The organism is Pseudomonas sp. HT11 (assembly GCF_044875395.1).
GTDB lineage: Bacteria > Pseudomonadota > Gammaproteobacteria > Pseudomonadales > Pseudomonadaceae > Aquipseudomonas.
Genome location: NZ_CP173217.1, coordinates 5193278 through 5248445, shown reverse-complemented (window position 1 = coordinate 5248445; position 55168 = coordinate 5193278). Strand labels below are relative to the sequence as shown.

The following is a 55168-nucleotide window of genomic DNA, read 5'->3' as shown; positions in this document are numbered from 1 at the left end:
TTGGCCAATGGCGTGCTGATGTATGCGCGGCATATCGACCAGTTGGACCAGTTAGGCGATCTGGTCGCGAAGATCATTAACAAGCACGTGGCCCTGCAAATCCTGCCGGAGCACTACCCGATTGTGGGGACGTGCCTGCTGCGGGCCATTTCCGAGGTGCTGGGCAGCGAGATTGCCACGCCCGAGGTGCTGAGCGCCTGGGGCGCCGCCTACGGCCAACTGGCCGATATCCTGATTGGCGCCGAAGCCGCCATCTACGACGAAAAGGCCCAGGCCCCGGGCGGCTGGCGCGGTGCGCGGTCGTTCCAGTTGGTCAAGCGCGTGGAGGAGAGCAACGAGATCATTTCGTTCTATTTTGCCCCGGTGGATAACGGCCCGATCTTGGCGGCCGCGCCGGGCCAGTACATCGGCATGAAGCTGATGATCGATGGCGAAGAAGTGCGCCGCAATTATTCCTTGTCGGCCCTGAGCGACGCGGGGCTGTACCGCATCAGCGTCAAGCGCGAGGCCGGTGGGCGGGTCTCCAACTACCTGCATGACCAGATGCACGTCGGCGCAACCCTCGACCTGTTCCCGCCATCGGGCGAATTCACCCTGGTCGCCAGCGACAAACCACTGGTGCTGATCAGCGGCGGGGTGGGCATCACGCCAACGCTGCCGATGCTCGAAGCTGCCCTGGCCACCGAGCGCCCGGTGCACTTTATCCACTGCGCGCGTAACGGCGGCGTGCATGCATTCCGTGACTGGGTCGACGCCCTGGCGGCCAAGCACCCGCAACTCAAGCGCTTCTATTGCTACGCAGAAGACGATGGCGTGAGCCCTGCGGCCGACAAGGTCGGGATACTGAGCCAGGCGCAACTGGCGGCGTGGTTGCCCGAGCAGCGTGACCTCGACGCCTACTTCCTCGGCCCTAAAGGTTTCATGGCAGCGATCAAGCGCCACCTCAAAGCCCTCGGTGTGCCGGAGAACCAGGCGCGCTATGAATTCTTCGGCCCGGCCGCGGCCCTGGAATAAGGTTTAACCGGCGCACCGAAGCGGCACCATCGCGGGCAAGCCCGGCTCCCACATGGAAAGGCAATCCACTGTGGGAGCCGGGCTTGCCCGCGATGGCGTCCGCACGGCCGCAACATTCCTCCCGATTAATCCGCCGTTAACCCCTCTCTGTTTTAACCATCCCCTGTGTGTAAACTTGCGGCCATCAGGCACAACCATAATCAGGCAAAGGGAAACGGGGATGAGTGACGAATTGCGTTTAGGCAGGGAGCGGCGCTTTCTGGTGTTGCTGGGCATCATCTGCCTGGCGCTGATTGGCGGTGCGTTGTACATGCAGGTGGTACTGGGCGAGGCGCCATGCCCGCTGTGCATCCTGCAGCGCTACGCCTTGCTGTTGATCGCGGTGTTCGCGTTCCTCGGTGCCGCCATGCGCCGCAAAGGCGCGGTCACCTTCTTTGAAGGGCTGGTGGTCCTCAGCGCCTTGGGCGGCGTGGCTGCGGCCGGCCATCATGTGTACACGCAGTTTTTCCCTGCGGTCAGCTGTGGCATCGATGTCCTGCAGCCGATTGTCGATGACTTGCCGCTGGCCAAAGTCTTTCCACTGGGCTTTCAGGTCGATGGCTTTTGCAGCACGCCATACCCGCCGATCCTTGGCCTGTCCCTGGCACAGTGGGCGCTGGTAGCGTTTGTGCTGACGGTGATCCTGGTTCCGCTGGGCATCTATCGCAATCGCCAACGCACGGCCTGACCCGGCCCACTGAAACGCCCTGTTCTTGCTTAATCGAAGGACGGGGCGTTTTTGTATGTAGGGTTTTGTGAAAGGGACGTGACGAAGGGCAACTTGAGGTGCGCGCAGCGTGCGACATGTTGTCACACGGACGCTGTCGCAGGACGTTTCTGACGCGCCGCGCCAGCCCATAAATTTGCATAAAACGGCCAAGATGTGCTGTCAGTTCGTCGATTGAGCGGTACCGCGAGCGTCGCACGGTTCGCATCATTCGGTGATGTCCGAATGCCTTGTTTTATGGGGACTTGGATACGTTTTGCATGCCCTTACAAGGTGTAAGGGAAGGGCGCCCTCACGCAATAACACGGCAATTTTTGTGGTTTTTGTTGAGAATCGAACACGATAAGATCCCGAACCTTTGCAAGATTGGTGAAGGATTGTTGCTGGAATCGATAAAAATTATTTCTTTATAAGACATGGTTTATACATCGCTAGCTAACTACAATCGCCCGCACTGAATGTCCGGTGCTGTTCAATATTTGAGCATTGGAGCGGTCGAGGGGCAGATGGATGGCTCTGTGCGACCCCAGGTTCCGGCAGCCTTTCAACTATCCGCACCAAATGGAATTGGTCTGTAACAAGGCCTTTAGCCACGAAATCGAATAAGAACTCACCGCAGGTCCGTGAAACGTCCATGTATGGCGTGCCGGGCAGGCTCTTATTCAATCGAAGAGAAATGCCAACCCTTGGCAGGGTGAAGTGTTGGCGATCAAAACCCAACTGCATTGCGCAAGCTGCTTTAGAGGTCGTGAGATGAGTAAAAACAGGTACCCCCGATTACTAGGCTTTTTGCCGCTGCTTGGCATGTTGTTAATGCTGGGAGGCTGCAAGTGGACCTTGCTCGACCCAAAAGGACAGGTCGGTCTGGATGAACGAAACCTGATCATCACCGCCACCCTGCTGATGCTGCTGGTCGTGGTCCCCGTGATCATCATGACCTTCGCCTTCGCCTGGAAATACCGCGCGTCGAACACCAGCGCTACCTACGCGCCGAAGTGGTCGCACTCCACCAAGATCGAAATCGCAGTGTGGCTGGTGCCGATCCTCATCATCATTGCCCTGGGTTATGTGACCTACAAGTCCACCCACGCACTGGACCCGTACCGTCCGCTGGAATCCGACGTTAAGCCGATCAACATCGAAGTTGTCGCGCTGGACTGGAAGTGGCTGTTCATCTACCCGGACCTGGGTATCGCCACTGTTAACGAAATCCAGTTCCCGGAGCACACTCCGCTGAACTTCAAGATCACCTCCGACGCTGTGATGAACTCGTTCTTCATCCCTGCTCTGGGCGGCCAGATCTACGCGATGGCAGGCATGCAGACCAAGCTGCACCTGATCGCCAACCAGAAAGCTGAAATGGAAGGCATCTCCGCCAACTATAGCGGCGCTGGCTTCACCGGCATGAAATTCAAAGCGATCTCGACGAGCCAGGAAGATTTCGACGCCTGGGTAGCCAAAGTCAAGGCCGCACCTAAACAGCTTGATCAAGCTGAATACGATGCTCTTGCCAAACCAAGCCAGAACAACCCAGCCACTCTGTACTCCGCGTACACGCCGGACCTGTTTCAGAAAATCGTCGACAAGTACGAAGGTATGAAACCAGGCAAGCCGGTCAAGCACGAGAAGAAAGAAGTGGCCGCGGTTGAAGGTTCTGACACGGGCTCGCATTCAACTGCTGGGGCAGAGGAGTAAACGATGTTTGGTAAATTAAGTTGGGATGCGGTCCCGTTCCACGAGCCGATCGTGATGGTGACCATCGCCATGATCGCGCTGGGTGGTCTGGCACTGTTTGCTGCAATCACGTATTTCAAGAAGTGGACCTACCTGTGGACCGAGTGGTTGACCTCTGTCGACCACAAAAAAATCGGTGTCATGTACGTCATCGTTGCCATGGTCATGCTGCTGCGTGGTTTTGCCGACGCCATCATGATGCGTACCCAGTTGGCCATGGCCACCGAGGGTTCGCCTGGCTACCTGCCGCCTGAACACTATGACCAGATCTTCACCGCTCACGGTGTGATCATGATCATCTTCATGGCGATGCCATTCTTCACCGGCTTGATGAACCTTGCCTTGCCGCTGCAGATCGGTGCGCGTGACGTTGCCTATCCGTTCCTGAACTCCTTGAGCTTCTGGCTGCTGGTTTCCGGCGTGGTACTGATCAACCTGTCCCTGGGCGTCGGCGAGTTCGCCAAGACCGGTTGGGTTGCGTATCCGCCGCTGTCGGGCATTCAGTACAGTCCGGGCGTGGGTGTGGACTACTACATCTGGGCGCTACAGTTATCAGGACTCGGGACGACACTGACGGGGGTCAACTTCCTGGCCACCGTCCTGAAAATGCGCGCCCCTGGCATGAAACTGATGGACATGCCGATCTTCACCTGGACCTGCACCTGGGCCAACGTCCTGATCGTGGCTTCGTTCCCGATCCTGGCCGCTACCATGGCGCTGCTGTCGCTTGACCGTTACCTGGATTTCCACATTTTCACCAATGAACTTGGTGGCAATCCGATGATGTACGTGAACCTGTTCTGGGCATGGGGTCACCCTGAGGTGTACATCCTGATCCTGCCAGCGTTCGGTATCTTCTCTGAAGTGATCTCGACCTTTACCGGCAAGCGCCTGTTCGGTCACCACTCGATGGTTTACGCATCGGGCGCGATCTCTGTACTGGGCTTCATGGTGTGGCTGCACCACTTCTTCACCATGGGCTCGGGGGCCAGCGTCAACGCCTTCTTCGGCCTGGCGACGATGCTGATTTCCATCCCGACGGGGGTGAAGCTATTCAACTGGCTATTCACCATCTACCACGGCCGTCTGCGTATCACCAGCCAGGTTCTGTGGACCCTGGGCTTCATGGTGACCTTCGCCATCGGCGGCATGACCGGCGTACTGCTGGCCATCCCGGGTGCTGACTTCGTACTGCACAACAGCCTGTTCGTGATCGCTCACTTCCACAACGTGATCATCGGTGGTGCTGTATTCGGTTACATCGCTGGTTTCAGCTTCTACTTCCCGAAAGCGTTCGGCTTCAAGCTGCACGAAGGCTGGGGCAAGGCTGCATTCTGGTTCTGGATCTCGGGCTTCTTCGTCGCGTTCATGCCGCTCTATGCACTGGGCTTCATGGGCATGACCCGTCGTCTGAACGCCACCACCAACCCTGAGTGGGTGCCGTACCTGTACGTCGCCATGTTCGGTGCGTTGATGATCGCTGCCGGTATCGCCTGCCAGCTGATCCAGCTGTACGTGAGTATTCGTGACCGTAAGCAGAACGCTTGCGAATCCGGCGACCCATGGAATGGCCACACCCTGGAATGGTCGACCTCGTCGCCACCTCCGTTCTACAACTTCGCTGTGATTCCTACTGCGAACACGATCGATGCGTTCACCGAAGCGAAGGAAGACGGTACTGCGTACCAGCAACCCAAGCATTACGAGCCGATCCACATGCCGAACAACACCGCCACTGGCGTGGTGATGGGCGCGCTGTTGACCGTGTTCGGTTTCGCGATGATCTGGCACATCTGGTGGCTGGCAATCGTGGGCCTGGCAGGCACCATCGGTTACTTCATCATTCACGCTGCCCGTGATGATCAAGGCTACATGGTGCCGGTCGAAACGATCGAGCGCATCGAAGCCGAGCAACACGCTCGCCTGGTAGCCGAGAAGAAAATCCCGGCCAACCGTGTAGAAACCTCGTTGGAACAGGCTTAAACCATGTCGAACTTAGTGACCAATGCTGGACACGCCCATGTCGATGACCATGGGCACGATGACCATCACCACGACTCGGGGCCAATGACCGTATTCGGTTTCTGGCTCTACCTGATGACCGACTGCATCTTGTTTGCGTCGATCTTCGCGGTGTACGCGGTACTGGTAAACAACGTAGCGGGTGGCCCGTCGGGCCACGACATCTTCGAACTGCCTTACGTGCTTGGCGAAACCGCCTTGCTGTTGTTCAGTTCGATCACCTACGGCTTCGCCATGCTGGCCTTCTACAAGGGCAGCAAGAAAGGCGTACTGAGCTGGTTGGCACTGACCTTCCTGTTCGGCCTGGGCTTCATCGGCATGGAGATCAACGAGTTCCACCTGCTGATCTCCGAAGGCTACGGCCCGCACCGTTCCGGCTTCCTGTCCGCGTTCTTCACGCTGGTAGGCACCCACGGTCTGCACGTATCTGCCGGCCTGCTGTGGATGGCGGTGATGATGTATCAGGTCAATAAACACGGCCTGACCAACACCAACAAGACTCGCCTGAGCTGCCTGAGCCTGTTCTGGCACTTCCTGGACGTGGTCTGGATCTGCGTCTTCACCGTTGTTTACCTGATGGGGACCCTGTAATGGCTAATGCACACTCCCATGACCATGACAGCCATGATGCGAGCCACGGCAGCGTTAAGTCGTACGCCATCGGCTTCATCCTGTCGGTAATCCTGACGCTCATTCCGTTTGGTCTGGTGATGTACCCGACCCTGCCGAAGTCCATCACGTTGATGATCGTTCTGGCCTTCGCGGTGATTCAGGTTCTGGTTCACCTGGTGTACTTCCTGCACCTGGATCGTTCCAAAGAGCAGCGCGATAACGTGATTGCATTTGTGTTCGCAGGCCTTGTGATCCTGCTGCTGGTTGGTCTGTCGATATGGATCATGTTCAGCATCCACACGTTCATGATGGCGAAGTGAGGTAAGACCCGATGTCGCTTAAGCACTTTATCCAAATCACCAAACCGGGGATCATTTTCGGTAACGTGCTTTCTGTGGCAGGCGGTTTCTTCCTGGCCTCCAAGGGACATGTCGATCTGGCCATCTTCCTGGCTGCAATGATCGGCACCTCCCTGGTGGTAGCTTCCGGTTGTGTATTCAACAACTGCATTGACCGCGACATCGATATCAAGATGGAACGCACCAAGAACCGCGTGCTGGTCCAGGGCCTTATCTCCCTGAAACTGGCACTGCTGTTCGCGACCGTCCTGGGTGTTGCCGGCGTCGTGTTGTTGTACAAGGTGGCCAACCCGTTGGCGGCGCTGTTTGCCGTGATCGGCTTTGTCATCTACGTCGGCCTTTACAGCCTGTACCTCAAGCGCAAGTCGGTTCACGGCACGCTGGTGGGCAGTCTGTCGGGGGCGATGCCGCCGGTGATTGGTTATGTGGCTGTGACCAATAGCTTCGACATGGCCGCGCTGGTGCTGCTGGTGATGTTCAGCCTGTGGCAGATGCCGCACTCTTATGCCATCGCGATTTTCCGCTTCAATGACTACCTGGCTGCGTCGATTCCGGTTCTGCCGGTCAAGCGTGGCATTCAGGTGGCCAAGAAACACATCCTGCTTTACATCCTGGCCTTCCTCGTGGCGACCTTGATGTTGACCTTCAGTGGCTATGCCGGCATGAGCTACCTCGCCGTCGCTGCCGCCATGGGCATGTACTGGTTGTACATGGCCTGGACCGGCTACAAGGCGGTGGATGACACCGTCTGGGCGCGCAAGCTGTTCGTGTTCTCGATCTTCACCATCACCGCGCTCAGCGTGATGATGTCCCTGGATTTCCAGGTACCGAAAGAGCTGTTGCTGACCTACGCACACTGAGTCATCGAGCAGTAAAAAACCCCGCCTTCGCAAGAAGCGCGGGGTTTTTTATGGAGTGGCCTTTAAACTATTCCCGAATTCTACAAATGCAGGAAGCAAACCGATGAGTAAAAAAGCCGTTATCGTATTCAGTGGCGGGCAGGACTCCACGACCTGTCTGATCCAGGCACTGCCGCTGTATGACGAAGTTCACTGCATTACCTTCGACTATGGCCAGCGCCATGTGGCAGAAATCGAGGTCGCCCAGAAGCTTGCCAAGCAGTTGGGCGCTACCGTTCATAAAGTCATGGACGTGTCCCTGCTCAACGAGTTGGCCATCAGCAGCCTGACCCGCGACAACATCCCGGTGCCGACCGTGAACAGTTCAGGCGACAGCCTGCCCAGCACTTTTGTGCCGGGTCGCAATATTCTGTTTCTGACCCTGGCGTCGATCTACGCCTATCAGGTAAAGGCGCAAACCGTCATTACCGGGGTGTGCGAAACCGATTTCTCAGGCTATCCCGATTGCCGCGATGAGTTCGTCAAAGCGCTGAACAAGGCGCTTGAACTGGGCATGGAGTACACGCTGCGCCTGGACACCCCGCTGATGTGGCTGAACAAGGCCGAAACCTGGGCCCTGGCGGATTACCATAACCAGTTGGATCTGGTTCAGCACCAGACCCTGACCTGCTACAACGGCATCCTCGGCAGCGGTTGCGGTAACTGTGATGCATGCAACTTGCGGGCTCGCGGCCTGAATGACTACCTGCAGAACAAGGCCGATGTGATGCACAGCCTCAAGCAGAAGTTGCAGCTGAACTAAATCAGCCCATACCTGCCTCGTCATACTCCTCTGTACGTGCTGTGCGAATCCAACACACGACTACAAGGAGTAGTTCCATGGTCAGCGTAAGTCGTCGGTCACTTCTCGCCTTTGGCGCGGCCTTGCCGGTGCTGGGGCGCCTGGATTGGGCGCTGGCCAGCCCGCCGCCGGCACCCGCTGACAAGGTGCGGCTCAATTACAACGAAAGCCCCTACGGCCCCTCAGGCGCTGCCCGTGAGGCGATGCAGCGTGGGGTGGCCATCTCCGGGCGGTATCCCTATGACAACATGTACGCCTTGGCTGGGCTGTTTGCCCAGCAGCAGGGCATCGACGAAGAACAGGTCGCCGTGTTTGCCGGCTCCATGGCCGCGTTGCGCTATGCCGTGCTGGCGTTTACCAGCCAAACACGCGGGCTGGTGATGGGCACGCCGTCCTACGAAGTACCGCGCCAGGCCGCCGAGTCGTGGAAGGCGCCGGTGCGCGAAGTGAGCCTCAATGCCGAGCATGCGCACGACGTGTCGGCCATGCTTGCTGCCGATCCGCAGGCGGGCATGCTGTACCTGTGCAATCCCAACAACCCTACCGGCACCCTGACGCCAACCGAGGCGATCCGCCAGGCGCTGGCGAACAAGCCCAAAGGCAGCGTGCTGGTGGTGGACGAGGCGTACATCGACTTCTCTGATGCCCCGAGCTGCGTGAGCTGGGTCAAGGACCACGACGATTTGCTGGTGCTGCGCACCTTCTCGAAAATCTACGGCATGGCCGGCGCACGCCTGGGCTTGGCGATTGGCCACCCCGAGCTGCTGGCACGGCTGGCGGTGTTTGGCGGCGACAACGTGCCAGCCGCCTCGACTTTACTCGGGGCCCGGGCGAGCCTGGAAGACGTCAAGCTGCTGCCCCACCGCAAGGCGCTCAACGCGCGGTTACGGGATGAGACCGTGGCGTGGCTGAAGGGGCGGGGGTTTGCCTGCACCGCGTCGCACAGCAACTGCTTCATGATCAACGTGAAGCAACCGGCCCAGCAGGTCATCGAAAAGCTCGCAGCACACAATGTGTTGATCGGGCGGGTCTGGAAAGACTGGCCGCAATGGGTACGGGTGACGGTGGGCAGTCAGCAGGAGATGCAGCGGTTTCGCGAAGTATTTGCCGCGCAGATGGCCTGAGCCTGGGCGCTCGGCAGCGCAAATGGCCACTGCGTGCTGATGGTCGGCTCGGCCCAGGAAGCACTGGACAAGGCCTGTACGGCATGTTTCATTCTTGTCTTTATGTAGAGATATTTCCTACAGTATGGGTCGACTCTGACCAGAGGCTTCGGGATTGAAGCGTTCCCGTCAGAGCATTAGCCTCATACGTTGTCACTCATCAGGGACGATATTCATGCGAAGCGATGGCCAATCCAGCAACACCATGTCCATACAGCCCGCCGATGTGCGCCAATTGCTCGATGCCGAACTGACCCGGCGCGGCCTGGGGCACTTCGAGGTGTATCAGTGTGGGCCGACACTGGATGAAGCAGAGATCATCACCAATTACCCCGACGCGCTGGACCGCTCCGACTCGGCGGACGATTTTTACCAGCGTGGCCAACTGCTGTCCTTGTCCAAGGAGCGGGTCAAACCTTTTTTCTGGAGCGATGAAAACATCCTCGCGCCTGCCGCAGAAGCGGTGCCGGTGCCTGGGCCCTGTGCACCGGTGGGCGAGGGCGCGAGCTTTATCGTGCATGGCAACCGCGGTTTTTACTCGATCCTCAACCTGTGCAGCTTCGGTGAAGACCAACAGTTTCGCGACACGGTGTTGGCCAACAAAAGTGAGCTGCAGATGCTGCTGGTCTCGGTCTACGACGAGGCCCTCGAAAGCTGCGCCACGGTCGCACCTGCGCCGATACAGGAAACGGTACTGACCCCACGAGAAACCGAAGTGTTGTCCTGGACCAGCCTGGGCAAGACCTACAACGAAATAGCCGTCCTGACCTCAATGAGCCCGCGTACCGTCAAGTTTCATATGAAGAATATCTTCAGCAAGCTGGACGTCACCAACGGCAAGTCGGCGATTCGCAAGGCCCTGAACCTGGGGTACATCCGCGAACAGGCCTGATCTACAGGCTTCCCTCCTCATAAACGCGACGCTCGCCGGTGATTTTTCAGCGGCGAGTCTACGCGTGCGCCTCGTCGCAGCCTACCTGTCTAAAAGGGCAGCTTGTTCGCCATCGAGCGGTGCTTTAGTTTTTTTTGCAGCCGATGAGTCTAGCTCAGGCAAAAAAAACAATAGCCGCACCACCTGAAAAAATTCCTTTGCCCAGCAATGAGACGGGTGTTGCAGCGTGCCGCTTAATTATGGAGTGATTATGCTGGTCGATAAAAACAAAGAACCTGCTGGCGAATACGCCGCGGGCATTTCCCGTGAAACCTTCGGAATGCTCAAGCACCTGTGCAAAAAAGATAACTATCACTGGGCCATCGCGTTGGGTAAGGATTACGCAATCATTGCCTTTGCCATCTACCTGTCCTTGGGCATCAGCTACTGGTTCTACCCGGTTTCGCTGTTTCTGATCGGCACCACGCAACGCGCCCTGGCGAATGTGCTGCACGAGTCAGCGCACAAAATGCTGGCCAAGAACCGCGTGATCAATTGGATCTCCGGCACGTTTCTCTCCGGCTACCTGATCTTCCACCTGCATCAGTCCTACAGCACGTCGCACATCAAGAATCACCACGTGCACCTGGGCGATCCGGAAAAAGACCCTGACTACGCCTTCCACCTGCAGTGCGGCCTGTACGACGTCAAGCAAAGTGAACGTGAGTTCTTCCTCAAGAACGTCTTGCTGGCGCTGTCCGGCTACCGGACCGTGCAGTACATCCGGTACATCATCAAAGACCGCGTCAAAGCCCAGGGTGCGGACAAAACCATCCGCAACGAACGCATCATGCTGTGGGCTTACTGGGCGGTGATCTTCGCCGTCGCCGCCTGGTTCGGGGTTGTCGCGCAACTGTTGCTGTTCTGGCTGGTGCCGCTGTTCACCACCGCCGTGGCCGTGGGCTGGATCATCGAGTTGGCCGAGCATTACCCATTGCCGGCTGCTGAGACCGAGAAGCTGCTGCTCACCCGCAATCGCAAGGGCAACGCCCTGGAGAACTTCTTCTTCGGCCGCCATGACGACAACTACCACCTCGTGCACCACCTGCACCCGGCCATTCCTCACTGGAACATGCGCAAGGCTCATGAGCTGCTGATGTCGCACCCGGAATACGCGCGTTGGGACAACCTGTGGGCGGGCATCTTTACCCGTGACCGCCATGGCCGCCACAAGGAAACCATGCTCAGTTACGCGGCCAAGTTTCGTGCTCATAAGATTGCCAACCACACTGATGATTCGAGCTTCGCACGTCGGATGCTGAACCAGGCCTACGGGGTTTAACGCCATGAATGACATCGACAACAGCCTGCTGGCGACCCTGGCCCTGAAAAAACTGGCGGCGAACAAGACGTACCGCGACCTGTTCCTGGCCAGTGACACGCTGCGCGACTTCCTGCGCCCGGCCGCCTTGCGCTACATCATTTCCGAAGACCGCCTGGAGATGCTCGACAAGCTCGCCGCCCTGCAAGGCAAAGGCTATCGCACCGGCGTCGAATACGTCGGTGAAGAGGCCACCACCCTGGCCGAGGTGACCACGGCCACCGACGAATACCTGAAGCTGATCGACCTGATGGCGCTGCACCCCACGCTGGCCGAGCCACCACAGCTGGGTTTTGACCTGTCCAACGTCGGCACGATCATTTCCCGTGAACTGGCGATCGAGAACTGCTCGAAGATCCTTGCCCATGCAGCCGACAAGGAGGTCGGTGTGATCCTAAGCATGGAGCGGTCCCAGTGGACCGACTCGATCCTGGATATCTTCATGCACCTGAGTGCGCGTTTTGCCAACTTGGGTATCACCCTGCAGGCGCAGTTGAACCGTACGCCCGATGACCTGGGGGAAGTCCTCGCAACGGGCTGCAAAGTGCGCCTGGTCAAGGGCGTCTATGCTGAGCCTGCTGCTATTGCCTTGCCGCGCGGTGCGCAACTGAACGAGCGTTACCTGGGGCTGTTGGACCGCATCAACGGCGCCAGCACGAACTACGCGTTCGCCACCCAAGACCCGTTGCTGGTGAAGGAGATTCTCGCCAGTGGGATTGCCAGCCGAGGCGAGCTGGAGATGCTGCACGGCGTGCGCCCCGAGCTGATCAAGGCGGTCAAGGACCAAGGTCAGGTCAAGACGCGTGTTTCAGCGGTCTACGGCACCAACTGGTACCTGCACCTGCTGCACCGCGTGGCCGAGTTCCCACAGAATATTTTTCTGGCGCTGGATGACGTGGCCTCGCCACGGCCTTCCGAAACCGCCAATCACTACTGAAAAGGACATTCTCATGAAGCAGTACGTCGCGTTGGTCGATGTCTATTCGAGCGGTAACTTCCTGCCGCAGTTCTTCCATGAGGCGGGCATCGGCCTGATCCATGTGCAGAGCACGCCGGAACTGATGCCGAGCATGCTGGGGCCGAACCTTTCGGAGTTCGAGCACAACCTGATTTTCAACGGCAACCCCGAAGACGTTGTGCGTCGCCTGCGTGAGTTCAACGTGATTGCCGTGATCGCCGGCCAGGAACCCGGCGTACCGTTCGCAGACTACTTGAGCGAACAGCTGCAACTGCCGTCCTCCAACGGCAGTGCCGGTTCCCGGGCACGTCGCGACAAGTTCGAGATGATCAGCAAAGTGGCCGCCGCCGGCCTGCTGACCGCGCGGCAAATCAAGTCCGCCGACCCTGCCGAGCTGCTGGCCTGGGTGCAGGACGGCCAAGTGTTCCCTTGCGTGATCAAACCGCTGAGCTCGGCTTCAACCGACGGCGTGTCGATCTGCCACAACGTCGACGACGTGAAACGCGCCTGCGAGGAAGTGGTGTCCAACCTGGATATCTTCGGCCTGGCCAATACCGAAATTCTTTGTCAGTCCTACCTCAAGGGCCCGGAGTACATCGTCGACACGGTCAGCCGTGACGGGCAGACCTATGTCTGCGGTATCTGGCGCTATGTGAAGCGCGAGATCAGCGGTGGCAAGAACATCTACGACCGCGACGTGCTGATTGCTCCGGACAGCGCCGAGGCCAACGTGCTGGTGTACTACATCGTGCAAGTGCTCAAGGCGCTGGGAATCAACAACGGCCCGGCCCACTCGGAAGTGATCCTCACCGAGGCCGGCCCTGCGCTGGTGGAAGTAGGCGCACGCTTGAATGGCAACATGGAACCCAGGTTCCATGACATCAGCCTGGGCGGCAACCAGGCGCAGCTCACCTACCTGGCGTACTGCGACGGTGAGGCGTTCAAAGCCGGTTATGCCGGCAAGCGCTACCACAAGCTCAAGGAAGCCTGTGTGATCAATACCGATACCACCTTGCAAGGTGAGGTCACCGGCTTCAATGACGCCGCCATCCACCTGATCGAGGCATTGCCCTCGGTGCATAAACTGAGTGTCAAATACAAGGCCGGCAAGTTGATGAAAAAGACCGTGGACCTGCTCAGCAGCCCGCTGCGCGTGTTCCTGGTATCGGAAAACCAGCGCGATATCGACAAGGACTACGAGCAGATCCGCCAGTACAAAGACAACGTTTACGTGATCCGCTGATGATGGGCACCTATCGCGCGTTACGCGGGCTCAACGGTCGGTTGCAGTCGCTGTTCCTGATTACCCTGGTGTTCCGCATGGGCACCATGGCGTTCCCTTTCTATGCGGCGTACCTGATTCATCAGCACGCCGTGTCGGCGGGCACGGCTGGCTTGCTGGTCGGGGTGTACGGCGCGGGTGCGCTGTTTGTGGACTTGATCATCGGCGCGGTGATCAAGCGGTTTTCCGCCAACCGGGTGATCCTCGGTTCGTTGCTGCTCAATGCCGTGCTGTTGCTGATCATTCCTTCAGTGGACAACACGGCCGCGCTTTTTGTGTTGTCGTTTCTGTGGGGCGCCTGTTACGAGGCGTTCACGCCGGCGACGTTCTCCGAAACCGTCACCCACAGCAGCAGTGAGACGCGCAAAGTGGCGTTCTCCTGCAACCGACTGGCCATCAACATCGGCATGGCCATCGGGCCACTGTTGGGCAGTCTGATTTTCCTCAGCAACGCCGACGCGGTGTTCTACCTCAACGCCGCATTGTCGTTGGTCTCGTTCGTCGCCTGCCTGCGGTTTGGACGCGCGGTTGCGGTGGCGCCGGTGACCACGCTCGCCGGCAAGGGCAATGGCTTGCCGGAGAGCGCGCCGCATGAGCGGTCGCGGTTGCTGGTGATCCTGTTGGCGGCATTGCCGGTGCACATCGCCTACGCGTTGCCGCCGACGTTCCTGTCGGCCTACATCATCAATTACACCGAGTTGCCGGCTTACTACGTCGGCATCATTTTCTTTATCAATGCATTGTTGGTGATTCTGTTCGAGGTGCCGATCAACCAACGCATGTCGCACCTGTCGAGCAGCCGCTCGTTGGTGGCCGGTTTCCTGGTGGCCGGCGTGGGGTTTTTCCTGATGGGGTTCAGTCACATCGGCGCGTTGCTGCTGGTGGCCACTGTGCTCTGGAGCCTGGGCGAAATGATCGTGTTTCCCGGTATCACCCACTACGTCAGCAGTATTTCCAGTCGCCATACCGTGGACCGCAACCTCGGTTACTACTCGGCGGGCGTCAATATCGGGGTCATGATCACCCCGTCGCTGGCGTTCATGTTGGTGTCCCAGCCGTCCTTGCCTTCGCCGTGGCTGCTGGCCGGCACCGTATTGCTGCTGTTCGCGGTGGCGGTGGGCGTGATGAAAAGCTCGACACTTTTGTGGAACAAGGAAGCGTGAAATGAATATCGTGCATTTGAACACTGCCGGTGCCGGCCTGATGTCATCGGCCACCCTGAACGCGATCCAGCGCTTCACGGCCATCGAAGCCCAGATGGGCAGTTATGAGACCGAGCTGGCCTACGACGAGTTGCTCAACGTCGACCTGTATCGGGCGGCAGCCGGGCTCTTGAATGCACAGCCTGCGGACATCGGTTTTTTCAGCAGTGCCACCGAAGCCTGGACCAGCATCCTCGGCAAACTGAAATTTCCCCGTGGTAAGCGCGTGTGGGTGTCGACCTCGGAGTACGCCGCGAACCTGATCTTTTTCAACTACCTCAAGCTGTCGCGCGATATTCGCGTTGAAGTGATCCCAACCACCGCCACCAGCCCGCTGGACCTGGAATGGGTGCGACGTCATCTGGACGACGATGTGTTCCTGGTCAGCGTGTCGCACTTGCCGTCGTGCTGCGGTGTGATCAACCCGGTGGAAGCCCTGGGCGCGCTGCTTAAAGAGACGAACACGCTGTATGTGGTGGATGCGTGCCAGTCGCTGGGGCAGCTGCCGCTGGACGTGCGGGATATCCATTGTGATTTGCTGACCGGCGCGGGCCGCAAGTTTCTCTGTGGGCCACGCGGCAGTGGGATCGCCTACGTGTCGCCACGCCTGCTCAGCCAGTTGTCGTTGAATTTCGCTGACTTGCACGCGGCCAGCACGGATGGCCAGGTTAATCGGATCGAGGTGTCCGGGGCTCGGGTGCTGGAAATTGCAGAAAAAAGCTTTTCGGCGTTGGTGGGGTTGCACACCGCGTTGAGTGAATACACGCAGGTCGCAGCAAAGGTGAGCACCGAGCCCTATGCGCTGCTGGTGCAAGAGCTACGGCGCCTGCCGCAGTTGACGCTGCTGTGCGATCAGTTCCAGCAGACCGGGATTGTCTCGTTCGTGCCGCACAACCTGTCGGCCAAGGCGTTTGTCAGCCAGGCCCGCGAGCTGGGGCTCAACCTGTGGGCGGGCACGGCCGCCCATACGCCGCTGCTGTTAAAGGACCTCGGCGCGACGCATTTCGTGCGCGCCTCGGTGGGCCGGCATGTCACCCAGGCCCAGGTTGAGCAGGCCCTGGTGACCCTGCGCGCACTTATTGCGCAGTGATGGCGTAACCGTCAAAGGCGCTTTGTTGTTGCAGCGCGGTCACGATGCTTTTGCGCGTGACCGGCTGCTCTACGCCGCTGTTGTCGACGAAGGTTTCAGTTTCCAGTTCCGCCTCGTTGCCTTCACCCACGAATGTAAAGCCCAGGAATTCCAGCGCCTCACGGTCAACGTTCAACTTGGAGCGAGGTGTACGCAGTGGCAGGGTGACGCTGATGCCATCCTTGCTGATCACAAACACTTCGGCTTCCTTCTTCGCGCGTGCTGCCTTGCTCTTGCCGGCGCTGGGGTTGCTGATGGCCTGGTGAGACTGGTTCAGCACCTTCAGGGCCAGGCCATAGACCAGTTCCTGGAACTCGGGATCGTCCTTGAAGCTGGACAGAATGCGGCTGATCGAGAACTTGCTGCTGAGGTCCTCCAGGGCGATGTTGTCGGCGGCCTCGGCATCCTTGAGTTGCTTGAGCTGGCCCATCAGGTCGTAGGCCTTGTCGTCGTCGAAGGCGTCGTGGGCCTGGCGGATGGCCACGCGCAATTCGCGGATCTGGTCGCTTTCCTTGGAAGTGTGGAATGCGTCCAGCACCATCTCGCTGATGATCTTGGCCGCAGGCACATGCTGTGAAAGATTGATGGCGTTTTCGTATTCAGCTTTGGACTGCAGGGCTGTTACGGATTCTTCGGTGGAGTGTTCGGTGTAAGAATCGGACATTGAAATTTCACTACTTCAGTAAACGGGACAAAAAAGCGTCGCGCATTTTCAGCGGGGAGGGTGATCAGGTCAAGGCAGCACAATGCCCTTGTCGCGGCGCAACGCCGTCAGCGCCCGCTGCAGCCGCAGGGCGCGTCCACAGAACAGACCAACGGTAAATCCCGACACACCGCCCACCGCCACCAGCATCGCTGGCGTGCTCAAAAACAGCGGCTGCACCGCCTGCTGGTCGCCGAAGTAGTACTTCACCGCGAAGAACAACGTCGCGGCGTATTTCTCCAGCCAACCGCGCCCGGATTTCCCGGACAAGGTCAAAGACTGGCCCAACGGCGGCAAGCCCGCCGACGCGCGCTACTAAGTCAGCTGCTTGAGACAGGCCTCGAGAATATCCAGGCCTTCCTCCAGCACCGCAGGCTCGGTGGTCAGCGGTGCCAGCAGGCGGATGATGTGTCGCGACTTGCCGCTGGGCATCAGCAGCAGCCCCGCGTCCCGCGCCAGGCTCAGCAGTTGGGTCAGTTGCCTGGACGCGGGCGTGCCGTCGGCATTGGCCAGCTCGATGCCGCGCATGGCACCGACGCCGGTCAGGCGGCCCAGATAGGGCACACCTTGCGCACGCCATTGTTCATAACGGCTGACGATGGCTTCGGCCTGGTGTGAACCCCAGGTTTTCAGGTGTGCGTCCGTCATCGCGTCCAGCGTGGCCAACGCGGCCGCGCACGCAATCGGGTTGCCGGAGTAGGTGCCGCCCAGGCCACCTTTGGGCAAGGTGTCGAGCAAGGCTTTGCGCCCGACCACCGCGCCCAATGGCACGCCGCCGGCGATGCTTTTGCCGAGCAGGATCAAGTCCGGTTCAATTCCAAGGTGCGAGAAGGCGAAGCGCTGGCCGGTGCGCCCGAAGCCGGACTGGATTTCGTCGGCAATCAGCAGGATGTTTTTCTCATCACAGAAACGTCGCAAGGCCTGGGCGAATTCGACGTCCAGGGCCAGGAAACCGCCCTCGCCCTGCACGGGTTCGATGATGAAACAGGCCACGTCCTCAACGTCGATTTCCACGCTGAACAGGCGGTCCATGGCCTTGAGTGCTTCGGCACAACTCACGCCGTTATCAACGCTGGGGTAGGGCAGGTGGTACACCGGCCCAGGCAACACACCGACCTTTTGCTTGTAGGGCGCCACCTTGCCATTGAGGTTGAGCGTGGCCAGGGTACGGCCGTGAAAGGCACCGTCAAACGCGATCACCGCCGTGCGGCCGGTGGCGCCGCGCACAATCTTCAAAGCGTTTTCCGCCGCTTCCGCACCGCTGTTGGTGAGCATGCCGCTCACCGGGTAATCCACCGGCATAAACGCGGTAAGACGGTCCATCAGTTCGATGTAGGGCGCGTGAGGTGCGGCGTTGAACGCGTAGTGGGTCAGTTTGGTGGCCTGCTCCCGAATCGCCTCGACCACGCCGGGGTGGCAATGCCCGAGGTTGAGCACGCCGATGCCGCCGACAAAATCGATGTAGCGCTTGCCCGTGGTGTCCCAGACCTCGGCGTTTTTGCCGTGGCTGAGGCTGATGGGGTGGACGATGGAAATCGACTGGCTGATGGTTTCGCGGCTCATGAATCTCGGACTCGGCAATGGCGGGCGTCTTTTTATCTAAGCCGCGCGCCCGGCCTTGCCGCAAACGAAATAAAGTCGCCGGGTCATTATTAAAAGTCGGGATGTGCTTTTAAGTAGTCGACCATCCAGTTCAAGAATGCTTTTACTTTGGGGATCTCGCCGGCGTGTTCGGCGTGCGCGATAAAGTGCGCGCCGGCGCTGGGCATCGTGTAATCCCAAGGCGTCATCAGGCTGCCATTGGCCAACTCTTCGGCCACCAGGTACTGCGGCACCAACGCCACGCCGTAGCCCGACTGCGCTGCGCGAATGCACATGTAGAACGTGTCGAAACGCGGCCCGTGGTAGCTGTTCTGCGAATGCAGGCCTTGTTCCAGAAACCACTCATGCCAGGCTTGCGGGCGTGACGTGCATTGCAGCAAGGTGTGGCGCGAGGAGGCATCGCTGCCCTCGGCGACAAACCCCGGCGCACAGACCGGCACCACGGCCTCGCGAAACAGCTCGATGCACGTCGCCCCCGGCCAGGAGCCCTGGCCGAAGAAAAACGCAATATCGGCCTTGGCCTGCAACACGTCGAAGGGCTCCAGCTCGTTGCGCACATCCAGGTGGATGTTCGGATGTCTGGCCGCAAAATCCTTGAGCTTGGGCACCAGCCAGCGGTCGCCGAAGGTCGGCTGGGTGGCGATGCGCAGCACTTCGGTCTCGCCGCCGTAGGTGAGGATGTACCGGCTGGAAATGTCCACCTGAGTCAAAATCTTGTGGACCTCGGCGAGGTACAGCGAGCCCGCTGGCGACAGGTAGAGACGCTGGCGCACGCGCTCGAACAGGTTGTGGCAGAGCATCTCTTCGAGCTGCGCGACCTGCTTGCTCACGGCACTTTGGGTCAGGTGCAGCTCTTGGGCGGCGCGGGTGAAACTCAGGTGGCGGGCGGCGGCTTCGAAGCACTGCAGGGCCGTCATCGAAGGGGTCAAGCGTTTAGAGATCATGCAGTTCATTCCAAATCGGAAGGAGCCTTTGCCTAAAGGTCGTTTGTGACAGGGGCGTAAAGCCGTCGATACTGCGCGGCCACACTATAAACCGGCGCGGGCTGTGCGGCGCCGAATAATAAAGATCGACAGGGAGTGCTTCGCATGAACAACCTCAAGACCACCTTGGCCGCCCTCACCGCTGCTGCGGTCATGGGCCTGGCGGGCAGTGCTTACGCCGGCGTGACCCTCGACGCAATCCAGAAAAAAGGCTTTATCCAGTGCGGCGTCAGTGACGGTTTGCCGGGCTTCGGCGTGCCGGACGCCACCGGTAAAATGACCGGCATCGATGTAGACGTGTGTCACGCCGTCGCCGCGGCGGTGTTCGGCGACGCCTCAAAAGTGAAGTTCAGCCAGTTGACGGCCAAAGAGCGTTTTACCGCGCTGCAGTCCGGCGAAATCGACCTGATCTCACGCAACACCACCTGGACCAGTTCGCGTGATTCGGGCATGGGCCTGGTGTTCACCGGCGTCACCTATTACGACGGCATCGGTTTTCTGGTCAACAACAAGCTGGGGGTGACCGGCGCCAAGCAACTCGACGGCGCAACCATCTGCATCCAGGCCGGCACCACCACTGAACTCAATGTCTCGGATTACTTTCGCACCAACGGCATGAAGTACACGCCAATCACCTTCGATACCGCCGACGAAAGCGCCAAGGGCCTCGAAGCCGGGCGCTGCGATGTGCTGACCACCGACCAGTCGGGCCTGTACGCGCAGCGCATCAAGATGGCTCACCCGGATGAGTTTGTGGTGCTGCCGGAAGTGATCTCCAAGGAGCCACTCGGGCCGCTGGTGCGCAAGGGCGATGACGAGTGGTTCAGCATCGTCAAATGGACGCTGTTCGCCATGCTCAATGCCGAGGAAATGGGCATCACCTCGCAGAACGTCGAAGCGCAGGCCAAATCCAGCAAGAACCCCGACGTTGCGCGGCTGCTGGGTGCCGACGGCGATTACGGCAAAGATTTGAAACTGCGCAAGGACTGGGTGGTGCAGATCGTCAAGCAAGTGGGCAACTATGACGAAGTGTTCGAGCGCAATATCGGCCAGGGCAGCGTGTTGAAGATCAAGCGCGGGCTCAATGCCTTGTGGAGCAACGGCGGCATCCAGTACGCGCCACCAGTTCGCTGATCACGCCAAGCCAGTGGAGTCGCCGTATTTACTCCGACACCACGTCCTTTCCCGCCGCCTTGGACCGATACAGCGCTTGATCGGCGCGTGCCATCAAGGCGGCAGGGTCCTCACCCATACGACGTTCGACCACACCCAGGCTCAGGGTCACTTTGAAATCACCCACGGCGGGTATTTCGGTGACCTTCTGCCGCACGCTTTCGGCCAGTTGCTTGGCCGAATCGAGGGTGCTTTTGGGCAGCACCACCATAAATTCGTCACCGCCCCAGCGCGCGAGCAAATCACCGGGACGCACACAGGCTTCCAGGTTTTCCACCACCCGAATCAGGGTCTTGTCGCCGACGCCGTGGCCGTGTTGGTCATTGATCGGCTTGAAGTCATCGATATCCATGGCCACCAATGCCAATGGCACGCGGAAGCGCTCGGCACGCTCACACTCCTCCAGCAGCACTTTTTCCAGGCGATAACGGTTGGCGATACGCGTCAGGGCGTCCTGTTCGGCCAGGGAGCGGTTCTCATCCAGCTGCAATTGCAGTTGCTGATTGACCCGAGACAATTCACGGGTGCGTTCGGCCACCAGAGCCTCCAGCGATTGATTACGCTTTTGCAGCTGTTCGATAGAGTTCTTGCGGGTGTGAATATCGCGGTGGGCGCCGACCATGCGGGCTACCGAGCCGTCAGGGTTACGTGCAATGACGTAGCCCCGGTCCTCGATCCACAGGTAGCTGCCGTCTTCTTTTCGGCAGCGGTACTCGGCCTGGTAATGGGGGGCGCGCTGGTTGATGTAGTCATCAAACACGGCCATCACGCGCGGGTAATCCTCGGCGTGGATCACGTTCTCCCAGGTGAACACAGTGTTTTCCAGGGAGTGGCGGGGGTAACCCAGCATCTCGTACCAACCGGGGTTGCGGTAGACGAAGCCGGTATTGGCGTTCCAGTCCCAGATGCCGTCGCTGACCAGTTCCATGACGGCGTGCAACATGTCGGCGTTGAGTTCGGAAAAGTCATTGCGCAGCGGTTTATTGCCGGAGTTATCGCCCATCTTTGCGCTTCCCTGCGTGTGCTGGTTTGTAAGGCCAGTCTTCGTTGACGCCGATACTCCGTGGCTGGCGCTACTGTACATCGGGACTTGCGCGGTTTGAATAGGGCGGGTGTGCTGCTTTAGATGTATGGCTATGAGCCACCTATGCTGGATTTACGTGGACCGGTTTTCACGTCATCACCGGTCATGTATTGGCGTTCGGTAAAAGCCGCACTTCTACCCGCTGGCCCAACGCTCTTGCGGCACTTGCCAGGGTTGCCAGAGTCATGCCGGCATCGTTTTGATCCAGCGCCCGATCCACAGCAGTGCGGCTGGTGTGCATACGTTCTGCCAGCGCTTTCTTGCTGACTTTCTGCGCCTTCATTGCTTGCGCCAACTGCCAGGCGATAACACGCTTCAATGCGGCAGCGGACACTTCTTCTATGAGCCCATCGTCACTTAGAAAATCATCGAAGTTGGAGCCGATATGTTTATTCATGGTGGTCCCTCAAAGCTTGCTTTTACGACGCCTCGCGGTGTTCAGGTCCACTGACGTCGTTTTCTGGCTCTTTTTGATAAAGCCGTGCAGCAACACAATTTCGCGGTCAACTAACGTAAAAATGACCCGTGCAATGTTCTCATTGAGGTCACTTCGTATTTCCCAAAGGCTGTGCTCCAGCTTTCGAACCAGCGGCATTCCCAGCGGCCATCCAATCTGGACTGCTTTGATGTCAATGCCTATGAGTCTGCGTGACTCCCTTGGCAGTTCCAGCAGCCATTCACGCACGGGCTCGTTGCCAGCCTGCGTTCGGAAAAACGCGACGCTCAACATGAGAGGTAAGTCGTTCACAAGAGTGCACCAAAATAGGTTCATACGGCAATCGGCGATTGATGAAGCTTTTCGCGAAGAGCGGTCAGAGCCTGGCACTTTTTTTGTGAGCGATGGATGTCGAAGCTTTGCAGAAAATTACAGCAAAAACAGGTGGTTATGAATTTTCCGCAGAGTGAGTGCGAGCGTGGTTTTGCATGTGTAAGAAAACTTACTCCGGCGCCAGCATCCTCGTCCGAGGCTTTCCATCGGCGTTGTGCTGGTAAATCGCCTCCGGTTGGCCGTGGTCGTTGAAAAACACTTGGCCAATGCCCGCCGAATTCCACAGCCGTTCGCCCGCTTCGGCATGTTCCGGAATATGGGGCACTACCTGCATGGTACGGCGGCGCGTGAACCAGTTGAGCGGTGAGCGCGGTGAATAGAGCCAGCGGTTCAGGCGGTCGAACCATTCCAGCAGGCGTGGGGGGAACTCGTTCTTGATGCCGCTGCTGGTGATCTGCCAGATGCTCGGCCCGCCGTTGCGGTAGCGGATCAGCACTTGGTAGACGAACGAGTAATGCACGTCGCCCGAGAGGATCACGTAGTTACCCGGCGTGCGCGAGTGGCGGAAGATGTTGAGGATTACCTGGGCGGCGCCGCGATGGGCCATCCAGTTTTCGGCGTCTACCAGCAGCGGGTAGCCACACCAACTGAACACCTTCTGCACGGTTTCGATCAGCTTGACGCCAAAGATCGGCGCGGGCGAGACGATGATGGCGCAGGGGTGGTCCAGCAGTTCCTGTTGCAGCTCACTCAAGGCTTCCCAGTCCAGCAGGCCGGAGGGCTGCTTGAGGGTGAACTCGCTGCGCCAGCGGCGGGTACGGGTGTCGAGCACCACCAGGGCCGGTGTGGTGGGCAGGACGTAATGCCAGTGCTGGAATTTCAGCAGCGCCGCCAGCAGGTCATCTTGCAGGCCGGCGTCCAGATGGTTGCCTTTAACCTGGGTGGCCAGTGCCTGGGTTTGGCTCAGCAGCTCAGCGAACACATCCGGCTGGTTGCCCCAACCCTGGCACAGCAGGTAGGCGAGCAGGGCATTGCCGATAATGCGCCTGGAGAACGGGTGGCCGTAGGCGGTTTCTTCCCATTGGGCACTGAGGTTCCAGTCGTCGGTGATGTCGTGATCGTCGAAGATCATCAGCGTCGACAGATGAGCCAAGACCCGTGCGGCGCCCGGCAACCCTTGTCGGAACTGATCAATAGGCACTTGCTCGCGGGCATAACGCTGCTGTTCCTCGACGCTCAGTTGCGGGGTGTGTGGTGTGATCAACTGCCAGGGCGTGGGCGACCACGCCAGCAGGTACATCGCGATCACCTCGGCAAAGCTCACCAGGTGATTGTCGGCCGTGCTGCTGGTGAAAATCGGCTTCTTTACGCCACCAAAAAACCGCTCGCGCAGGGTCTCGTTGCTGTCCAGCGCCGGGAGCAGGTCGGCGCGATGGTAATAGCTGGCGCGATGCCCGTAGAGGCTGGCGCTGTCAGTCACCACCGCACCTTCCAGGTATTCGTCAAACAGGCCCAGTCGCGCGATCAGCGCATGAATCGCGCGCAGCATCGGGCCGGCGACATCGTCGGCGTAGATCTGGTCACCGCTCATCATCAGCAAGGCCGGGCGTTCGGTCGGCGTGTGTGCCTCGGCCAGCAGGCGGTCGACGCACAGCAAGCCGTCGTCGGCTCGGTGGTGCGGTTTGCGGCAGGAACCGTGTACCAACTGGCGGATACGGCTATGCAGCACGAAGTTCGGCTGCCGGGCGTCGGCATACAGCAGGTGCGGCGCCCATTCGGCGATGCCCAGGTTGTCGATCAGCAGGTCATAGCCGATGAGCACGTCCAACGGCAGGGCGTCGTCCAGCCCCACGTCGATCAGGTGGATGAAGGCGTGGCGCCCCACCGGCACGACTTGGCACTGGCCCTGATCCAGGCGGATATCGCGGCTGTGTTCGGCAACGTGCAGCCTCAAGGTCGGCGACAGTTCACGGCTTGCCACCAGCCACAACACCAGGCGGCGAGGCTCCAGCCGCCGTAACAGCGGCCCGGCAAGAACGGCGGGCAGTGTGCCTGCTTCAAGCATAGGGATAAGGACTCTGTGCAGGAAAGGCCGGCAGGTTAACCCAGCGGATGTCAGTGTTTTGTTAAGGGATGGCGGGGCAGGATGGCTTGCCCCGCATTCATAGGCTAGAGCAGATTGCCCTTGCCCAGGCTTTCCAGGTTGCCGGAGCGGTTGTTATTGTCTGGGGTATTTGCGCCGCTCAGGCCTATGGCCGACGCCTGATCGAGGCTTGGCTTCGGCGGTTGTGGGGGCGGCGCGGCGTTGATCAGCTGGATGGTGTTGATGTAGTTCAAGTTAGCGCTGAGAAAAAAATCCATTGGGTGTGCTCGGTAAGGCCAGGGAAGTGTTGTCGCGTTGTGAACGCGCACAGAACTTACAAAGCCTCGGCTGGCGCGGCTATACACGCGTTGAGTCAAAACATGACAAGGCTATCGGCCACCAACCCGTCGCGGCCAGGGTGGTATGTTGCGGGTTTAGCCAGCCGGCCTGATGTGGAGAGCACGCCCGCTCGCCACATCAAGTCCACTTGCCGCTGTCAGGGGTGTGACCCCTCGATCCCCTTGGGCACCGTAAAGCGAAACTCGCTGCCCCGGCCGACTTCACTGTGCGCGTCGATTTGCCCGCCATGGGCCTGAACGATGCCCTGAGTGATGTACAGCCCCAACCCGCTGCCGGTCGGGTTGTTTTCGGTCTGGGTCCAGTAGCGATCAAACACATGCGGTAACTGTTCAGGCGCAATGCCTTCACCGGAATCGCGCACCGAAAACACGATCTCTTCGTCATTGCTCATGGCGCTCACGCCGATGTTTCCCTGGCGCGGGGTGAACTTGATGGCGTTGCCGATCAGGTTCGACAACACCTGGAACAGACGCTCAGGGTCCCCGTTGATCTGCAACCCCGGTTCTGCGTTGAACGACAGTTCAATGCCTTTCTCCATCGCCAGCGGCGCGAGCAGGGCATAGGCTTCTTCAAACATCTGGCTGACGTCCAGCACCACCGGCTTGACCACATAACGGCCCGCCTCGATTTTCGAGGTGTCGAGCAAGTCTTCCAGCAGCACGTTCATGCGCCCTGCGGCCTGTTGCATGGTGTCGATCGCCGAAGAAATACGTCGCGAGGTGTGCGGGCCTTCGGAGCTGAACGCCTTTTGCATCATGCCGCAGAGCATCGAGATAACGGTCATCGGGTTACGCAGGTCGTGGGACACCACGGCCACCAGGTCATCACGCGCGCGTACGGCTTGCTGTTCGCGCAACACTTGACGGGCGAGGTCATTTTCCAGGGCTGAACGGCGCAGGTCGTTGGCAGCAAAACGGTCGCCATGGCTCCATTTGGTGGAGATGCCGGCCATTTCCACTTTCCAGATTTCAAACGAGGTCCGAGGGCGAAGGCGCAAGCCGGCGTCTGACTCTTCCAGATTCAACGGCTTGTCCGGGTTGCCGCTCCAGTTGATGTTCTCTTTCACTTCCGGGCGAAACCACAGCACGCCGTTATCCACAGGCTTCGGCAGGCTCATGGCCAACACGCCACTGGCCACGTGCTGGAACTCGGCGGCCGGCGGATACACCGAGGTCAGGTTGTGGCTGGAAAACACCGGTTCGCCGCTGGCTTGCAGCCATGCGTGCAGCGCGCGAATCTGCTCGGGCTGCGGGCAGTTGCCGTAACGGTGCAACTGTTTGTCCTCGATGATTGCCACGCCGCCCGACAGGGTCAGGTCCATCAGGACTTGCGGCTGCTGGGCCAGGCCGTCGAACACGTTTTGTTCGGATGCTTTCATCGCGCGATCAAGCAGGGCCAGGGCCTCGACCTTTTCGTCGCGTTGGCGGCTCAGGTCCAGGGCTTCCATGGCGCTGATCTGCAACGACAGCACCTGGCCGATGGTTTGGCAGGCCAGGCGCAGGTCATTGGGCACCAGCAGTGGCTCGCGGTTACCGCAACTGATCAGGCCCCAGAGCTTGTCGCCTGCCATCAAGGAGATGCTCATGGACGACAGCACGCCCATGTTCTGCATGTACTGGCAGTGAATCGGCGACACGCTGCGCAGGGTCGCAAAGCTCAGGTCCAGCGGTTGGCCGGTGTCCGGGCGCAGCTTGGGCAGCAACGGCACGGGTTCATAAGCGGCATTCGGGATGATGCGCAGCCAGTTGGTGCGGTACAGCTCGCGAGCTTGCTCGGGGATATCGGACGCCGGAAAGAACAGCCCGTTGAACAGCTCCATGGACGGCGCCGAGGCTTCGGCGATCACCTGGCCATGGCCTTCCTCTTCGAAGCGGTAGATCAGCACTCGGTCGTAGCCGGTCATGGCCTGGATTTCATTCACGCTGATTTCGTACAGCGCTTGCAGGGTTTTCGCTGCCTGCAGGCGTTGCAGCATCTTGCCCAGATCGCTGGTGCGACCATTCAGGGCTCGCGGTTTGAAATCTTCCAGGCGTGGTTCGAATTCCAGCACCAGCACCGCTTGATGGCGGTGCAGCAGGCCTTCGAATTGCGCGCCATTGAAGGTGACATGCAGCGCTGGCGCATCTAAAAACGTGTTGTGTTCAGCCATGGCCTGCACGGCTTGGGCATGTTCGGCGCCGATCAACCTGTGCAGCGGCTGACCCAGCAGCGACTCGGGCGTGTGACCAAACAGGCTGCCGACGTTGGCGCTGACCTGAATGATGTGCAGGTCCGGCTCTGACAACGTCAGCAGCACACCATGGGGCTGTATCGCGCCGGGGGTGCGGATGGGTTCGTCGGCACAGTTGGCAAGCAGCTCTTCAAAATCTTCGGGTTTCATAGCAGTACCTCCTGGCTGACGAGCCAATGCTCGAAGCCGCTGAATGTCGAACAAGCTGCCTGCACTGCGCGCTGTTTGGCGTGCGCATCGAGGGGTTGGCGGCTCAGGTAATCGAGAAAGTCTTTCCAGCGTCGACCGGTCTCGGCGCCGTACACATTGAGAAACGCGCCGCCGTGTTCGGCGTCGATGCCCAGGCGCTGGGCCATTTCCCGGCGCAGCAATTGGCCACCCAGGGTCGCGCCTTCCAGTACATAGAGGGCACCGAGGCAGGCGGCGGAGGTATCGAACAGTGGCAGGCTGGTGCAACGGGGCAGTGCGCTGATGGCGTCGTCAGTCAGGCCAAGGGCGTAAAGATCGTGCAGGAGTGTGGGCGTTTTCACACGCAATGACGTATCGAATCCATCGGGGATCAAACCACTGTCATACAGCGCCGATTCCATTGGCTCATAAAAACCGTAGTACGCCTGAAGCAAGCGCTGGTACCACTCGGCATCCAAACGCTCGGAGAAAAACGGCAGGCGTTTTTCCAGCGCTACATGCAGCAGGGCGGTGCCTGAACGTAACGCTTCCAGCAATGAGGGCGCACTGACGTCAGGGGCCTGTGAATGCATTCAATGAGCTCGAACTGTGGGCCTTCCGGCCATGAATGACGCTGTAAATGGGCGACGATTCTACACAACTCATTGCCATCACCTGTGCGCACTAGGCGAAAAGGCAGACCGGCGGATCAGAAAAGTCACTCCTTGCGTGATTAATGACCACGGAAAAGCACCTCAAGTTCGCTTTTGTGATATCGCGACGATATCAGTGCAGGGACATACCCTGTTGGCTCAGCGCCGTTTGTACGCACTCAACCAGGTGTTCGGCGCTCCATGGCTTGGGTAAAAAACGCACGGAACCGCCCAGCTGCGCCGCCAGCTTGATATTGCCGGAGGTCAGCACCACGGGCACAGACGGCCAGCGATGCGCTACCACCTTGCTCAAGTCATAACCATTGAGCAAACCGGGCATCTGGATATCACTGACAATCAGATCCACGGGGTCGTCGCCGCGCTCCAGGTAAATCATCCCTTCATCCGCCGAAGGAAATGACGTGACGTGCGCCCCGAAATCCTCCAGTACATCCACCATTAACGAGCGAATGATCTCGTCGTCTTCCAGCACTAAAATCGATGGCTGAGCCATGATCCTTACTCCACCATCAGGGTTCAGTAAGGTGGAGTGGGGCGGGCGTGAATAGGTTCGATTGGATATATTCCGGGCGATGGATGGTCGGTTTAGAGCGGGTAGCAGGGCGTTGCCCGCAGCGGCACAGTGCGCTTGCAGGCATAATCGCCTCACCGTTTCCTGATGTGGAGCCTTCATGAAGCACGCTTTATTGACCCTCGCCCTGATTCTCACCACCGCCCCGGCTTTAGCGGCAGGCGATGCCGAAGCGGGCGGCAAGCTTTTCAGCAAGACCTGCGGCGGCTGCCACAGCATCGGCGAAGGCGCGCGCGGCGGCTTCGGCCCGCAGCTTAACGGCATCATCGGCCGCCCTGCCGGCACCACCACGGACTACCAGTACTCCGACGCGATGAAAAACTCCGGCGTGGTCTGGACCCGCGACAAACTCGCCGCCTATATCGAGGCGCCAAAAAAAGTCGTCAGCGGCACGCGCATGATTTTCTGGGGCATCAGCGACCCGGAAAAGATTGAAAACATCCTGGCCTACCTCGAAACCTTCCAGCCCAAATGATCACTCGCGCACGTTCCTGAACAGCATCAACCGCGCACTTTCATGCAGCCCGCGCGTCAGGCCCTGCAGGCGCTGAAACTCTTCGGGGTGCTGCTCGGCCACGTCTTCGCGAGGTGTTGGCGACGCCAGGTCATGCAGGGTTGGTGAACTGCCGTCGTGTTGCATCTGCAACAGGAAGTCCTGGGTCACGCCGCCGATAATCGGGAACGTGCCCTCGTGCAACACCAGTGGCACCACACGTTCGCCTTCCGGTGCCGGCTGCTGGATGTCGCGGCCCATCGCGCCAGTGCGAAAGGGGACGCCCGCCATGCCGGCCACTGTCGGCAACAAATCCGCCAGGCCCACCGCCTCTTCAATCACCCGTGGTTGCAGGCCCGGCGCGTGGATCAGCAACGGCACGTTGTTGCTTTCCAGACCCAGTTGCTCAAAGGCCGGCGGCATGTGCGGGATCTGGCTGATGCGGGTGTTGTGGTCGCCGAAGAACACAAAAATGCTGTTGTCGTACCAGCCGCCGGCCTTGGCGATGTCCATCAGGCGGCCGATGTTGAAGTCCAGCAAACGCACTGCGTTGTACTGCTCGACGCTGCGCGAGCCAGCGGCCTGGGCCTGCTCCAGGGTCACGTCACGGACCTGGAAGCCGTCGTTCTGCTTGGGAATGGTGAACGGGCGATGGTTGCCGGAGGTTTGCACGTAAGCGAAGAACGGCCTGTCCTTGGGCACGGCGCGCAGCAGTTGGTCGCCCTCCTTGAACAGGTCCAGGTCAGAGATGCCCCACACGTCCACCCGCGGTGAACGCCAGTAGCTTTCATCAAACAGCTGCACGCCGTCGATGCTCTGGCGGATCAACGCATTGATATTCGCCCAGCCAGCGTTGCCGTTGATCATGTAGAACTTCTGGTAGCCCTCGAACACGTTGATCAGCGTGTGCTGCCGCGTGATCAGCGGGTTGCGCGTGGCGGTCTCCTGGCGCGTCACATCGGGCACGCCAGTGATGCTCGCCCACACGGTTTTGGCGGTGCCGGTGACGGGCACGTAGAAGTGTTTGAAGAACCAGCTTTGCGTTGCCAACGTGTCCAGGTTCGGCGTGGGGTTCAGCGGGTTGCCGTAGGCACCGACGGCGCTGGTGCCGAGGGATTCAAGCATCACGAAAATCACATTGGGCGGGCGCTCGCCTTGCAGGCGATAAGGTTGCACACCTTGTTCGCGGGTGAAATTCAGTTGTTGGGGATCGGGCTGGTCAACGCCCAGATACTCGGCTATTTGCGGGTAATGCTTGCGCACTGTGGCTTCATCGAATTGCGCTTGGCCGACCTTGAGCGTGTCGTATAAAAACAGCACCGGGTTCAGGCCCACGGCGGCAACCTGGCTGTTGCCGGAAAAAAACGCATCGCTCCAGCGCAGCGGCACCGGGTTTTCCAGGTTGAGGTTGGCCACGCGGCCGAGCAGCGCCAGCAGCACGGCGACAACCCCGACTACGGCCACGGAAGCTACGGCCCATTTGCCGATGACTGTGGGTTCGCGATCCAGGGTCAATCGCTCCAGGCACACCAGCGCCCATACCCACAGCGCCACGGCGGCCAGCCAGCAGGCGGTTATCCACAGCACCGGGTAGGTTTCCCACACCATCTGTTGCGAAATCTGTGCGTCTTGCAGGTAGCGCAACACGGTCGCGTTGATGCGCACGCCGAGGTAGGCGTAGTGGCCGAAGTCGATGATGTACACCAGGCCGACCACGGCCAGGGCCACGACCAGATAGCCGCGCGCCAGCCAGCGCAGGGCGGGCAGGGTGGTGAGGTTCCAGCGTGGGAGCCAGGCCAGCACGGCCAGTGGCAACATGATCAACACGGCCAGGCGCAGGTCGAAACGCAGGCCGATGCCCAAGGTTTCTGCCAGCGCCGGGGTGTTTAAATCCAGACCGGAAAAGCTGATCAAAAACATCAGCCGCAAAGCCGCCAGCAACGCAAACACCAACCCGATCGCGCCCACGCCATAGCGCAGGCGGCGTGATTGCAACACACCCATCATTGACCTCTACTCAATCTCACAAACACCACACAGCAAATGAGGGAACAGGCTTGCCCGCGAAAGCGGTGGTTCAGTGCCAGCGTTGTCGCCTGACACGCCGCCTTCGCGGGCAAGCCCGCTCCCACAGTTTGAGTTGCATTAACCCGGCGACTACGCAGTAGCCCCGGGAGCGGATCGACCCCATTTGATCCTCCTGCCCAATCTCCAAAACGACGCCAATCCAATGTGGGAGCGGGCTTGCCCGCGAAAGCGGTTTATCAGTGCCAGCGTTGTTACCTGACACGCCGCTTTCGCAGGCAAGCCAGCTCCCACAGTTTGGATCGCGTTAACCCGCGACTACGCAGTAGCCCGTCGGGAGCGGATCGCCGTCACTGACCCCTCCCAATTTCCAAAACGACGCCGCTCCAATGTGGGAGCGGGCTTGCCCGCGAAGGCGGTTTATCAGTGCCAGCGTTGTTGCCTGACACGCCGCTTTCGCAGGCAAGCCAGCTCCCACAGTTTGGATTGCGCTAACCAGTGACTATGCAGTAGCCCGCCGGGAGCGGATCGCCATCACTGACCCCTCCCAACCTCCAAACCGACGCCACTCCAATGTGGGAGCGGGCCTGCCCGCGAAAGCGGTGGTTCAGTGCCAGCGTTGTTACCTGACACGCCGCTTTCGCGGGCAAGCCCGCTCCCACAGTTTGAGTTGCATTAACCCGGCGACTACGCAGTAGCCCCAGGAGCGGATCGCCATCGGTGACCCCTCCCAATCTCCAAAACGACGCCACTCCAATGTGGGAGCGGGCTTGCCCGCGAAGGCGGTTTATCAGTGCCAGCGTTGTTACCTGACACGCCGCATTCGCGAGCAAGCCCGTTCCCACAGGTTGAGTTGCATTAACCCGGCGACTACGCAGTAGCCCGCCAGGAGCGGATCGATCAGGTAATCCCAATAGTTCTCCGACGCCTTGAGCCGCAGCGCGAAGGCCAGGGTGCCCACTGCCAGCATCCACACCGCCAACGTGTTGCGCAGCCAGAGCAGCAGTAAGGCCGCCGCGCCCACCAGCACAATCATCGGCCGCGGGTTGAAGCCCCAGCGGTAAGGGTCGTAATACGTCAGGCCCATCGTGGCCGGATACAGCAGCAGGCTCAGCGCGCCAAGCAGCACCAGCAGTTGCACTTGATGTGGGCGATTAACCGGCTGCACCACGCCCAATCGGCACAGCGTCACCCACGCCAGCAACACCAAGGTGCTGATCGCCAGGTCATCGGTAAAGCTGCGCACGTACGCCGCCAACGGCAGTTCATGCACAGGGATAAAACTCAGCACCACCAGCATCGGCAGCAACCACGGCCGCCACGGCGCGGTAAAGCGAAACAGGCTTAAGAGCACAAACCCCAGCAGCACAAAACTCAAATGGGCCTGCCACACAAAAACCATCACAAATGCTCCGCCAGCCAGGCTTCGTTGAAGCTGACATGTTTGATAAAGGTGTTATTCCACGAGTACACCACGTGGTACATGCCGTCCGGGCTGCGGCTGAAATACGGGTACTCGTACTCGAAATCGCAGCCGCGCGGTTTGCACACGCGGTAATCCAGGTTGCTCAGAAAGCGTTGTTCCAGTGGCAGACGCTTGGCGCCGCTGGAGGCGCGAAAGCCCTCGCCGATGATTTCTTTATAGGCCTCGTGGGAGAACGGCTGGCCGAGCGGGTCGGGCGACTGGTCCAGTTCCACCACCGTGCGCCATTGGCTGAACTGGGCGTTGGTCCCGTAGAGGCTGAGCTTGAAGCGACCGTCTTGCAGGTCGTTGAGGGCCACCAGCAAACCGTCATCCTCAGTAGCCACTGCCGCCAGGGATGAATTGGGGTTGGCCGGCTCCAGCGGGTACGGCTCACTCCAGGTTTGCCCGGCATCGATGGTGCGGCTGGCGAGCACGCGGTGATGGGTTTCGCCGGCGTAGCGCAACATCGCCACGGCGCGCTGGCCGTCCTGCGCCACGATGGTCGGCTGCAGGGAGTGCTTGCCACGGCTGATGCGGAATTTGTCGATCACCGCGCCGTCGGGGCTCAAGTACAGGTACTCGGCAAACTTGCCCATGAACTCGTGATACACCGGCAAGCCAATCGAACCGTCGGCGTGAAACACCGGCGCGGCGCGCACCAGCGTGCTGATATTAAAGAACGGTGAGGTCACCAATTGCCGCGGCGCCGACCAGTTTGCGCCGAGATCAGTGGAGACCATCACGTTGATCGCGCTGGTGGCCCAGCCGCCGACCGACACCGACACATAAAACATCCACAGGCGTTTATCCGGCCCCAGCGCAATCACCGGGTTGCCCAGTTTGCGAATGTAGCGCTGCGTGCCGTCGCGGGTACTTTCGCGTGTGGCCAGCACCTGCTCGGCGCCCCATTCACCGCTGCGCGCATCAAACCGAGCGGTGCGCACCTGCACATCGGCGGCGCCTTCGCGGCTGCCGGCAAACCACACGGCCATCAAGTCGCCGCCGGGCAGGGCGGTGACGGAGGAGGCGTGCACAAAGTCGGTGAGTTGCGAGGACACAAAGCGGCTGGTGTATTGCGGCGCCGTCGCGACCTTGGAGGTATTCGGGCTCGCCTGGGCAAACGGCGCCAGCACATGCGGCGGATGGCTTTGCCAGGCGGCGAAAAACACCGCGAGCAGGCTACAGATCAGTAAGGCGGAGCGCATAGAGAACCTGTTGGGAAAAGGATTACTGCGCACGCTCATCCGGCAGGCGCTTCCTGCGACCGGTGAGCATGGATAACGGCAGGTTGTCCTTCACCTGGAGACTTTCATACACGGCGGCCAGCACATGCACGCAGACCAGAGCCAGCAGCACATTGGCGGCGGTTTCGTGGACTTGCAGCGGCCAGTCGGCACCCCATAACGCGTCGACTTCCTGCATCAGGAAACCGCTGGAACCGAGGATCAGCAGCGCCGACAACATCAACAGCATCACCAGCGCGCCGATGGGCGAATGACCGAGGCGGTGCAGCCCTCGCCCGTCCAACACCCGACGCACATGGGCACTGAGTCGCGCAGGCGATGGCCAGAAATCTGACCAACGTGCACTGCGCGGTCCTACGAACCCCCACACCAGTCGCACCAGCAACCAGGCCATGGCGTAGTAGCCCAGCCACACATGCCAGTCGTCGCCCGCTTCGTTAAAGAAGTAGTTGGCGACGAAGACCCCGGCGATAGATAGATGAAACAGCCTTACCAGAGGGTCCCACAGGCGCAGGGATTCGCTTGGCATCAGCCCTTGATCTCAGTCTTCACGGCTTTGCCGGTGACCGGGTCGTGGTAGATCTCGACCTTGCGTTTGTCTTTGTCGAAGCCGTAGATCTCGTAGCAGTTGCCGTCGGTGACCTTGAACTTGCTGATCTCGTACCCTTGCGCCTTGAGCGTGTCCTGGAAGGCTTTTTCGTCTTGCCACTGCGAGCGTTCGGCGGTGGTGCACTGCGGGCCGGCGAGGGCCATGGGGCTGGCGATAATCAGGGACAGCAGGAGAATTTTGCGCATGGAAAAGCTCTCAGCAGATGTGGGAGATTTCACAGTGCAAAACCAACCTTAGCGCAACCTTAGTTGGCAACGCGCCGTAACATCTTTCCCCGAAGGGGCCGCTGCAGAACCGGCATCATTCCGCCGTTTCCTACAGAGATTCCGCAATGCGCCTACTCCTAGTCGAAGATGATCGTGCCCTCGGCCAGGGCATTCGCGTGGCATTGGGCGCAGAAGGCTACACCCTGGATTGGCTGCAGGATGGCCTCAGCGCCCTGCACGCACTGCGCACCGAAAGCTTCGATTTGCTCCTGCTCGACCTCGGTCTGCCGCGCCTCGATGGCCTCGACCTGTTGCAGCAACTGCGCGCCGGGCAGCACGACCTGCCGGTGCTGATCCTCACCGCCCGCGACGGCACCGCTGAACGTATCGCCGGCCTGGACGCTGGCGCCGACGACTACCTGATCAAGCCCTTCGACGTCGAAGAACTCAAAGCCCGCGTGCGCGCCCTGTTGCGCCGCAGCCAGGGCCGCGCGCAGCCGATGCTGGAGCACGCCGGCGTCAGCCTCGACCCGGCTACCCAGCAAGTGCGTTATCAGGATCAAGACATCATCGTCACCCCGATGGAATACCAACTGCTGCACCAACTGATGGTGCGCCCCGGCAAAGTCGTGACCCGCGAGCGCCTGTCCCGCGCGCTGTACGGTTGGCAAGACCGGGTGGAGAGCAACACCCTGGAAGTGCTGATCCATAACCTGCGCAAAAAGTTATCCACCGAGCTGATCCGCACCGTGCGCGGCGTCGGCTATGTGCTGGCGCTCAAACCATGACCTCCGTTCGCGCGCGCATCCTCATTCCGGTGCTGGTGTTTATTTTGCTCGGCGACGCGCTGATCAGCTGGCTGGTGCTGCGCGACAGCCACCATGAAATCGAAGAAGTCTATGACGCCCAACTCGCCCAAAGCGCGCGCCTGCTGCAAGGCGTACTGCGCCAGCGCGACCCAGGCGAAGCGGATTGGGACAGGTTGTATCAAGCCTTCGACCACGCCATGAGCCGCGTCGGCGAAGACGGCGCCGCCCACCCGTATGAAACCCGCCTGACCTTCCAGGTATGGCGCACCGACGGTCAACTCCTCGTGCGCTCCGCCGAGGCGCCCGTGCTGGCTGCGCCGCCGACTACCCTCGGCGCCCACGACATCATGGATAACGGCAACGACTGGTGCGCCTTCCTCCTCGCCGACCCGCAGCAGGGCTTGCTGATTTGGGTGGGCGAGCGCGACGACATTCGCCAGGACCTGATCGAACGCATCGTGCGCCACACCCTCTGGCCCACCCTGATCGGCGTGCCGCTGCTGACCGTGTTGATCTGGCTGACCATCGGCTGGGGTCTCAAACCGTTGCGCGCCATGGTGATGTCAATTCGCGGGCGCAGTACCGACACCTTGCAGCCGCTGCACCTCAAGCCGCTGCCGACTGATCTGGAGCCGATGCAAACCGCGCTTAATCGGTTGTTGGTGCAGATGGACGACCTGCTCGAGCGCGAACGCCGCTTTATCGCCGATGCTGCCCATGAACTGCGCACGCCGCTGGCGATCCTGCGCATTCATGCGCAGAACGCTCAAAGCGCGGTCACCGAAGAACAACGGCGCGAAGCATTGGATTTTCTGTTGAATGGCGTGGACCGCGCCACGCGCATTGGCAGCCAGTTGCTGACCATGGCGCGCATCGAGCCGCAACTGAACAACCCCGTGTGCAAGCCTGTGCAACTGACGGAACTGGTGCGCGAAGAACTGGCTGAGCTGACGCCGCTGGCGATGGAAAAGGGTGTGGAGCTGGTGCTGGAAGGGGAGGAGCAATGTTGGGTACAAACCGAGCCGGTGGCGTTGGCGATTGCTCTGCAAAACCTGGTGACTAACGCGCTTAACTTTTCCCCCGCGGGCAGCGAAGTGAAAGTGGTGATCGGCGCTGACTGCTTGAGCGTGGAAGACCAAGGTCCGGGGATTGATGAAGCGGAAATGGAGCGCTTGTTTGAGCGGTTTTACAGTCGGGATAACGCCAATGGCGCTGGGCTGGGGTTGGCGATTGTGGAGATGATTGTCGGGAAGATCGGATGCAGGCTTACGCTGCACAATCTGGAGCAGGGCGGCCTGCGCGCGCGGCTGGTATTCAACGAAACCTGAAGCAGCCCGGCTCAAATGTGGGAGTTGTCGAGCCCCAGCGAGGCTACGAAGGGATCGCCTCGGTACGCCTGACTGACCGAAGCACTTGCATCGCTGCGCTCCCACGTCCTGTGCGCCTCTAGCAGCAAAAAAATCCGTTTGGTACGCCGCGAAGGCGACGCGGAACAGCGCATGAAAACACTGGGATATTGTGTTGAGGGGCAGGGACCAGGGCCAAGTCGAGCTAAGAGGTCGAGCCGAACAAATGCGGGTGCTGCGCCTGGAAGGACCTGAAGGTCTGGTACTTCCAGCGCTCACCGCCTGGGTCTTCGTCTGTCGTGCTGACCTCGCCGAAGTACCAGTGCTCTGACTCGAAGATATCTCCGTCTTCATTCTCGTGAATGAAGTGAAAGCCGACTTCGTGAAGCCCCGGTGGGATGGTCAGGCTCCATTCTTTGGCCAGGCTTCGGCCAGTGATTCGAGCTTGGCGAAAGTACTCATAGTCGAAAGGTTGAGTGTGGCCCAAGTAGCGAGCTTTATCGGTGTAGACACAGACTCGGCTTGAGAACATGTCCGGAAGCATGACGCAGGCGACAACCCAGCATTCAGGGGCGTCGTCTGGTCGCGCTTTAAGCAGATGGCCTGAGACATTGATCAACTGTTGAGCACAGTGCGCCTGAATTTCCGGTGTGGTTTGTTTGCCCTCAACAAGATTTTCGATGACGGGGATTCTTTCGGTTACGTAGTCAGGTTGAGGCGGTAATTCTTCGTAGAAACAGCCTTCGAAGCTGTCGGCCCAGCGGCTCAGGGCTTTGAGGCGCCTGGGGATGTTGCGGAGTTTTTTGTTTGTTAGTGAAAGTCTGCGCATGGAATCTTATTTTCCCTAAGTGAGGTCACAGTTGGGCATCTTCGTAATCGAGTGCTATGAAATAGTCGCTGTCTGTAAGAGCGATTTCATGAGCGAATAAGGGTTGCACAAGCGATAGCCATTCCCGACGCAGTTCAAACATGCCGTTATTGACTACCTCCTCCTTCGAGAGCCCTAGCGTTGTGACAATGGAGTAGTCCTCTCCCAGATCCTTTGAGTCTTCCGTGCCAACCAACCATTCCGTGGTTTTGTCGAACCAATCTAATCTCACTTTAAGTCCCATATAGCCTCACAAGTATTTAGCGATGTTTCGTTTTTTGTTTGCCGGTTTCAGCTGCTCGCCCGTTATATGACTGAAGGCCCCGATGTGGCTTCCATCACTTGCTCGATAGGCTTCCAGCTCGCCGTGTTGTGAATCCCATTCATAGATTGTCCTCCCTTTTTCATCAATCCAGCGCTCTCTTAACCCGCCGCCTCCTTGTTTTGGAGTTTTAGGCTTCGCCTTTATCAGGTTAGAAAATCCGGTTATTTGTGCCGCTTTAGGCGCTTTGTGGTACTTGTGATCCCCAGCCCGAACGCTAACCACCACATACAGCGGCCGAACCCCCGACTCCACCGGGAACACCAGAATAAAATCCCGATACTGCGGCGGATAAATCGGGTTCACCAGAATCTGCGCGGCTTTCTCCGTCGGCGGGTAAATCCAAATCACCGGCGCTTGCGGCGCAGCCTCCAATGCCGGAATACCCAGCGTATCCCCCGGATCAATCGCAGGCGTCCAGATCAGCTCCACGCCTTCACCCAAGTCCGCCACAAACTGGTCGCCACGGCTTTGGAACTGCACCACATCAATCATCTGCCAATCGGCATGGTTGCCCGTGTAAAACCCATACCCCTTGAGCGTGCCGTCCTCACGCTGCTCCACATGCAAACGCATCTGCGACCGCGCCTGTGGCAGCGAACGCAATTGCTCCTCGCTGTAGAGCGCGCTATCACCCAGTTCCGACGGCCAAGCCAGCGCCACCAAACCGGCCAATAAGCCACCGGCGACAGTGCCAGCAGCGGTGGCTGCGGATTCCACCACCGCCGAGCGCAACGCCAACTGCCCTAAACCAACGGGCAGGGCACTGCCGCTGATCTTGCGCAAAGCAACCGCGCCTCGGCTGTCCACCTCGCGCCCACCCAACAGGCTGAAGTGGCCGTAATCCTTGATCAGCTCCAGCGGTACGTAACCGGTGGGGTCGTTGTAGCGAATGATGCCGTCGGGCAGTTGGCAGGGTTTGGTGAACACACAGCCCGGAAGCTTTACGGGCGTAGGCGCCGGGGCAGGTGCCGAGTTGAATAAGTCTATCGGCGGCGAATAGGGCTCCCGCTTCGGCTGCGGCATCAGGATTCGCCGTTTGAGTTGTTCTTCTTCGGTGATGGGGTACGCGCGTTCTGACATGACGGGCTCACTTCCTTGTGCGAGGGAGTGAGCGTACGAGGGGGGATCAGAGGTTGATGTCGGTGTTGTTCGATGGTGTGCGTGGGAAAAGTCATTCTGTTAGCGACGATAATTAAAAAGGGGGCCAACAGCCCAACCTCCACCGCGTATTCCGCGTCAACTCCGGCGTACCCATCCGCGATGCCCTGGAGCATGCCTCCGAGCTTCTGCACTGTTCCAAAATGCTCGCGTTGGATGCCGCCATGGACAACAGCGCGGATCGCTACGCCTGGGCGGCGCATTATTTGGGGGGGATGGCGAAGGCGGTGGTGGATGATTTGGCCAATGGGATGTTGCCGAATGGGGTGATGGAAGAGGGTGACGCTGTTGGTGTGTAGGCGGGTGAGTTGAGGGTGTGGCGGCTGGCATCTTCGCAGGCAAGCCAGCTCCCACATTGGAGGGTGTACATCCGTTGAATCAGTGTCAGTAAAGAGACCTTGGGACGCCAAGGTCTCTTTTTTGTTTATGTGTATGACGTTTTGCTCGCGGATCTGTATCTAACGGCCTGCTTTTCATCGCCCTACCATGGTGCCCAGCACAACTCTTAAGGAGCGACACCATGCCCGAACTGTCCAGCTGGCTAGCCTACGGCCTGATCTCACTCGGCATGGTACTCACGCCCGGGCCGAACATGATTTACCTCATTTCCCGCTCGATTTGCCAAGGGCGTACGGCCGGGCTGATTTCCCTGGGCGGCGTTGCGTTGGGGTTTGTGGTTTACATGTTGTGCGCGGCATTGGGGATTACCGCGTTGGTGATGGCGGTGCCGTTTGCCTACGACGCGCTGCGGCTCGGCGGGGCGTTGTACCTGGTGTACCTGGCCTGGCAGGCGGTCAAGCCGGGTGGCCGTTCGCCGTTTCAGGTTCGGGATTTACCCGAGGACAGCCCGCGCAAGCTGTTCATGATGGGCTTTGTGACCAACCTGCTGAACCCCAAAGTGGCAGTCATGTACTTGTCGTTGCTGCCGCAGTTTATCGACCCGAACGGGCATGGCAGTGTGTTGACGCAATCGCTGGTGTTGGGCTTTACGCAGATTGCCATCAGCGTGAGCGTCAACTCGGTGATTGCCGTTATGGCAGGCTCTATCGCGGTGTTCTTCGTCACCCGCCCGGGTTGGCAGGTGGCGCAGCGCTGGGTGATGGGCTCGGTGTTGATGGGGTTGGCGGTGCGGATGGCGGTTGAAGGGCGGCGGTAAGTTGCGCGTCACAGGATGGCTTTCAGGTAGTCCTTGAGTGCGTTGAGCGGGGCGTCGAGTGCTTCAAGTGTCGGCGCTTGGCGCACGTCCACCGCGAGCCGTTGCAGCTCACGCCCCATCACCGTGTTTGGGCCGCCCAGGGAGTCGAGTGCTAACGTCAGGCATTCATCAAGTTTGAGTTGAATCGCGGCCAGATCCCCCTGACGTACCAACAACCCAAACACTTCCCGCTCATACCCATCCATGACCAGGTCATCGCGCAGAATCGGGCTCGCGCCTTCGGTCTCGTGCACCAGCTTGAGAGCAAAAAGGGCAACAGCTTCCAGCGTCAATTCCATGGTCCCGGCTCCTTAACGTCTGCGTTCGCCTGTGCCTGCTTACTTTTTTACAGGCGAAAAAAAAGACCTTGAATTTCAAGGTCTTTCTTTAAGATGGTGCCCCGAGGGAGACTCGAACTCCCACTCCTTTCGAAAACGGATTTTGAATCCGCCGCGTCTACCAATTCCGCCATCAGGGCTCAATGGCGGCGAAGTATAGAGATGAGATTACCGTTGGTCAATCACGTTTCATGGTCTATTTTCACTATTTCCGCTAGACTTCCCGGCCCTGCTAGACGAACCCCATCATGCGCGTTGCTGACTTTACTTTTGAGCTCCCTGATTCGCTGATCGCTCGCCACCCTTTGGCCGAGCGTCGCGCCAGTCGACTGCTGACCCTGGACGGGGTGAGCGGTGCCCTCGCACACCGTCAATTCACTGATTTGCTTGAGCATTTGCGCCCAGGCGATCTGATGGTGTTCAACAATACCCGGGTGATTCCGGCACGGCTGTTTGGCCAGAAAGCGTCCGGCGGCAAGCTGGAAATTCTGGTCGAGCGGGTGCTGGACAGCCATCGCGTGCTGGCCCATGTGCGCTCGAGCAAGTCGCCGAAACCGGGTTCGAGCATCCTCATCGATGGCGGTGGCGAGGCCGAGATGGTCGCGCGCCATGACGCGCTGTTTGAGCTCAAGTTTGCCGAAGAGGTGTTGCCGCTGCTGGAACGCGTCGGCCATATGCCGTTGCCTCCTTATATAGACCGCCCCGATGAAGATGCGGACCGCGAGCGCTATCAGACGGTGTACTCGCAGCGCTTGGGTGCGGTTGCCGCGCCGACGGCTGGGCTGCATTTCGACCAGCCGCTGCTGGATGCGATTGCCGCCAAGGGCGTCGAAAGTGCCTATGTGACCCTGCACGTGGGGGCCGGCACGTTTCAGCCGGTGCGTGTGGATAACATCGAAGACCACCATATGCACAGCGAATGGCTCGAAGTCAGCCAGGAAGTGGTGGATGCGGTGGCGGCGTGCAAGGCGCGCGGCGGTCGTGTTGTGGCGGTAGGTACCACCAGCGTGCGGTCGCTGGAGAGTGCGGCGCGTGATGGCGTGCTCAAGCCGTTCAGCGGCGACACCGATATCTTTATTTTCCCGGGCCGGCCGTTTCATGTGGTCGATTGCCTGGTCACCAACTTCCATTTGCCGGAATCCACGCTGTTGATGCTGGTGTCGGCATTTGCCGGTTACCCGGAAACCATGGCCGCTTATCAAGCTGCCATCGCCAACGAGTACCGTTTTTTCAGCTACGGTGATGCGATGTTTATCACCCGAAACCCTGCGCCGACTGCTCCTAAAGAAGCGGGCCCTGAGGAACAACTATGAGTCGTATGTCGTTTGAATTGTTGGCCACGGATGGCAAGGCTCGTCGTGGTCGCCTCACTTTCCCGCGCGGCACCGTCGAAACCCCGGCCTTCATGCCGGTGGGCACCTACGGCACCGTCAAAGGCATGCTGCCGCGTGACATCGTCGCCACCGGCGCCGAGATCATCCTCGGCAACACCTTCCACCTGTGGCTGCGCCCGGGCACGGAAGTGATCAAAAAGCATGGCGACCTGCATGACTTCATGAAGTGGCAGGGCCCGATCCTCACCGACTCCGGTGGTTTCCAGGTGTTCAGCCTGGGCGCCATGCGCAAGATCAAGGAGGAGGGCGTGACCTTCGCCTCGCCGGTCGACGGTTCCAAGGTGTTCATGGGCCCGGAGGAGTCGATGCAGGTGCAGCGCGACCTGGGCTCCGACATCGTGATGATCTTTGACGAATGCACGCCGTACCCGGCGGACGAAGACGTGGCGCGTATCTCTATGGAGCTGTCGTTGCGTTGGGCTCAGCGTTCGAAGAATGCCCATGGCGACAACACCGCGGCGCTGTTCGGTATCGTTCAGGGCGGCATGCACGAAAGCCTGCGCAAGCGCTCGCTGGAAGGCCTGGACAAGATCGGCTTTGACGGCCTGGCCATCGGCGGTTTGTCGGTGGGCGAGCCCAAGCACGAGATGATCAAGGTGCTGGATTACCTGCCGGGCCTGATGCCGGCAGACAAACCTCGTTACCTTATGGGCGTTGGCAAACCGGAAGATCTCGTAGAGGGTGTGCGCCGCGGTGTGGACATGTTCGATTGCGTGATGCCAACCCGTAATGCCCGCAATGGGCATCTGTTCATCGATACAGGCGTGCTGAAGATCCGTAACGCGTTCCATCGCCATGATGATTCGCCGCTGGATCCCACCTGTGACTGCTACACCTGCCAGAACTTCTCGCGCGCTTATCTGCACCATCTGGACAAGTGCGGGGAAATGCTGGGTAGCATGTTGAATACCATCCACAATTTGCGTCACTACCAAGTCCTGATGGCTGGTTTGCGCGAGGCTATTCAACAGGGTACATTGGCCGCCTTCGTCGATGCCTTCTATGCCAAGCGCGGGCTCCCTGTGCCGCCCTTGGACTGAGTTTTCCGACCCTAAGATTCACTATTTGCAACTGGAGTGCTAAATGAGCTTTTTTATCTCTAATGCCATGGCTGACGCCGCTGCGCCTGCCGCTGCCGGCCCTATGGGCGGTGGTTTTGAGTGGATTTTCCTGGTCGGCTTCCTGGTCATCTTCTACCTGATGATCTGGCGTCCACAGGCCAAGCGCGCCAAAGAGCAGAAAAACCTGCTGGGCAGCCTGCAAAAAGGCGACGAAGTTGTGACCACTGGCGGCATCGCCGGCAAGATCACCAAGGTTTCCGATGCTTTCGTGGTTCTGGAAGTCTCCGACACCGTAGAAATGAAGTTCCAGAAGGGCGCCATCGCCGCCACGTTGCCAAAAGGCACGCTCAAAGCGATCTGAGTAACAACCTTTACCAATCGACGGGGCGCGCAAGGCGCCCCGCGTTATAAGCGGGCGGCGTGATGCTGAACAAATACCCTCTGTGGAAATACGTACTGATCCTGGCGGTGCTGGCGATCGGTTTTATTTATTCCGCTCCCAATCTTTATCCTGATGACCCTGCGATCCAGATCACGGGCGCCAGCACTTCGCTGCAAGTCAATCAGGCTGACCTGGAACGCGCGAGCAAAGCGCTCACCGATGCGGGCATTCAGGTTAAAGCGGCAACATTGGCGGCTGATGCGAAGGGCGGCTTGTTGCGCCTGACCAAGGCAGAAGACCAATTACCGGCCAAAGACGTTGTGCGCAAGGTCATGGGTGACGACTACGTTGTCGCGCTGAACCTGGCACAGACCACGCCAAAATGGCTGCGCAGCATTGGCGCGCACCCGATGAAGCTGGGTCTGGACTTGTCCGGTGGTGTGCACTTCCTGTTGGAAGTCGACATGGACAAAGCCCTCGACGCACGCCTGAAAGTCTACGAAGGCGATGTGAAGAGCCTGCTGCGCAAAGAGAAGTTGCGTTATCGCAGCCTGCCGCAGCTCAACGGTGCCATCCAGCTGGGCTTCTCTGACGAAGCGTCCCGCGAACAGGCCCGTGCGCTGATCCGCAAGAACTTCAACGATTTCGACATCGTGCCGGCCGACCTCAATGGTCAACCTGTACTGCGTCTGGCGATGACCCCAGCCAAGCTGGCGGAAATCCGCGAATACTCCATCAAGCAGAACTTGACCACGGTACGTAACCGCGTCAACGAGCTGGGTGTGGCTGAGCCGATTGTTCAGCGTCAAGGCGCCAACCGCATCGTGGTCGAGTTGCCGGGCGTGCAGGACACTGCTGAAGCCAAGCGTATCCTGGGTAAGACCGCTAACTTGGAGTTCCGTCTGGCTGCTGAGCCGGGTGCTTCTCGCGCGACTGCCGAAGAATTCGAGTTCCGTGAAGGTAACCGTCCTCCAGCGTTGATCGAGCGTGGCTTGATCATCACCGGCGACCAGGTCACCGATGCCAAGGCTGGTTTTGGCGAGCACGGCACGCCTGAAGTGAACATTCGTCTGGATGGTCACGGCGGCGAACTGATGAGCCGCGCCACTCGCAGCAACGTTGGTCGCAGCATGGCGGTGATCTTCATCGAGCAGCGTCCGATCACCACCTACACCAAGCAAGTGGTCAACGGCGTCGAGAAAGACGTGCCGGTGCAGACCTTCAAGGAAGAGAAGAAGATCATCAGCCTGGCGACCATCCAGTCGCCACTGGGTGCTCAATTCCGCATCACAGGCCTGAACGGCCAGGGCGAATCGTCCGAGCTGGCACTGCTGCTGCGTGCCGGTGGCCTGGCGGCGCCGATGTACTTCGCTGAAGAGCGCACCATTGGCCCGAGCCTGGGTGCCGACAACATCACCAAGGGTATCGACGCGGCCTTGTGGGGCATGCTGTTCGTGTCGCTGTTCATCATTGCCATCTACCGCTTCTTCGGCATCATTGCCACCGTGGCCCTGGCGGGAAACATGGTCATGCTGCTGGCGCTGATGTCGCTGCTGGGCGCTACACTGACCCTGCCAGGTATCGCCGGTATCGTGCTTACCATGGGTATGGCGGTAGACGCCAACGTACTGATCTTCTCGCGGATTCGTGAAGAGATCGCGGCGGGCATGACCGTACAGCGTGCAATCAACGAAGGCTTCGGCCGGGCATTTACCGCGATTCTCGACTCCAACTTGACCACTTTGCTGGTCGGCGGGATTCTCTTTGCCATGGGCACCGGCCCGGTCAAAGGTTTTGCGGTCACCATGTCCCTCGGTATCTTTACCTCGATGTTCACGGCCATCATGGTGACCCGCGCAATGGTCAACCTGATCTTTGGCGGGCGTGACTTCAAGAAGTTGTGGATTTAAGGGGCTGCCATGTTACGTACAATCAACTTCATGGGCGTTCGCAACATTGCGTTCGGCGTCACTGTGCTCCTTACCGTTCTGGCGCTGTTCAGCTGGTTCCATAAGGGCCTGAACTACGGTCTGGACTTCACCGGCGGTACGCTCATCGAGCTGACCTACGAGAAGCCGGCCGACGTTACCCTGGTGCGCAACGAGCTGGTCAAGGCCGGCTATCACGAAGCCATCGTGCAGAGCTTTGGTGCAACCACCGATCTGCTGGTGCGTATGCCAGGTGAAGACCCGCAACTGGGTCACCAGGTAGCCGAAGCCTTGCAGAAGGTCGGCGGCGACAACCCGGCGTCGGTCAAGCGCGTTGAGTTCGTAGGCCCGCAGGTGGGTGAAGAGCTGCGCGACCAGGGCGGCCTCGGCATGCTGATGGCGCTGGTCGGCATCATGATCTACCTGGCGTTCCGCTTTCAGTGGAAGTTCGGCGTCGGCGCGATTGTGTCGCTGATCCACGACGTGATCGTGACCGTGGGCATCCTCGCGTACTTCCAGATCACCTTCGACCTGACAGTGTTGGCGGCGGTGCTGGCGATCATTGGTTACTCGCTCAACGACACCATCGTGGTATTCGACCGGGTACGTGAAAACTTCCGTGTACTGCGCAAGGCGTCGCTGATCGAGAACATCAACGTCTCGACCACCCAGACCCTGCTGCGGACCATGGCGACATCGATCTCCACGTTGCTGGCGATTGCTGCGCTGATGATCTTCGGTGGCGACAACCTGTGGGGCTTCTCCCTGGCGCTGTTCATCGGCGTTCTGGCGGGCACCTACTCGTCGATCTACATCGCCAACGTGGTGCTGATCTGGCTGAACCTCAACAGCGAAGACTTGATCCCTCCTGCCGCTACCGGCAAGGAGGTCGACGACCGCCCTTGATGGGCGCTTGTTGACACGCTGTTACAAAGAAGGCGCGAGTATTGAACTCGCGCCTTTTTTTTTGCTCCAAGGCTGGGTATAGCGCGGACGTTTCGGTCCGCTTGTGATGGTCAGGAGGTTCACGTGAACAAGTCGTTGCTGGTTGGTGCGGTATTGGGTGCTGTCGGTGTGACTGCCGGGGGTGCTGTTGCCACCTACAGCCTGGTAAAAAGCGGCCCTGAGTATGCGCAAGTGCTGGCGGTGCAGCCGGTGAAAACCCAGATTAAAACCCCGCGCGAGGTCTGCAAGGACGTCGCCGTAACCCGGCAGAAGCCGGTGCAGGATCAGCATCAAATCGTCGGCACCGTGGTGGGTGCGCTGGCCGGTGGCCTGTTGGGCAACCAGGTTGGTGGCGGTAATGGCAAGAAGCTGGCGACTGTAGCCGGTGCGGTGGGTGGCGGTTACGCCGGTAACAAGGTTCAGGAAGGCATGCAGAACCGCGATACCTACACCACCACGCAAACCCGGTGTAACACCGTCAACGACATCAGCGACAAGGTTGTCGGCTATGACGTGCGGTACACCCTGGATGGCAAGGAAGGTTCGGTGCGGATGGACCGTGATCCAGGTGGTCAGATCCCGGTCGACAAGGAAGGGCGCTTGGTGTTGGGCCAGAACCAGCAGTAATCCAAGGCCTGGCATAATTCAAAATGTGGAAGGGGGCTTGTCCCCCGATAGCGGTACATCGGTTAATAAATTTGTGACTGGTCTACTGCAATCGGGGGCAAGCCCCCTCCCACATTTGATCTGTTGTGTTGCTGGTGTTTGAGTTCGCACCAAATGCCAGGCATAAAAAAGCACCCCTCGGGGTGCTTTTTTGTGCTCGCTCGCTTAGCGCTTCAGCGAAGCCGGCAGGTGCGGCTGGATCGCCGTCAGTACTGCCTTGAAGCACTTGGTGTTACCGGCAACGACGTGGCCTTTCTCAAGGAAGTCGTGACCGCCGGTGAAGTCGCTCACCAAGCCGCCAGCCTCTTGAATCAGCAGGGCGCCTGCGGCCATGTCCCACTCGGACAGGCCCGACTCCCAGAACGCATCAAAACGGCCGGCAGCCACATAAGCCAGGTCCAGGCTGGCTGCGCCAGCGCGACGGATACCGGCGGTCTGGCCAACCAGAGCGCGGAACATGCCCAGGTAGTTTTCCAGGTTGTCCATCTGGTCGTCACGGAACGGGAAGCCCGTGCCCAGCAGGGCGCCGTCTAGGCTGGTGCGACCGCTGACACGCAGACGACGGCCATTCAACTGGGCGCCACGGCCACGGCTGGCGGTGAATTCTTCCTGGCGAACCGGGTCCAGAACCACTGCGTGTTCCAGGCGGCCACGGTATTTGCAGGCAATGCTCACGGCAAAGTGTGGGATGCCGCGCAGGAAGTTGGTGGTGCCATCCAGTGGGTCGATGATCCACAGGTAGTCTTCGCCTTCGCCGCTGCCTTTGTGCAAACCGGTTTCTTCGCCGAGGATGCCGTGGGTGGGGTAGGCCTTGCGCAGCGCGTCGATAATTTTCTGTTCGGCGGCGCGATCCACCTCGGACACATAATCCTTGGCGTCTTTTTCGTCGACCTTGATGGTATCCAGGCGCTCGATGGAGCGGAAGATCAATTCACTGGCGCTGCGGGCGGCGCGCAGCGCGATATTCAGCATGGGCTGCATGGATGTGTCACCTAAGGTTGTTAAAGAAAGCCGGGCATTCTAGCAGAAACTTTCTTCAGGTGAAGGACGACGTTAGCTTTCATGGCATAACCTTAGGCTGTTCTGTAAGATTTGCTCCCCTTTCCCGTGTCCGAGAGCGCCTCCCTTGCTGCAAAACATTCGTGTCGTTTTGGTCAATACCAGTCATCCCGGCAACATCGGCGGGGTGGCGCGAGCCATGAAAAACATGGGGCTGACGCGCCTGGTGCTGGTCGAGCCGCGCGTGTTCCCGCACCACGAGGCCGATGCCCGTGCCTCCGGCGCCAACGACATCCTGGAAAAAGCCCAGGTTGTCGCTACCTTGGAAGACGCCTTGGTCGGCTGCAATCTGGTGCTCGGCACCAGCGCCCGCGACCGTCGCATCCCCTGGCCGCTGCTGGATCCGCGCGAGTGCGGCACCAAGGTAGTGGAAGAAGCTGCCGGCGGCGCAGAAATCGCCTTGGTGTTCGGCCGTGAAGACTCCGGCCTCACCAATGAAGAGCTGCAGCGATGTCATTACCACGTGCACATTCCATCAGACCCTGAATTCAGTTCGCTGAACCTCGGGGCGGCGGTGCAGGTTTTGAGTTATGAAGTGCGCATGGCCTGGCTGGCCGCTGAAGGTCAGCCGAGCAAGGTAGAAAAGGATGAAGTTGCATCGACCAAGAGTGGCGAACTGGCCACGATGGACGAGCTGGAGCGATTCTATGAGCACCTGGAGCAAACCCTGGTGGCCATCGAATTCCTTGATCCGGAAAAACCACGGCACTTGATGGCACGCCTGCGTCGCTTGTACGGGCGCAGCTCGGTCAGCCGAGCAGAAATGAATATATTGCGTGGCATCCTCACGGAAACCCAGAAAGCGGCCCGTGGCGAGCTGCTTAAGCGGAAGGATTAAAAATGTTCGAGCGTTTGCGAGAAGATATCCAGAGTGTTTTCCACCGTGACCCGGCGGCGCGCAACGCCTTTGAAGTGCTGACCTGCTACCCGGGTATGCACGCGATCTGGATTCACCGCCTGTCCGGCGCGTTGTGGGGCATGGGCTGGAAATGGCTGGCGCGCGTGGTGTCGAACTTCGGCCGCTGGTTGACCGGGATCGAGATTCACCCAGGCGCCAAGGTGGGGCGTCGCTTCTTTATCGACCATGGCATGGGCATTGTGATTGGCGAGACCGCCGAAATCGGTGATGACGTGACCTTGTACCAAGGCGTGACTCTGGGCGGCACCACCTGGAATAAAGGCAAGCGCCACCCGACGCTGGGTGATGGCGTGGTGGTAGGGGCGGGCGCCAAGGTGCTCGGCCCCTTTACGGTGGGTGCCGGTGCCAAAGTAGGCTCCAACGCCGTGGTGACCAAGGCCGTACCGCCTGGCGCTACCGTCGTGGGCATTCCGGGGCGGATCATCGTCAAGCCGGAAGTCGGCGATGAGCAGGAAGCCAAGCGCAAGGCCATGGCTGAAAAGATCGGCTTCGATGCCTACGGCGTCAGCGAAGACATGCCTGACCCCGTGGCGCGTGCCATTGGGCAGTTGCTTGATCACTTGCAGGCAGTCGACGGCAAGCTGGACGGCATGTGCGGCGCGTTGAAGGAGTTGGGCAGCAGCTATTGTGCGAAAGATCTGCCTGAGCTGCGCGAAGAAGACTTTGCCGAGATCAAGAGCGAAGCTGTCACCAAGGCTGGCTGAGTCTTAAGGTCGGTAAAATCCCCTGTGGGAGCTGGCTTGCCTGCGATAGCGGTCTGCCAGCCACCCTTTGAGCTGCTGATCCACCGCTATCGCAGGCAAGCCAGCTCCCACATCTGATCTCCATTGGTCTTGGCGTGAGGCTTTGGCCCCGTTCCCGCTGTTCGATCCCGCCCCATCCTGCTATGATTCGCGCGCCCTTTTTACGGGTAATCCTGACTAAAGTACTAGGTCTTATAGTTGACTTAAATACTCGGGAATCGCATACTTGCTCCCATTCTGAAACACCTTGGTACTTGTCCATGAGACTGACTACAAAAGGCCGATACGCGGTAACCGCCATGCTTGACCTGGCCTTGCACGCGCAAACTGGGCCGGTGTCCCTGGCCGATATCTCCGAGCGCCAAGGCATTTCCCTGTCCTACCTCGAACAGCTGTTTGCCAAATTGCGCCGTAGCAACTTGGTTTCCAGCGTACGTGGGCCGGGTGGCGGCTACCAACTGTCCCGCGACATGCAGGGCATTCAGGTAGCCCAGGTGATCGACGCGGTGAACGAATCCGTCGATGCCACCAAATGCCAGGGTTTGGGTGACTGCCACGCCGGCGACACCTGCCTGACGCACCACTTGTGGTGTGACTTGAGCCTGCAGATCCATGAGTTTTTGAGTGGTATCAGCTTGGCTGATCTTGTGACTCGCCGTGAGGTGCAAGAAGTAGCCCAGCGTCAGGACCAGCGCCGTTGTAACACCAAGGCGCCGCGTCTGGACAAGATCGAAGCGTCCGCCGTCGAGTGACAGCCGCAGAGCTAACGGCACGCCAGCCAGCCTGATTTAGGAGAAAGTCCATGAAATTGCCGATTTACCTTGATTACTCAGCGACCACCCCGGTTGATCCGCGTGTCGCGCAAAAGATGAGCGAATGCCTGCTGGTTGACGGAAACTTCGGCAACCCGGCCTCCCGTTCCCACGTGTTCGGCTGGAAAGCCGAGGAAGCGGTCGAGAATGCTCGTCGCCAGGTGGCTGACCTGGTGGGCGCCGACCCACGCGAAATTGTCTGGACCTCTGGTGCTACCGAGTCCGACAACCTGGCAATCAAGGGCGCGGCGCATTTCTACGCGACCAAAGGCAAACACCTGATCACCACCAAGATTGAGCACAAGGCTGTCCTCGACACCATGCGCCAACTGGAGCGTGAAGGTTTTGAGGTCACCTACCTCGAGCCAACCACCGACGGCATCGTCACCCCGGCCATGATCGAAGCCGCGCTGCGTGAAGACACCATCCTGGTTTCCGTGATCCACGTGAACAACGAAATCGGCACCATCAACGACATCGCGGCCATCGGCGAGCTGACCCGTTCCAAGGGCATCCTGCTGCATGTCGACGCGGCTCAGTCCACCGGCAAGGTCGACATCGACCTGTCGAAACTGAAAGTCGACCTGATGTCGTTCTCCGCCCACAAGACTTACGGTCCTAAAGGTATCGGCGCGCTGTACGTGAGCCGCAAGCCTCGCGTGCGTATCGAAGCCACCATGCACGGCGGCGGTCACGAGCGCGGCATGCGTTCCGGCACCCTGGCGACCCACCAGATCGTCGGCATGGGGGAGGCCTTCCGTGTAGCCAAAGAAGACATGGCTGCCGAAAACGTGCGCATCAAGGCTTTGAGCGATCGCTTCTACAAGCAGGTCGAGAACCTTGAAGAGCTGTACATCAACGGCAGCATGACCGCCCGTGTACCGCACAACCTGAATTTGAGCTTCAACTACGTCGAAGGCGAGTCGCTGATCATGGCGCTCAAGGACCTGGCGGTTTCGTCCGGTTCGGCCTGCACCTCGGCCTCGCTTGAGCCTTCGTACGTGCTGCGCGCCCTGGGCCGCAACGACGAACTGGCACACAGCTCGATCCGCTTTACGTTCGGCCGTTTCACCACCGAAGAGCAAGTCGACTACGCCGCGCAGAAAGTCTGCGAAGCCGTCAACAAGCTGCGCGTTCTGTCGCCGCTGTGGGACATGTACAAAGACGGTGTCGACATTTCCAAGATCGAGTGGGCGGCACACTAAATATAGAAGCCGCCACCCAAGCTCTGTAGGAACGTGGCGGAAAACGCAGGCGTTTTTACAGGGTTCCAGAGCGGCCCTGATGAGTGAGGATTCAGTACCATGGCTTACAGCGAAAAGGTCATCGACCACTACGAAAACCCGCGCAACGTCGGCAAGATGAACGCGGAAGACCCTGATGTCGGCACTGGCATGGTCGGCGCTCCGGCGTGCGGCGACGTTATGCGCCTGCAGATCAAGGTCAACGACGCTGGCGTTATCGAAGACGCCAAGTTCAAGACCTACGGCTGCGGTTCCGCCATTGCCTCAAGCTCCCTCGCGACCGAGTGGATGAAAGGCAAGACCCTGGATGAGGCTGTCACCATCAGCAACACCCAGCTGGCCGAAGAACTGGCCCTGCCGCCAGTGAAAATTCACTGCTCCGTACTCGCAGAAGACGCCATCAAGGCGGCCGTTCGCGACTACAAGCAGAAGAAAGGCTTGATCTAAGCATTTGGCGACGAGTAAGGAGTCAACGATGGCTATCAGCATGACAGAAGCGGCTGCGCAGCACATTCGCCGCTCCCTGAATGGGCGCGGTAAAGGTGAGGGGATTCGTCTGGGTGTTCGCACCACGGGCTGTTCCGGCCTTGCCTACGTGCTGGAGTTTGTCGACGAGGTGGTCGAAGAGGATCAGGTGTTCGAAAGTCACGGCGAGAAAGTGATCATCGACCCTAAAAGCCTTACCTACCTGGACGGCACCGAGCTCGATTTCGTCAAGGAAGGGTTGAACGAAGGCTTCAAGTTCAACAACCCAAACGTACGCGGTGAATGTGGCTGCGGCGAAAGCTTCAACATCTGAGGCTATCTGTGGGTACTCCTTGTCATTTCGCTTTATTCGAGCTGCAGCCGAGCTTTCGGCTGGACCTCGAGCAGCTTGCCACGCGCTACCGAGAATTGGCGCGTGGCGTGCATCCGGACCGCTTCGCTGACGCTTCCGAGCGTGAGCAACGCCTGGCGCTGGAGAAGTCGGCCAGCCTCAATGAAGCCTATCAGACGCTTAAAAGCCCCCCGAAACGCGCGCGTTACCTGCTCGCGATGAACGGTGGCGAGTTGCCGATTGAAGTCACGGTGCACGACCCGGACTTCCTGATGCAGCAGATGCAGTGGCGCGAAGAACTCGAAGACTTGCAGGACGAAGCCGATGTGGCCGGTGTCGCAGTCTTCAAGCGCCGTCTGAAAATGGCCCAGGATGAGCTCAACGAAAGCTTCGCAGCCTGTTGGGATGATGCAGCGCAACGTGAACAGGCCGAACGCCTGATGCGGCGCATGCAGTTCCTCGACAAGCTCACCTACGAAGTGCGCCAGCTAGAAGAGCGCCTCGACGATTAACCCAGTGCTGCCCGTGCACGCCTGATAGACAGATAAGACCTGATTACCATGGCCCTACTGCAGATCGCCGAACCCGGCCAAAGCCCTCAACCGCACCAGCGTCGCCTGGCGGTCGGGATTGACCTGGGCACCACCAATTCCCTGGTCGCCGCCTTGCGCAGCGGCCTGTCCGAGCCGCTGCCCGACGCCGATGGCCAGGTTATCCTGCCGTCGGCCGTGCGCTATCACGCTGACCATATTGAAGTTGGTGAGTCGGCCAAGCTGGCGGCGTCCTCCGATCCTCTGAACACCGTGCTGTCGGTCAAGCGCTTGATGGGTCGTGGTCTGTCCGACGTCAAGCAATTGGGTGACCAGCTGCCGTATCGCTTTGTCGGCGGCGAATCGCATATGCCATTCATCGACACCGTCCAGGGCCCCAAAAGCCCGGTGGAAGTGTCGGCCGATATCCTCAAGGTGCTGCGCCAGCGCGCGGAAACCACCTTGGGCGGCGAACTGGTCGGCGCGGTGATTACCGTGCCTGCGTATTTTGACGATGCTCAGCGCCAAGCAACCAAGGACGCGGCGAAACTCGCCGGTCTGAACGTGCTTCGCCTGCTCAATGAGCCGACGGCGGCCGCTGTGGCCTATGGGCTGGATCAGCACGCCGAAGGCCTGGTTGCGATTTACGACCTGGGCGGCGGCACCTTTGATATTTCGATCCTGCGCCTGACCGGCGGTGTGTTCGAGGTGCTGGCCACCGGTGGCGATACCGCCCTGGGCGGCGATGACTTCGATCACGCCATTGCCGGCTGGATCATCACCAGCGCCGGTTTGTCTGCCGACCTGGACCCGGGCGAGCAGCGGCATTTGCTGCAAACCGCCTGTGCGGCCAAGGAAGCGCTGACTGACGCCAACTCTGTCGATGTTTCCTACGGTTCCTGGTCGGCTCAGTTGACGCGCGAAGCCTTCGACGCGCTGATCGAGCCAATGGTCGCTCGCAGCCTTAAAGCCTGTCGCCGTGCTGTGCGGGATTCCGGCGTTGAGCTGGAAGACGTGGCTGCCGTGGTCATGGTCGGCGGTTCGACCCGTGTGCCGCGTGTGCGCGAAGCCGTTGCTGAAGCATTTGGTCGCCAGCCGCTGACTGAAATCGATCCGGATCAAGTCGTCGCCATCGGTGCTGCAATCCAGGCCGATACCCTGGCCGGCAACAAGCGCGACGGTGGCGAATTGCTGCTGCTCGACGTGATCCCGTTGTCCCTGGGGCTGGAAACCATGGGCGGCCTGATGGAGAAGGTGATTCCACGCAACACCACCATCCCCGTTGCCCGCGCCCAGGACTTCACCACCTATAAAGATGGCCAGACGGCCATGATGATTCATGTGCTGCAAGGTGAGCGCGAGCTGATCAGCGACTGCCGTTCCCTGGCGCGCTTTGAATTGCGCGGCATTCCGGCGATGGTGGCCGGTGCAGCGAAAATCCGCGTGACCTTCCAGGTTGACGCCGATGGTCTGCTCAGCGTGGCTGCGCGTGAGCTGGGCTCAGGCGTAGAAGCCAGCATCCAGGTCAAGCCGTCCTACGGCCTGACCGACGGCGAAATCGCCAAAATGCTCAAGGACTCGTTCCAGTACGCCGGTGACGACAAAGTCGCCCGTGTACTGCGTGAACAGCAAGTCGATGCGCAGCGCCTGCTTGAGGCCGTGCAAGGCGCTCTCGATGCCGATGGCGAGCGCCTGTTGGACGCCGAAGAGCGCATGGTCATCGACCTGCAGATGCAGGAGCTGGCCGAACTGATGAAAGGCAACGATGGTTACGCCATCGAGCAGCAGACCAAGCGCCTGTCGCAAGTGACTGATGCCTTTGCCGCCCGCCGCATGGATCAGACGGTGAAAGCCGCACTGGCCGGGCGCAACCTGAATGAAATCGAGGAATAATTAATGCCGCAGGTCATTTTTCTGCCACACGCCGAGCATTGCCCGGACGGTATGGTCGTGGAGGCTGAGACCGGCAAGTCCATCCTCGAAGTTGCCCAT

At 59.6% G+C, this 55168-nt stretch carries 57 protein-coding genes, 1 tRNA gene and 2 pseudogenes (2 of these 60 cut by a window edge); 37 read left to right on the top strand and 23 right to left on the bottom strand.

Features of this window, described 5'->3' with window-relative positions:
- A protein-coding gene (hmpA, locus tag ABWL43_RS24280; protein ID WP_404484873.1) for an NO-inducible flavohemoprotein crosses the window boundary here: on the top strand, window positions 1-1014 show its 3' portion. It extends 168 nt beyond the left edge of the window; the window shows 1014 of its 1182 coding nt (coding positions 169-1182); its start codon lies beyond the left edge, outside the window; its stop codon occupies window positions 1012-1014.
- A gap of 220 nt (window positions 1015-1234) precedes the next feature.
- Window positions 1235-1741 carry a disulfide bond formation protein B gene (locus tag ABWL43_RS24275; RefSeq protein ID WP_145164273.1) on the top strand — a complete coding sequence of 169 codons (507 nt, stop codon included), beginning with the start codon at window positions 1235-1237 and terminating at the stop codon, window positions 1739-1741.
- A 474-nt stretch (window positions 1742-2215) separates the two neighbouring features.
- Here ABWL43_RS24275 and ABWL43_RS24270 read toward each other — a convergent pair whose 3' ends face one another.
- The gene (locus ABWL43_RS24270; protein WP_145164271.1) at window positions 2216-2506 is read right to left on the bottom strand and encodes a hypothetical protein; all 291 of its coding nucleotides are present in this window, start codon (window positions 2504-2506) and stop codon (window positions 2216-2218) included.
- A gap of 27 nt (window positions 2507-2533) precedes the next feature.
- Here ABWL43_RS24270 and cyoA point away from each other — a divergent pair, with 27 nt between their 5' ends.
- From cyoA to ABWL43_RS24205, 13 genes are all read left to right on the top strand, one after another.
- Window positions 2534-3475: a ubiquinol oxidase subunit II gene (gene cyoA, locus ABWL43_RS24265; protein ID WP_119736759.1), complete on the top strand. Its 942-nt coding sequence runs from the start codon at window positions 2534-2536 to the stop codon at window positions 3473-3475.
- A 3-nt stretch (window positions 3476-3478) separates the two neighbouring features.
- Window positions 3479-5497 (top strand): cytochrome o ubiquinol oxidase subunit I, encoded by a 2019-nt coding sequence (gene cyoB, locus ABWL43_RS24260; protein ID WP_145164269.1) that lies wholly within the window; start codon window positions 3479-3481, stop codon window positions 5495-5497.
- 3 nt (window positions 5498-5500) lie between these two features.
- Window positions 5501-6127 (top strand): cytochrome o ubiquinol oxidase subunit III, encoded by a 627-nt coding sequence (locus ABWL43_RS24255; RefSeq protein WP_056858318.1) that lies wholly within the window; start codon window positions 5501-5503, stop codon window positions 6125-6127.
- On the top strand, window positions 6127-6468 hold the full coding sequence (gene cyoD / locus ABWL43_RS24250) for a cytochrome o ubiquinol oxidase subunit IV (RefSeq protein WP_010206434.1): 342 nt from the start codon (window positions 6127-6129) through the stop codon (window positions 6466-6468). The genes ABWL43_RS24255 and cyoD overlap by 1 nt, the downstream gene beginning before the upstream one ends.
- A gap of 11 nt (window positions 6469-6479) precedes the next feature.
- On the top strand, window positions 6480-7367 hold the full coding sequence (gene cyoE, locus ABWL43_RS24245) for a heme o synthase (protein WP_106578233.1): 888 nt from the start codon (window positions 6480-6482) through the stop codon (window positions 7365-7367).
- 103 nt (window positions 7368-7470) lie between these two features.
- Window positions 7471-8169: a 7-cyano-7-deazaguanine synthase QueC gene (queC, locus tag ABWL43_RS24240; RefSeq protein ID WP_106578234.1), complete on the top strand. Its 699-nt coding sequence runs from the start codon at window positions 7471-7473 to the stop codon at window positions 8167-8169.
- A 77-nt stretch (window positions 8170-8246) separates the two neighbouring features.
- On the top strand, window positions 8247-9332 hold the full coding sequence (locus tag ABWL43_RS24235) for a pyridoxal phosphate-dependent aminotransferase (protein WP_404484866.1): 1086 nt from the start codon (window positions 8247-8249) through the stop codon (window positions 9330-9332).
- A 214-nt stretch (window positions 9333-9546) separates the two neighbouring features.
- A complete protein-coding gene (locus ABWL43_RS24230; RefSeq protein WP_404484863.1) occupies window positions 9547-10263 on the top strand; it encodes a LuxR C-terminal-related transcriptional regulator in 717 nt (238 codons plus the stop codon).
- 250 nt (window positions 10264-10513) lie between these two features.
- Entirely contained in the window at window positions 10514-11584 is a 1071-nt protein-coding gene (locus ABWL43_RS24225) for a fatty acid desaturase (RefSeq protein WP_404484860.1), read from the top strand.
- 4 nt (window positions 11585-11588) lie between these two features.
- Complete coding sequence (locus ABWL43_RS24220) at window positions 11589-12560, top strand: proline dehydrogenase family protein (protein ID WP_242201071.1); 972 nt, start codon at window positions 11589-11591, stop codon at window positions 12558-12560.
- A gap of 13 nt (window positions 12561-12573) precedes the next feature.
- Window positions 12574-13824, top strand: coding sequence for an ATP-grasp domain-containing protein (locus ABWL43_RS24215; protein ID WP_404484857.1), 1251 nt, complete (start codon window positions 12574-12576; stop codon window positions 13822-13824).
- A complete protein-coding gene (locus ABWL43_RS24210; RefSeq protein ID WP_404484854.1) occupies window positions 13824-15026 on the top strand; it encodes an MFS transporter in 1203 nt (400 codons plus the stop codon). The genes ABWL43_RS24215 and ABWL43_RS24210 overlap by 1 nt, the downstream gene beginning before the upstream one ends.
- Before the next feature lies 1 nt (window position 15027).
- Complete coding sequence (locus tag ABWL43_RS24205; protein WP_404484851.1) at window positions 15028-16155, top strand: aminotransferase class V-fold PLP-dependent enzyme; 1128 nt, start codon at window positions 15028-15030, stop codon at window positions 16153-16155.
- On the opposite strand, the gene ABWL43_RS24200 is transcribed toward ABWL43_RS24205, so the two are convergent.
- Entirely contained in the window at window positions 16142-16858 is a 717-nt protein-coding gene (locus ABWL43_RS24200; protein ID WP_145164252.1) for a hypothetical protein, read from the bottom strand. The genes ABWL43_RS24205 and ABWL43_RS24200 overlap by 14 nt on opposite strands.
- 259 nt (window positions 16859-17117) lie before the next feature.
- Between ABWL43_RS24200 and ABWL43_RS24195 the strand changes: the two are divergent.
- Window positions 17118-17216 (top strand): annotated as a pseudogene (locus tag ABWL43_RS24195) (hypothetical protein); the annotation flags it as partial.
- Here ABWL43_RS24195 and ABWL43_RS24190 read toward each other — a convergent pair.
- Entirely contained in the window at window positions 17213-18460 is a 1248-nt protein-coding gene (locus ABWL43_RS24190) for an aspartate aminotransferase family protein (protein WP_404484848.1), read from the bottom strand. The pseudogene ABWL43_RS24195 and the gene ABWL43_RS24190 overlap by 4 nt on opposite strands.
- A gap of 89 nt (window positions 18461-18549) precedes the next feature.
- Window positions 18550-19443: a LysR substrate-binding domain-containing protein gene (locus ABWL43_RS24185; RefSeq protein ID WP_242201063.1), complete on the bottom strand. Its 894-nt coding sequence runs from the start codon at window positions 19441-19443 to the stop codon at window positions 18550-18552.
- A gap of 144 nt (window positions 19444-19587) precedes the next feature.
- Between ABWL43_RS24185 and ABWL43_RS24180 the strand changes: the two genes are divergently transcribed.
- Window positions 19588-20616, top strand: coding sequence for an amino acid ABC transporter substrate-binding protein (locus ABWL43_RS24180; RefSeq protein WP_404484844.1), 1029 nt, complete (start codon window positions 19588-19590; stop codon window positions 20614-20616).
- A gap of 28 nt (window positions 20617-20644) precedes the next feature.
- Here ABWL43_RS24180 and ABWL43_RS24175 read toward each other — a convergent pair whose 3' ends face one another.
- The 8 genes from ABWL43_RS24175 to ABWL43_RS24140 all read right to left on the bottom strand — a co-directional run bounded on the left by ABWL43_RS24175 (window position 20645) and on the right by ABWL43_RS24140 (window position 28516).
- Window positions 20645-21658, bottom strand: a complete 1014-nt coding sequence (locus ABWL43_RS24175) for a diguanylate cyclase domain-containing protein (RefSeq protein WP_404484841.1) — start codon at window positions 21656-21658, stop codon at window positions 20645-20647.
- 184 nt (window positions 21659-21842) lie between these two features.
- Complete coding sequence (locus ABWL43_RS24170; protein ID WP_145164243.1) at window positions 21843-22136, bottom strand: XRE family transcriptional regulator; 294 nt, start codon at window positions 22134-22136, stop codon at window positions 21843-21845.
- A 9-nt stretch (window positions 22137-22145) separates the two neighbouring features.
- Window positions 22146-22487 carry a type II toxin-antitoxin system RelE/ParE family toxin gene (locus ABWL43_RS24165; RefSeq protein ID WP_119737164.1) on the bottom strand — a complete coding sequence of 114 codons (342 nt, stop codon included), beginning with the start codon at window positions 22485-22487 and terminating at the stop codon, window positions 22146-22148.
- Window positions 22488-22677: 190 nt separating this feature from the next.
- Window positions 22678-24573: an alkaline phosphatase D family protein gene (locus ABWL43_RS24160; protein WP_404484838.1), complete on the bottom strand. Its 1896-nt coding sequence runs from the start codon at window positions 24571-24573 to the stop codon at window positions 22678-22680.
- A gap of 104 nt (window positions 24574-24677) precedes the next feature.
- Entirely contained in the window at window positions 24678-24869 is a 192-nt protein-coding gene (locus ABWL43_RS24155; RefSeq protein WP_404484835.1) for a hypothetical protein, read from the bottom strand.
- Between the two features lie 218 nt (window positions 24870-25087).
- Window positions 25088-27331, bottom strand: a complete 2244-nt coding sequence (locus tag ABWL43_RS24150) for an ATP-binding protein (protein ID WP_404484832.1) — start codon at window positions 27329-27331, stop codon at window positions 25088-25090.
- Entirely contained in the window at window positions 27328-27942 is a 615-nt protein-coding gene (locus ABWL43_RS24145; RefSeq protein WP_404484829.1) for a biliverdin-producing heme oxygenase, read from the bottom strand. Before ABWL43_RS24145 ends, ABWL43_RS24150 begins: the two co-directional genes overlap by 4 nt.
- Window positions 27943-28135: 193 nt before the next feature.
- Window positions 28136-28516, bottom strand: a complete 381-nt coding sequence (locus ABWL43_RS24140) for a response regulator (RefSeq protein WP_242201046.1) — start codon at window positions 28514-28516, stop codon at window positions 28136-28138.
- Between the two features lie 178 nt (window positions 28517-28694).
- Here ABWL43_RS24140 and ABWL43_RS24135 point away from each other — a divergent pair, with 178 nt between their 5' ends.
- Window positions 28695-29069: a cytochrome c family protein gene (locus ABWL43_RS24135; protein WP_145164229.1), complete on the top strand. Its 375-nt coding sequence runs from the start codon at window positions 28695-28697 to the stop codon at window positions 29067-29069.
- On the opposite strand, the gene ABWL43_RS24130 is transcribed toward ABWL43_RS24135, so the two are convergent.
- The 5 genes from ABWL43_RS24130 to ABWL43_RS24110 all read right to left on the bottom strand — a co-directional run bounded on the left by ABWL43_RS24130 (window position 29070) and on the right by ABWL43_RS24110 (window position 34616).
- Window positions 29070-31091 carry an LTA synthase family protein gene (locus ABWL43_RS24130; RefSeq protein WP_404484826.1) on the bottom strand — a complete coding sequence of 674 codons (2022 nt, stop codon included), beginning with the start codon at window positions 31089-31091 and terminating at the stop codon, window positions 29070-29072. It abuts the gene before it with no gap.
- A gap of 826 nt (window positions 31092-31917) precedes the next feature.
- Entirely contained in the window at window positions 31918-32514 is a 597-nt protein-coding gene (locus ABWL43_RS24125) for a hypothetical protein (RefSeq protein WP_404484823.1), read from the bottom strand.
- Window positions 32514-33782, bottom strand: coding sequence for an exo-alpha-sialidase (locus ABWL43_RS24120; protein WP_242199868.1), 1269 nt, complete (start codon window positions 33780-33782; stop codon window positions 32514-32516). Before ABWL43_RS24120 ends, ABWL43_RS24125 begins: the two co-directional genes overlap by 1 nt.
- Before the next feature lie 22 nt (window positions 33783-33804).
- Window positions 33805-34350 (bottom strand): cytochrome b/b6 domain-containing protein, encoded by a 546-nt coding sequence (locus ABWL43_RS24115; RefSeq protein ID WP_404484820.1) that lies wholly within the window; start codon window positions 34348-34350, stop codon window positions 33805-33807.
- Window positions 34350-34616 (bottom strand): PepSY domain-containing protein, encoded by a 267-nt coding sequence (locus ABWL43_RS24110; RefSeq protein WP_119736807.1) that lies wholly within the window; start codon window positions 34614-34616, stop codon window positions 34350-34352. Before ABWL43_RS24110 ends, ABWL43_RS24115 begins: the two co-directional genes overlap by 1 nt.
- Window positions 34617-34762: 146 nt before the next feature.
- On the opposite strand from ABWL43_RS24110, the gene ABWL43_RS24105 reads away from it, so the two are divergent.
- Entirely contained in the window at window positions 34763-35425 is a 663-nt protein-coding gene (locus ABWL43_RS24105; protein ID WP_404484817.1) for a response regulator, read from the top strand.
- Window positions 35422-36774 (top strand): ATP-binding protein, encoded by a 1353-nt coding sequence (locus ABWL43_RS24100; protein ID WP_404484814.1) that lies wholly within the window; start codon window positions 35422-35424, stop codon window positions 36772-36774. Before ABWL43_RS24105 ends, ABWL43_RS24100 begins: the two co-directional genes overlap by 4 nt.
- A gap of 223 nt (window positions 36775-36997) precedes the next feature.
- On the opposite strand, the gene ABWL43_RS24095 is transcribed toward ABWL43_RS24100, so the two are convergent.
- From ABWL43_RS24095 to ABWL43_RS24085, 3 genes are read right to left on the bottom strand one after another with little or no spacing between them, the layout of a single operon-like run.
- Window positions 36998-37621, bottom strand: coding sequence for a DUF3916 domain-containing protein (locus ABWL43_RS24095; protein ID WP_145164213.1), 624 nt, complete (start codon window positions 37619-37621; stop codon window positions 36998-37000).
- A 25-nt stretch (window positions 37622-37646) separates the two neighbouring features.
- The gene (locus tag ABWL43_RS24090; protein ID WP_404484811.1) at window positions 37647-37904 is read right to left on the bottom strand and encodes a colicin E3-like toxin immunity protein; all 258 of its coding nucleotides are present in this window, start codon (window positions 37902-37904) and stop codon (window positions 37647-37649) included.
- A gap of 6 nt (window positions 37905-37910) precedes the next feature.
- Window positions 37911-39065, bottom strand: a complete 1155-nt coding sequence (locus ABWL43_RS24085) for a colicin E3/pyocin S6 family cytotoxin (protein ID WP_404484808.1) — start codon at window positions 39063-39065, stop codon at window positions 37911-37913.
- Between the two features lie 122 nt (window positions 39066-39187).
- Between ABWL43_RS24085 and ABWL43_RS24080 the strand changes: the two are divergent.
- Together ABWL43_RS24080 and ABWL43_RS24075 are read left to right on the top strand one after the other, a co-directional pair.
- Window positions 39188-39442, top strand: a pseudogene (locus ABWL43_RS24080) (DUF3077 domain-containing protein); the annotation flags it as partial.
- Window positions 39443-39663: 221 nt separating this feature from the next.
- Window positions 39664-40299 (top strand): LysE family translocator, encoded by a 636-nt coding sequence (locus ABWL43_RS24075; protein ID WP_404484805.1) that lies wholly within the window; start codon window positions 39664-39666, stop codon window positions 40297-40299.
- A gap of 8 nt (window positions 40300-40307) precedes the next feature.
- On the opposite strand, the gene ABWL43_RS24070 is transcribed toward ABWL43_RS24075, so the two are convergent.
- On the bottom strand, window positions 40308-40637 hold the full coding sequence (locus tag ABWL43_RS24070; protein ID WP_145164206.1) for a hypothetical protein: 330 nt from the start codon (window positions 40635-40637) through the stop codon (window positions 40308-40310).
- A gap of 94 nt (window positions 40638-40731) precedes the next feature.
- Window positions 40732-40816: transfer RNA gene (locus ABWL43_RS24065), tRNA-Leu, on the bottom strand.
- 108 nt (window positions 40817-40924) lie between these two features.
- Between ABWL43_RS24065 and queA the strand changes: the two genes are divergently transcribed.
- From queA to ABWL43_RS24035, 6 genes are all read left to right on the top strand, one after another.
- Window positions 40925-41989 carry a tRNA preQ1(34) S-adenosylmethionine ribosyltransferase-isomerase QueA gene (gene queA, locus ABWL43_RS24060; protein ID WP_119736825.1) on the top strand — a complete coding sequence of 355 codons (1065 nt, stop codon included), beginning with the start codon at window positions 40925-40927 and terminating at the stop codon, window positions 41987-41989.
- A gap of 5 nt (window positions 41990-41994) precedes the next feature.
- Window positions 41995-43110 (top strand): tRNA guanosine(34) transglycosylase Tgt, encoded by a 1116-nt coding sequence (tgt, locus tag ABWL43_RS24055; RefSeq protein WP_003175976.1) that lies wholly within the window; start codon window positions 41995-41997, stop codon window positions 43108-43110.
- Window positions 43111-43153: 43 nt separating this feature from the next.
- Window positions 43154-43492: a preprotein translocase subunit YajC gene (yajC, locus tag ABWL43_RS24050; RefSeq protein ID WP_003175975.1), complete on the top strand. Its 339-nt coding sequence runs from the start codon at window positions 43154-43156 to the stop codon at window positions 43490-43492.
- A gap of 62 nt (window positions 43493-43554) precedes the next feature.
- On the top strand, window positions 43555-45423 hold the full coding sequence (gene secD / locus ABWL43_RS24045) for a protein translocase subunit SecD (RefSeq protein ID WP_106578266.1): 1869 nt from the start codon (window positions 43555-43557) through the stop codon (window positions 45421-45423).
- A 9-nt stretch (window positions 45424-45432) separates the two neighbouring features.
- Window positions 45433-46347: a protein translocase subunit SecF gene (gene secF, locus ABWL43_RS24040; protein ID WP_106578267.1), complete on the top strand. Its 915-nt coding sequence runs from the start codon at window positions 45433-45435 to the stop codon at window positions 46345-46347.
- A gap of 123 nt (window positions 46348-46470) precedes the next feature.
- Window positions 46471-47013: a glycine zipper 2TM domain-containing protein gene (locus ABWL43_RS24035; RefSeq protein ID WP_015885750.1), complete on the top strand. Its 543-nt coding sequence runs from the start codon at window positions 46471-46473 to the stop codon at window positions 47011-47013.
- A gap of 204 nt (window positions 47014-47217) precedes the next feature.
- Here the strand turns inward: ABWL43_RS24035 and suhB are convergent, their stop codons facing one another.
- Complete coding sequence (suhB, locus tag ABWL43_RS24030) at window positions 47218-48033, bottom strand: inositol-phosphate phosphatase (RefSeq protein ID WP_003175971.1); 816 nt, start codon at window positions 48031-48033, stop codon at window positions 47218-47220.
- Between the two features lie 145 nt (window positions 48034-48178).
- Between suhB and trmJ the strand changes: the two genes are divergently transcribed.
- From trmJ to fdx, 9 genes are all read left to right on the top strand, one after another.
- Entirely contained in the window at window positions 48179-48949 is a 771-nt protein-coding gene (gene trmJ / locus ABWL43_RS24025; protein WP_003210307.1) for a tRNA (cytosine(32)/uridine(32)-2'-O)-methyltransferase TrmJ, read from the top strand.
- Window positions 48950-48951: 2 nt separating this feature from the next.
- Window positions 48952-49734, top strand: coding sequence for a serine O-acetyltransferase (gene cysE / locus ABWL43_RS24020; RefSeq protein ID WP_404484798.1), 783 nt, complete (start codon window positions 48952-48954; stop codon window positions 49732-49734).
- 299 nt (window positions 49735-50033) lie between these two features.
- Window positions 50034-50525 carry a Fe-S cluster assembly transcriptional regulator IscR gene (gene iscR / locus ABWL43_RS24015; RefSeq protein WP_003194020.1) on the top strand — a complete coding sequence of 164 codons (492 nt, stop codon included), beginning with the start codon at window positions 50034-50036 and terminating at the stop codon, window positions 50523-50525.
- A 50-nt stretch (window positions 50526-50575) separates the two neighbouring features.
- Window positions 50576-51790, top strand: a complete 1215-nt coding sequence (locus ABWL43_RS24010) for an IscS subfamily cysteine desulfurase (RefSeq protein ID WP_017530022.1) — start codon at window positions 50576-50578, stop codon at window positions 51788-51790.
- Between the two features lie 99 nt (window positions 51791-51889).
- Entirely contained in the window at window positions 51890-52276 is a 387-nt protein-coding gene (iscU, locus tag ABWL43_RS24005) for a Fe-S cluster assembly scaffold IscU (RefSeq protein WP_003175965.1), read from the top strand.
- A 28-nt stretch (window positions 52277-52304) separates the two neighbouring features.
- Window positions 52305-52628 carry an iron-sulfur cluster assembly protein IscA gene (iscA, locus tag ABWL43_RS24000; protein WP_003209680.1) on the top strand — a complete coding sequence of 108 codons (324 nt, stop codon included), beginning with the start codon at window positions 52305-52307 and terminating at the stop codon, window positions 52626-52628.
- A gap of 8 nt (window positions 52629-52636) precedes the next feature.
- Window positions 52637-53158 carry a co-chaperone HscB gene (hscB, locus tag ABWL43_RS23995; protein WP_242199880.1) on the top strand — a complete coding sequence of 174 codons (522 nt, stop codon included), beginning with the start codon at window positions 52637-52639 and terminating at the stop codon, window positions 53156-53158.
- 48 nt (window positions 53159-53206) lie between these two features.
- The gene (hscA, locus tag ABWL43_RS23990) at window positions 53207-55069 is read left to right on the top strand and encodes a Fe-S protein assembly chaperone HscA (RefSeq protein WP_404484793.1); all 1863 of its coding nucleotides are present in this window, start codon (window positions 53207-53209) and stop codon (window positions 55067-55069) included.
- Between the two features lie 3 nt (window positions 55070-55072).
- Window positions 55073-55168 carry the beginning of an ISC system 2Fe-2S type ferredoxin gene (gene fdx, locus ABWL43_RS23985; RefSeq protein ID WP_015885743.1) on the top strand. 246 nt of this gene lie beyond the right edge of the window, so only the first 96 of its 342 coding nucleotides appear in the window; it begins with the start codon at window positions 55073-55075; its stop codon lies beyond the right edge, outside the window.

Coding starts and splice junctions, on each gene's coding strand:
- ABWL43_RS24115 (WP_404484820.1), bottom strand. CDS start 34,350: ATGCCAAGCGAATCCCTGCGCCTGTGGGACCCTCTGGTAAGGCTGTTT.
- secD (WP_106578266.1), top strand. CDS start 43,555: ATGCTGAACAAATACCCTCTGTGGAAATACGTACTGATCCTGGCGGTG.
- ABWL43_RS24120 (WP_242199868.1), bottom strand. CDS start 33,782: ATGCGCTCCGCCTTACTGATCTGTAGCCTGCTCGCGGTGTTTTTCGCC.
- ABWL43_RS24190 (WP_404484848.1), bottom strand. CDS start 18,460: ATGAGCCGCGAAACCATCAGCCAGTCGATTTCCATCGTCCACCCCATC.
- ABWL43_RS24145 (WP_404484829.1), bottom strand. CDS start 27,942: ATGCATTCACAGGCCCCTGACGTCAGTGCGCCCTCATTGCTGGAAGCG.
- ABWL43_RS24100 (WP_404484814.1), top strand. CDS start 35,422: ATGACCTCCGTTCGCGCGCGCATCCTCATTCCGGTGCTGGTGTTTATT.
- iscA (WP_003209680.1), top strand. CDS start 52,305: ATGGCTATCAGCATGACAGAAGCGGCTGCGCAGCACATTCGCCGCTCC.
- ABWL43_RS24010 (WP_017530022.1), top strand. CDS start 50,576: ATGAAATTGCCGATTTACCTTGATTACTCAGCGACCACCCCGGTTGAT.
- ABWL43_RS24230 (WP_404484863.1), top strand. CDS start 9,547: ATGCGAAGCGATGGCCAATCCAGCAACACCATGTCCATACAGCCCGCC.
- cyoE (WP_106578233.1), top strand. CDS start 6,480: ATGTCGCTTAAGCACTTTATCCAAATCACCAAACCGGGGATCATTTTC.
- ABWL43_RS24185 (WP_242201063.1), bottom strand. CDS start 19,443: ATGATCTCTAAACGCTTGACCCCTTCGATGACGGCCCTGCAGTGCTTC.
- ABWL43_RS24110 (WP_119736807.1), bottom strand. CDS start 34,616: ATGCGCAAAATTCTCCTGCTGTCCCTGATTATCGCCAGCCCCATGGCC.
- ABWL43_RS24175 (WP_404484841.1), bottom strand. CDS start 21,658: ATGGGCGATAACTCCGGCAATAAACCGCTGCGCAATGACTTTTCCGAA.
- queA (WP_119736825.1), top strand. CDS start 40,925: ATGCGCGTTGCTGACTTTACTTTTGAGCTCCCTGATTCGCTGATCGCT.
- ABWL43_RS24105 (WP_404484817.1), top strand. CDS start 34,763: ATGCGCCTACTCCTAGTCGAAGATGATCGTGCCCTCGGCCAGGGCATT.
- ABWL43_RS24210 (WP_404484854.1), top strand. CDS start 13,824: ATGATGGGCACCTATCGCGCGTTACGCGGGCTCAACGGTCGGTTGCAG.
- hscA (WP_404484793.1), top strand. CDS start 53,207: ATGGCCCTACTGCAGATCGCCGAACCCGGCCAAAGCCCTCAACCGCAC.
- ABWL43_RS24170 (WP_145164243.1), bottom strand. CDS start 22,136: ATGAATAAACATATCGGCTCCAACTTCGATGATTTTCTAAGTGACGAT.
- cyoD (WP_010206434.1), top strand. CDS start 6,127: ATGGCTAATGCACACTCCCATGACCATGACAGCCATGATGCGAGCCAC.
- ABWL43_RS24255 (WP_056858318.1), top strand. CDS start 5,501: ATGTCGAACTTAGTGACCAATGCTGGACACGCCCATGTCGATGACCAT.
- ABWL43_RS24070 (WP_145164206.1), bottom strand. CDS start 40,637: ATGGAATTGACGCTGGAAGCTGTTGCCCTTTTTGCTCTCAAGCTGGTG.
- tgt (WP_003175976.1), top strand. CDS start 41,995: ATGTCGTTTGAATTGTTGGCCACGGATGGCAAGGCTCGTCGTGGTCGC.
- ABWL43_RS24225 (WP_404484860.1), top strand. CDS start 10,514: ATGCTGGTCGATAAAAACAAAGAACCTGCTGGCGAATACGCCGCGGGC.
- ABWL43_RS24075 (WP_404484805.1), top strand. CDS start 39,664: ATGCCCGAACTGTCCAGCTGGCTAGCCTACGGCCTGATCTCACTCGGC.
- ABWL43_RS24140 (WP_242201046.1), bottom strand. CDS start 28,516: ATGGCTCAGCCATCGATTTTAGTGCTGGAAGACGACGAGATCATTCGC.
- ABWL43_RS24220 (WP_242201071.1), top strand. CDS start 11,589: ATGAATGACATCGACAACAGCCTGCTGGCGACCCTGGCCCTGAAAAAA.
- ABWL43_RS24125 (WP_404484823.1), bottom strand. CDS start 32,514: ATGGTTTTTGTGTGGCAGGCCCATTTGAGTTTTGTGCTGCTGGGGTTT.
- cysE (WP_404484798.1), top strand. CDS start 48,952: ATGTTCGAGCGTTTGCGAGAAGATATCCAGAGTGTTTTCCACCGTGAC.
- ABWL43_RS24235 (WP_404484866.1), top strand. CDS start 8,247: ATGGTCAGCGTAAGTCGTCGGTCACTTCTCGCCTTTGGCGCGGCCTTG.
- ABWL43_RS24270 (WP_145164271.1), bottom strand. CDS start 2,506: ATGCAGTTGGGTTTTGATCGCCAACACTTCACCCTGCCAAGGGTTGGC.
- yajC (WP_003175975.1), top strand. CDS start 43,154: ATGAGCTTTTTTATCTCTAATGCCATGGCTGACGCCGCTGCGCCTGCC.
- cyoB (WP_145164269.1), top strand. CDS start 3,479: ATGTTTGGTAAATTAAGTTGGGATGCGGTCCCGTTCCACGAGCCGATC.
- ABWL43_RS24085 (WP_404484808.1), bottom strand. CDS start 39,065: ATGTCAGAACGCGCGTACCCCATCACCGAAGAAGAACAACTCAAACGG.
- ABWL43_RS24135 (WP_145164229.1), top strand. CDS start 28,695: ATGAAGCACGCTTTATTGACCCTCGCCCTGATTCTCACCACCGCCCCG.
- queC (WP_106578234.1), top strand. CDS start 7,471: ATGAGTAAAAAAGCCGTTATCGTATTCAGTGGCGGGCAGGACTCCACG.
- ABWL43_RS24155 (WP_404484835.1), bottom strand. CDS start 24,869: ATGGATTTTTTTCTCAGCGCTAACTTGAACTACATCAACACCATCCAG.
- ABWL43_RS24200 (WP_145164252.1), bottom strand. CDS start 16,858: ATGTCCGATTCTTACACCGAACACTCCACCGAAGAATCCGTAACAGCC.
- ABWL43_RS24130 (WP_404484826.1), bottom strand. CDS start 31,091: ATGGGTGTGTTGCAATCACGCCGCCTGCGCTATGGCGTGGGCGCGATC.
- secF (WP_106578267.1), top strand. CDS start 45,433: ATGTTACGTACAATCAACTTCATGGGCGTTCGCAACATTGCGTTCGGC.
- cyoA (WP_119736759.1), top strand. CDS start 2,534: ATGAGTAAAAACAGGTACCCCCGATTACTAGGCTTTTTGCCGCTGCTT.
- ABWL43_RS24215 (WP_404484857.1), top strand. CDS start 12,574: ATGAAGCAGTACGTCGCGTTGGTCGATGTCTATTCGAGCGGTAACTTC.
- iscU (WP_003175965.1), top strand. CDS start 51,890: ATGGCTTACAGCGAAAAGGTCATCGACCACTACGAAAACCCGCGCAAC.
- ABWL43_RS24275 (WP_145164273.1), top strand. CDS start 1,235: ATGAGTGACGAATTGCGTTTAGGCAGGGAGCGGCGCTTTCTGGTGTTG.
- suhB (WP_003175971.1), bottom strand. CDS start 48,033: ATGCAGCCCATGCTGAATATCGCGCTGCGCGCCGCCCGCAGCGCCAGT.
- ABWL43_RS24095 (WP_145164213.1), bottom strand. CDS start 37,621: ATGCGCAGACTTTCACTAACAAACAAAAAACTCCGCAACATCCCCAGG.
- ABWL43_RS24150 (WP_404484832.1), bottom strand. CDS start 27,331: ATGAAACCCGAAGATTTTGAAGAGCTGCTTGCCAACTGTGCCGACGAA.
- ABWL43_RS24180 (WP_404484844.1), top strand. CDS start 19,588: ATGAACAACCTCAAGACCACCTTGGCCGCCCTCACCGCTGCTGCGGTC.
- iscR (WP_003194020.1), top strand. CDS start 50,034: ATGAGACTGACTACAAAAGGCCGATACGCGGTAACCGCCATGCTTGAC.
- ABWL43_RS24205 (WP_404484851.1), top strand. CDS start 15,028: ATGAATATCGTGCATTTGAACACTGCCGGTGCCGGCCTGATGTCATCG.
- ABWL43_RS24160 (WP_404484838.1), bottom strand. CDS start 24,573: ATGCTTGAAGCAGGCACACTGCCCGCCGTTCTTGCCGGGCCGCTGTTA.
- ABWL43_RS24090 (WP_404484811.1), bottom strand. CDS start 37,904: ATGGGACTTAAAGTGAGATTAGATTGGTTCGACAAAACCACGGAATGG.